Annotated in this window: 54 protein-coding genes and 3 pseudogenes (1 of these 57 cut by a window edge); 44 read left to right on the top strand and 13 right to left on the bottom strand. The window is 40.5% G+C overall.

Annotation, left to right across the window (positions count from 1 at the left end; genetic code table 11):
* Positions 1-196, top strand: a 196-nt coding sequence (locus tag ACP69Y_RS09605; protein WP_425918186.1) for a hypothetical protein, incomplete at its 5' end; no start/stop codon positions are given.
* On the opposite strand, the pseudogene ACP69Y_RS09600 reads toward ACP69Y_RS09605, so the two are convergent.
* The 3 pseudogenes from ACP69Y_RS09600 to ACP69Y_RS09590 form a co-directional block, all read right to left on the bottom strand.
* A pseudogene (locus ACP69Y_RS09600) lies at positions 168-494 on the bottom strand (dihydrolipoyl dehydrogenase); the annotation flags it as partial. The gene ACP69Y_RS09605 and the pseudogene ACP69Y_RS09600 overlap by 29 nt on opposite strands.
* 19 nt (positions 495-513) lie before the next feature.
* Positions 514-1,261 (bottom strand): annotated as a pseudogene (locus tag ACP69Y_RS09595) (IS5 family transposase).
* Positions 1,262-1,390: 129 nt separating this feature from the next.
* Positions 1,391-1,629 (bottom strand): annotated as a pseudogene (locus tag ACP69Y_RS09590) (transposase); the annotation flags it as partial.
* A gap of 189 nt (positions 1,630-1,818) precedes the next feature.
* Between ACP69Y_RS09590 and ACP69Y_RS09585 the strand changes: the two are divergent.
* The 7 genes from ACP69Y_RS09585 to hisC all read left to right on the top strand — a co-directional run bounded on the left by ACP69Y_RS09585 (position 1,819) and on the right by hisC (position 8,924).
* Positions 1,819-3,273, top strand: a complete 1,455-nt coding sequence (locus tag ACP69Y_RS09585; RefSeq protein ID WP_425918185.1) for an RNA polymerase factor sigma-54 — start codon at positions 1,819-1,821, stop codon at positions 3,271-3,273.
* A 172-nt stretch (positions 3,274-3,445) separates the two neighbouring features.
* Positions 3,446-3,778 carry a ribosome hibernation-promoting factor, HPF/YfiA family gene (hpf, locus tag ACP69Y_RS09580; protein WP_425918184.1) on the top strand — a complete coding sequence of 111 codons (333 nt, stop codon included), beginning with the start codon at positions 3,446-3,448 and terminating at the stop codon, positions 3,776-3,778.
* A 138-nt stretch (positions 3,779-3,916) separates the two neighbouring features.
* The gene (gene ibaG, locus ACP69Y_RS09575; RefSeq protein WP_004650949.1) at positions 3,917-4,168 is read left to right on the top strand and encodes a BolA family iron metabolism protein IbaG; all 252 of its coding nucleotides are present in this window, start codon (positions 3,917-3,919) and stop codon (positions 4,166-4,168) included.
* Positions 4,169-4,174: 6 nt separating this feature from the next.
* Positions 4,175-5,431, top strand: coding sequence for a UDP-N-acetylglucosamine 1-carboxyvinyltransferase (gene murA / locus ACP69Y_RS09570; protein WP_425918183.1), 1,257 nt, complete (start codon positions 4,175-4,177; stop codon positions 5,429-5,431).
* On the top strand, positions 5,431-6,132 hold the full coding sequence (gene hisG, locus ACP69Y_RS09565; protein WP_425918182.1) for an ATP phosphoribosyltransferase: 702 nt from the start codon (positions 5,431-5,433) through the stop codon (positions 6,130-6,132). The genes murA and hisG overlap by 1 nt, the downstream gene beginning before the upstream one ends.
* A gap of 184 nt (positions 6,133-6,316) precedes the next feature.
* On the top strand, positions 6,317-7,618 hold the full coding sequence (gene hisD / locus ACP69Y_RS09560; protein ID WP_425918181.1) for a histidinol dehydrogenase: 1,302 nt from the start codon (positions 6,317-6,319) through the stop codon (positions 7,616-7,618).
* Positions 7,619-7,832: 214 nt separating this feature from the next.
* On the top strand, positions 7,833-8,924 hold the full coding sequence (hisC, locus tag ACP69Y_RS09555) for a histidinol-phosphate transaminase (protein WP_425918180.1): 1,092 nt from the start codon (positions 7,833-7,835) through the stop codon (positions 8,922-8,924).
* 21 nt (positions 8,925-8,945) lie between these two features.
* Here hisC and ACP69Y_RS09550 read toward each other — a convergent pair whose 3' ends face one another.
* Positions 8,946-10,283, bottom strand: coding sequence for an anthranilate synthase component I family protein (locus ACP69Y_RS09550; protein WP_425918179.1), 1,338 nt, complete (start codon positions 10,281-10,283; stop codon positions 8,946-8,948).
* 259 nt (positions 10,284-10,542) lie between these two features.
* On the opposite strand from ACP69Y_RS09550, the gene ACP69Y_RS09545 reads away from it, so the two are divergent.
* The 6 genes from ACP69Y_RS09545 to ACP69Y_RS09520 all read left to right on the top strand — a co-directional run bounded on the left by ACP69Y_RS09545 (position 10,543) and on the right by ACP69Y_RS09520 (position 18,735).
* A complete protein-coding gene (locus tag ACP69Y_RS09545) occupies positions 10,543-11,583 on the top strand; it encodes a DUF6160 family protein (RefSeq protein WP_425918178.1) in 1,041 nt (346 codons plus the stop codon).
* A 195-nt stretch (positions 11,584-11,778) separates the two neighbouring features.
* A complete protein-coding gene (locus ACP69Y_RS09540) occupies positions 11,779-12,612 on the top strand; it encodes a C39 family peptidase (protein ID WP_425918177.1) in 834 nt (277 codons plus the stop codon).
* Between the two features lie 46 nt (positions 12,613-12,658).
* Complete coding sequence (locus tag ACP69Y_RS09535) at positions 12,659-13,891, top strand: hypothetical protein (RefSeq protein ID WP_425918176.1); 1,233 nt, start codon at positions 12,659-12,661, stop codon at positions 13,889-13,891.
* A 12-nt stretch (positions 13,892-13,903) separates the two neighbouring features.
* Entirely contained in the window at positions 13,904-15,568 is a 1,665-nt protein-coding gene (locus ACP69Y_RS09530) for an OmpP1/FadL family transporter (RefSeq protein ID WP_425918175.1), read from the top strand.
* A 32-nt stretch (positions 15,569-15,600) separates the two neighbouring features.
* The gene (gene filE, locus ACP69Y_RS09525; protein WP_425918174.1) at positions 15,601-16,752 is read left to right on the top strand and encodes a putative pilus assembly protein FilE; all 1,152 of its coding nucleotides are present in this window, start codon (positions 15,601-15,603) and stop codon (positions 16,750-16,752) included.
* 21 nt (positions 16,753-16,773) lie between these two features.
* Positions 16,774-18,735, top strand: coding sequence for a hypothetical protein (locus tag ACP69Y_RS09520; RefSeq protein WP_425918173.1), 1,962 nt, complete (start codon positions 16,774-16,776; stop codon positions 18,733-18,735).
* Positions 18,736-18,795: 60 nt separating this feature from the next.
* Here ACP69Y_RS09520 and ACP69Y_RS09515 read toward each other — a convergent pair whose 3' ends face one another.
* Complete coding sequence (locus ACP69Y_RS09515) at positions 18,796-19,344, bottom strand: NUDIX hydrolase (RefSeq protein ID WP_425918194.1); 549 nt, start codon at positions 19,342-19,344, stop codon at positions 18,796-18,798.
* Between the two features lie 126 nt (positions 19,345-19,470).
* Between ACP69Y_RS09515 and ACP69Y_RS09510 the strand changes: the two genes are divergently transcribed.
* From ACP69Y_RS09510 to fghA, 7 genes are all read left to right on the top strand, one after another.
* On the top strand, positions 19,471-20,088 hold the full coding sequence (locus ACP69Y_RS09510) for an NUDIX hydrolase (protein WP_425918172.1): 618 nt from the start codon (positions 19,471-19,473) through the stop codon (positions 20,086-20,088).
* 18 nt (positions 20,089-20,106) lie between these two features.
* Positions 20,107-20,637, top strand: a complete 531-nt coding sequence (locus ACP69Y_RS09505; RefSeq protein WP_425918171.1) for a gamma carbonic anhydrase family protein — start codon at positions 20,107-20,109, stop codon at positions 20,635-20,637.
* Positions 20,638-20,767: 130 nt separating this feature from the next.
* A complete protein-coding gene (gene tsaB / locus ACP69Y_RS09500; RefSeq protein ID WP_425918170.1) occupies positions 20,768-21,433 on the top strand; it encodes a tRNA (adenosine(37)-N6)-threonylcarbamoyltransferase complex dimerization subunit type 1 TsaB in 666 nt (221 codons plus the stop codon).
* Between the two features lie 12 nt (positions 21,434-21,445).
* Complete coding sequence (locus ACP69Y_RS09495) at positions 21,446-22,270, top strand: undecaprenyl-diphosphate phosphatase (RefSeq protein WP_425918169.1); 825 nt, start codon at positions 21,446-21,448, stop codon at positions 22,268-22,270.
* Entirely contained in the window at positions 22,264-23,082 is an 819-nt protein-coding gene (locus ACP69Y_RS09490; RefSeq protein WP_425918168.1) for a class I SAM-dependent methyltransferase, read from the top strand. Before ACP69Y_RS09495 ends, ACP69Y_RS09490 begins: the two co-directional genes overlap by 7 nt.
* A gap of 123 nt (positions 23,083-23,205) precedes the next feature.
* Complete coding sequence (locus ACP69Y_RS09485; RefSeq protein ID WP_425918167.1) at positions 23,206-24,618, top strand: C13 family peptidase; 1,413 nt, start codon at positions 23,206-23,208, stop codon at positions 24,616-24,618.
* Positions 24,619-24,629: 11 nt separating this feature from the next.
* Positions 24,630-25,466, top strand: coding sequence for an S-formylglutathione hydrolase (gene fghA / locus ACP69Y_RS09480; RefSeq protein ID WP_425918166.1), 837 nt, complete (start codon positions 24,630-24,632; stop codon positions 25,464-25,466).
* Between the two features lie 40 nt (positions 25,467-25,506).
* On the opposite strand, the gene ACP69Y_RS09475 is transcribed toward fghA, so the two are convergent.
* The gene (locus ACP69Y_RS09475) at positions 25,507-25,782 is read right to left on the bottom strand and encodes a DUF2218 domain-containing protein (RefSeq protein ID WP_425918165.1); all 276 of its coding nucleotides are present in this window, start codon (positions 25,780-25,782) and stop codon (positions 25,507-25,509) included.
* Positions 25,783-25,971: 189 nt separating this feature from the next.
* Here ACP69Y_RS09475 and rpe point away from each other — a divergent pair, with 189 nt between their 5' ends.
* The 7 genes from rpe to ACP69Y_RS09440 all read left to right on the top strand — a co-directional run bounded on the left by rpe (position 25,972) and on the right by ACP69Y_RS09440 (position 32,095).
* On the top strand, positions 25,972-26,658 hold the full coding sequence (gene rpe, locus ACP69Y_RS09470) for a ribulose-phosphate 3-epimerase (RefSeq protein WP_425918164.1): 687 nt from the start codon (positions 25,972-25,974) through the stop codon (positions 26,656-26,658).
* 395 nt (positions 26,659-27,053) lie between these two features.
* Positions 27,054-27,506 carry a hypothetical protein gene (locus tag ACP69Y_RS09465; RefSeq protein ID WP_425918163.1) on the top strand — a complete coding sequence of 151 codons (453 nt, stop codon included), beginning with the start codon at positions 27,054-27,056 and terminating at the stop codon, positions 27,504-27,506.
* A gap of 47 nt (positions 27,507-27,553) precedes the next feature.
* On the top strand, positions 27,554-29,395 hold the full coding sequence (locus tag ACP69Y_RS09460; protein WP_425918162.1) for a copper resistance system multicopper oxidase: 1,842 nt from the start codon (positions 27,554-27,556) through the stop codon (positions 29,393-29,395).
* A complete protein-coding gene (locus ACP69Y_RS09455; protein WP_425918161.1) occupies positions 29,382-30,296 on the top strand; it encodes a copper resistance protein B in 915 nt (304 codons plus the stop codon). Before ACP69Y_RS09460 ends, ACP69Y_RS09455 begins: the two co-directional genes overlap by 14 nt.
* A gap of 255 nt (positions 30,297-30,551) precedes the next feature.
* Positions 30,552-30,869, top strand: a complete 318-nt coding sequence (gene sugE, locus ACP69Y_RS09450) for a quaternary ammonium compound efflux SMR transporter SugE (protein ID WP_424621643.1) — start codon at positions 30,552-30,554, stop codon at positions 30,867-30,869.
* Between the two features lie 36 nt (positions 30,870-30,905).
* Positions 30,906-31,388, top strand: a complete 483-nt coding sequence (locus ACP69Y_RS09445; RefSeq protein ID WP_425918160.1) for a methylated-DNA--[protein]-cysteine S-methyltransferase — start codon at positions 30,906-30,908, stop codon at positions 31,386-31,388.
* 53 nt (positions 31,389-31,441) lie between these two features.
* Positions 31,442-32,095: a nuclease-related domain-containing protein gene (locus ACP69Y_RS09440; protein WP_425918193.1), complete on the top strand. Its 654-nt coding sequence runs from the start codon at positions 31,442-31,444 to the stop codon at positions 32,093-32,095.
* A gap of 71 nt (positions 32,096-32,166) precedes the next feature.
* Here ACP69Y_RS09440 and ACP69Y_RS09435 read toward each other — a convergent pair whose 3' ends face one another.
* The gene (locus tag ACP69Y_RS09435; protein ID WP_425918159.1) at positions 32,167-33,102 is read right to left on the bottom strand and encodes a tRNA dihydrouridine synthase; all 936 of its coding nucleotides are present in this window, start codon (positions 33,100-33,102) and stop codon (positions 32,167-32,169) included.
* A gap of 488 nt (positions 33,103-33,590) precedes the next feature.
* Between ACP69Y_RS09435 and ACP69Y_RS09430 the strand changes: the two genes are divergently transcribed.
* On the top strand, positions 33,591-35,021 hold the full coding sequence (locus tag ACP69Y_RS09430; protein WP_425918158.1) for a PQQ-dependent sugar dehydrogenase: 1,431 nt from the start codon (positions 33,591-33,593) through the stop codon (positions 35,019-35,021).
* Between the two features lie 665 nt (positions 35,022-35,686).
* On the opposite strand, the gene arsC is transcribed toward ACP69Y_RS09430, so the two are convergent.
* The gene (gene arsC / locus ACP69Y_RS09425) at positions 35,687-36,115 is read right to left on the bottom strand and encodes an arsenate reductase (glutaredoxin) (RefSeq protein ID WP_425918157.1); all 429 of its coding nucleotides are present in this window, start codon (positions 36,113-36,115) and stop codon (positions 35,687-35,689) included.
* An 85-nt stretch (positions 36,116-36,200) separates the two neighbouring features.
* Between arsC and ACP69Y_RS09420 the strand changes: the two genes are divergently transcribed.
* The 4 genes from ACP69Y_RS09420 to arsH are packed head-to-tail and all read left to right on the top strand — an operon-like array spanning position 36,201 to position 38,757.
* Positions 36,201-36,524, top strand: coding sequence for a metalloregulator ArsR/SmtB family transcription factor (locus ACP69Y_RS09420; protein ID WP_425918156.1), 324 nt, complete (start codon positions 36,201-36,203; stop codon positions 36,522-36,524).
* 5 nt (positions 36,525-36,529) lie between these two features.
* Positions 36,530-37,003, top strand: a complete 474-nt coding sequence (locus tag ACP69Y_RS09415; RefSeq protein WP_425918154.1) for an arsenate reductase ArsC — start codon at positions 36,530-36,532, stop codon at positions 37,001-37,003.
* A gap of 4 nt (positions 37,004-37,007) precedes the next feature.
* Positions 37,008-38,048: an ACR3 family arsenite efflux transporter gene (arsB, locus tag ACP69Y_RS09410; RefSeq protein WP_425918152.1), complete on the top strand. Its 1,041-nt coding sequence runs from the start codon at positions 37,008-37,010 to the stop codon at positions 38,046-38,048.
* Between the two features lie 4 nt (positions 38,049-38,052).
* A complete protein-coding gene (gene arsH / locus ACP69Y_RS09405) occupies positions 38,053-38,757 on the top strand; it encodes an arsenical resistance protein ArsH (protein ID WP_425918150.1) in 705 nt (234 codons plus the stop codon).
* A gap of 193 nt (positions 38,758-38,950) precedes the next feature.
* On the opposite strand, the gene ACP69Y_RS09400 is transcribed toward arsH, so the two are convergent.
* The gene (locus tag ACP69Y_RS09400; RefSeq protein ID WP_425918148.1) at positions 38,951-39,757 is read right to left on the bottom strand and encodes a cytochrome C assembly family protein; all 807 of its coding nucleotides are present in this window, start codon (positions 39,755-39,757) and stop codon (positions 38,951-38,953) included.
* Between the two features lie 138 nt (positions 39,758-39,895).
* Between ACP69Y_RS09400 and ffh the strand changes: the two genes are divergently transcribed.
* From ffh to ACP69Y_RS09385, 3 genes are all read left to right on the top strand, one after another.
* Positions 39,896-41,302: a signal recognition particle protein gene (gene ffh, locus ACP69Y_RS09395; protein ID WP_425918146.1), complete on the top strand. Its 1,407-nt coding sequence runs from the start codon at positions 39,896-39,898 to the stop codon at positions 41,300-41,302.
* 303 nt (positions 41,303-41,605) lie between these two features.
* The gene (locus tag ACP69Y_RS09390; protein WP_425918144.1) at positions 41,606-41,746 is read left to right on the top strand and encodes an alpha/beta hydrolase; all 141 of its coding nucleotides are present in this window, start codon (positions 41,606-41,608) and stop codon (positions 41,744-41,746) included.
* A gap of 484 nt (positions 41,747-42,230) precedes the next feature.
* Positions 42,231-42,800 (top strand): RBBP9/YdeN family alpha/beta hydrolase, encoded by a 570-nt coding sequence (locus ACP69Y_RS09385; RefSeq protein WP_425918142.1) that lies wholly within the window; start codon positions 42,231-42,233, stop codon positions 42,798-42,800.
* A gap of 130 nt (positions 42,801-42,930) precedes the next feature.
* Here ACP69Y_RS09385 and ACP69Y_RS09380 read toward each other — a convergent pair whose 3' ends face one another.
* Together ACP69Y_RS09380 and ACP69Y_RS09375 are read right to left on the bottom strand one after the other, a co-directional pair.
* Positions 42,931-43,668 carry a type III pantothenate kinase gene (locus ACP69Y_RS09380; RefSeq protein WP_425918140.1) on the bottom strand — a complete coding sequence of 246 codons (738 nt, stop codon included), beginning with the start codon at positions 43,666-43,668 and terminating at the stop codon, positions 42,931-42,933.
* 9 nt (positions 43,669-43,677) lie between these two features.
* The gene (locus ACP69Y_RS09375; RefSeq protein ID WP_425918138.1) at positions 43,678-44,436 is read right to left on the bottom strand and encodes a biotin--[acetyl-CoA-carboxylase] ligase; all 759 of its coding nucleotides are present in this window, start codon (positions 44,434-44,436) and stop codon (positions 43,678-43,680) included.
* 31 nt (positions 44,437-44,467) lie between these two features.
* On the opposite strand from ACP69Y_RS09375, the gene ACP69Y_RS09370 reads away from it, so the two are divergent.
* The 5 genes from ACP69Y_RS09370 (at position 44,468) to ligA (ending at position 52,751) form a co-directional block, all read left to right on the top strand.
* A complete protein-coding gene (locus ACP69Y_RS09370) occupies positions 44,468-45,277 on the top strand; it encodes a sulfite exporter TauE/SafE family protein (protein WP_425918136.1) in 810 nt (269 codons plus the stop codon).
* Between the two features lie 198 nt (positions 45,278-45,475).
* On the top strand, positions 45,476-46,171 hold the full coding sequence (locus ACP69Y_RS09365; RefSeq protein WP_425918134.1) for a GntR family transcriptional regulator: 696 nt from the start codon (positions 45,476-45,478) through the stop codon (positions 46,169-46,171).
* A 10-nt stretch (positions 46,172-46,181) separates the two neighbouring features.
* The gene (gene smc / locus ACP69Y_RS09360) at positions 46,182-49,634 is read left to right on the top strand and encodes a chromosome segregation protein SMC (protein WP_425918192.1); all 3,453 of its coding nucleotides are present in this window, start codon (positions 46,182-46,184) and stop codon (positions 49,632-49,634) included.
* A 1-nt stretch (position 49,635) separates the two neighbouring features.
* Complete coding sequence (locus tag ACP69Y_RS09355; RefSeq protein WP_425918132.1) at positions 49,636-50,628, top strand: cell division protein ZipA C-terminal FtsZ-binding domain-containing protein; 993 nt, start codon at positions 49,636-49,638, stop codon at positions 50,626-50,628.
* An 89-nt stretch (positions 50,629-50,717) separates the two neighbouring features.
* On the top strand, positions 50,718-52,751 hold the full coding sequence (gene ligA, locus ACP69Y_RS09350) for an NAD-dependent DNA ligase LigA (protein WP_425918130.1): 2,034 nt from the start codon (positions 50,718-50,720) through the stop codon (positions 52,749-52,751).
* A 55-nt stretch (positions 52,752-52,806) separates the two neighbouring features.
* On the opposite strand, the gene ACP69Y_RS09345 is transcribed toward ligA, so the two are convergent.
* Positions 52,807-53,871 carry an SDR family oxidoreductase gene (locus ACP69Y_RS09345; RefSeq protein WP_425918128.1) on the bottom strand — a complete coding sequence of 355 codons (1,065 nt, stop codon included), beginning with the start codon at positions 53,869-53,871 and terminating at the stop codon, positions 52,807-52,809.
* 476 nt (positions 53,872-54,347) lie between these two features.
* On the opposite strand from ACP69Y_RS09345, the gene ftn reads away from it, so the two are divergent.
* Entirely contained in the window at positions 54,348-54,812 is a 465-nt protein-coding gene (gene ftn, locus ACP69Y_RS09340) for a heteropolymeric bacterioferritin subunit Ftn (protein ID WP_425918126.1), read from the top strand.
* A 109-nt stretch (positions 54,813-54,921) separates the two neighbouring features.
* Here ftn and ACP69Y_RS09335 read toward each other — a convergent pair whose 3' ends face one another.
* Complete coding sequence (locus ACP69Y_RS09335; RefSeq protein WP_425918124.1) at positions 54,922-55,452, bottom strand: peroxiredoxin; 531 nt, start codon at positions 55,450-55,452, stop codon at positions 54,922-54,924.
* Positions 55,453-55,636: 184 nt separating this feature from the next.
* Between ACP69Y_RS09335 and ACP69Y_RS09330 the strand changes: the two genes are divergently transcribed.
* On the top strand, positions 55,637-56,365 hold the full coding sequence (locus tag ACP69Y_RS09330) for a YqiA/YcfP family alpha/beta fold hydrolase (RefSeq protein WP_425918122.1): 729 nt from the start codon (positions 55,637-55,639) through the stop codon (positions 56,363-56,365).
* 86 nt (positions 56,366-56,451) lie between these two features.
* Positions 56,452-57,158 carry the 5' portion of an adenosylmethionine--8-amino-7-oxononanoate transaminase gene (bioA, locus tag ACP69Y_RS09325; protein ID WP_425918120.1) on the top strand. Its footprint extends 619 nt past the window's final position, so 707 of the gene's 1,326 nt are visible here — the first part of the coding sequence; the start codon lies at positions 56,452-56,454; its stop codon lies off the right edge, out of view.

Genomic DNA, 57,158 nt, shown 5'->3' with positions numbered 1-57,158 from the left:
CTTTGCGCTGATGGTAGTGTGGGGTTACCCATGTGAGAGTAAGTCATCGCCAGCTCATTATTCCAAAAGCCCCTGCTCTGCAGGGGCTTTTTTTATGCCGGTAAAATCTAAAAAGAGCTTGCGCAAAAAAGCTAAACTAAAAAAGACAAGAAAACTGTATCCTTTTATTATTCCAGCTGTCGTCGGGCATGTTTAAAGGCCGTTGTCAAGCCCTCTTCCAGGGTAGGGTGGTAGAACGGTTTCAGCAGGATCTCATCCAGGCTTAGCTCTTCAGAGAGGATCCAGCATAATAGATGTGCCATATGTTCTGCCGACACCACAAAAAGTTCACTACCTAAAAGCCTGCGGGTTGCTTTATCAATATAAACTTCGATAGCCCCGTGGTTTTTACCCAAAACCATGGCCCGGCCCTGGTTTTTATAGGACACAAAGCCGGTGACAAATTCAACCCCGGAGTAAGTCAGCTGTTGGAAACCCTGTCCAACAATAGCCATTACTCATTAGGGCATGTCCTCATTTTGCTTTGCCCCAAATAAACAAGCAAGCCAAGAACAACATGGACTTATAATTTCGAGCTAACTTTTCAAAAACAGTGGCAATACCACGAAAATGTTTTAAGCGAGCAAAGGTATTTTCAACGAGATGCCTGAAACGATAGAGGGAGTAATCAAATTTATATTTGACTTTCTACTGTTAGATTTTCTCGGAATATTAGGAATCATCCTATGATGTCGAGCGACTTCACGAATATGCTCTGAATCATCACCTTTATCTGCAATCAAGTAATCTGCCTCATCCACTAAATTGAATCAAGTGGCTTGCAACTTGATTGTCGTGGACTTCACCTCCAGTGATTTCAAAATCAATCGGATGTCCACTCGCATCGACGGCAAGATGAATCTTTGTAGTCGCTCCACTTGATTTTCCAATTGCTATATCTTCACCACGCCTAGCTCCATTTGCATGCTGATGCGCGCGAATGTAGCTTCCGTCAATGGAAACCCATTCTTTATCCAATATGCCTGGTAGTTTAAAAAAGATTCTCCCACAGCCCTTTGCTGGCCCAACGATTGAAACGGTTGTAGGCTGTTTGCCATGGGCAAAGGTCCTCAGGAATATCACGCCAAGGTGCAGCTGGTCGAAGTTTCCATAAGATGGCTTCCATCATATTTTTACTATGACGTGAACGGTAGCAGCCATAAAATTGCATGGTATTTTGGATTTGTGCCCAAATTTTATCAGTTATGACTCTGCCTGCCATGTTAGAAAACTTAATTTTAGAAGGGGGAGTGTAAGATATTTTAATTGAATAGATGAGAAGAATGAAATATATACATCAAATGAGAATACACCCTAGTGCGTTAAGGCAAAAGTAAATTCAATAAAATCTTGATAATAATTTAAATATTTTTAATAACTTATTGTTTTTAGACCCTAGAGTGGACTTTTTAAACATGAAGTTGGTTTACCTAAGACTTCTGGTAAATCACGCCAAGGACAGCCTGTTTGAATTCAATAAAGCATGGCTTCAATAAATAATCTTAAATTATGTTTGAAATAGATATCGAAATTACTGGGAAGGATTCTCAGCCTTGACCAAGATTGATCAGTCAGCATGGTGCGAGGCAGAGCGAGAAGTAAATTTGGTTTGGCGATTGAATTTTATTTTCTGGCTATTTTTTTGCATGGCAAATGTCAATAAACCCTAATCTGTCGAATTTCAAAAATTGTATGATTTTTAATAATTCTGTGCTATAAAATTATAAATCGGCATAAAAATTGCTTACAATAACTTTTCAAAAAAAGAGTAGGGGTATTATGAAGTTATCGGTTGGATTAAGAGTTGCGAACTCCTTGTCGTTGACACCGCAGTTGCAGCAAGCCATTCGTTTGCTTCAACTATCTAGTTTAGAGCTTGAGCAAGAAATTCAAATTCAACTCGATAGTAATCCTTTATTAGAAAAAATAGAAGAACAGTCAAATATTGAAAGTCTATCTTCTTTGGAAGAACAAGAACGTGACAATAAAGACCTAACCAATCAATTAAATGCCAATACTTTACCGGATGATTTACCAGTTGATACCGATTGGGATGATGTTTATACGCATCAACCAACGAGTTTAGGTTCACCTGAATATGAAGAACGTGAAGATAACCGCCAAGGTCATTTAGGCTTAAAAGAGCATATGCTTGAACAAACTAATTTATTGCATTTTTCACAGGTTGATAAACTAATTGCGCATTGTATTGTTGATTCTTTGGATGAAAAAGGCTTTTTGGATGCAGAAATTACAGAAATAACCACCACCGTTCAGCATTTATTAGAATCTATGGATTACGACGATGAAGTTGAAGATGATGAAGTGGTTGCGGTTTTAAAACATATTCAGCATCTTGATCCTCCCGGTGTGGCATCACGTAATTTGGCTGAATGCTTGTTGGTACAGTTGGAAATTTTACCTGCGCAAACAGCGTATCGTCGTGAAGCAATCACTTTATTGAGTCATTATGAATTATTGATTTCTAATGAGTTGGCAAAGTTAGTTAAACAAACAGGTTTGAATCCTGATCAATTAAAATGTGCGGTTGATCTGTTAAAAACTTTAAAAGCCTATCCCGGTATGGAGTTTGAAGAAAAAGATTCGGATTATCAAATTCCAGATGTGGTCGTAATGAAAAAAAATGACCATTGGCAGGTACAGTTAAATCCAGATATTATGCCGAAATTACGAGTTAATTCTTTTTATGCCAATATGATTAAACGTGCCGATCAAAGCAATGATAATCAATATTTACGTAATCAAATGTTAGATGCAAAAAACTTTATTAAAAGTGTAGATGAGCGCCATAAAACCTTATTAAAAGTTGCAACTTGTATTGTTGAACATCAAAAGATGTTTTTAGAAATTGGTGCAGAAGGAATGAGACCCTTGGTGCTACGTGAGATTGCCGAAGAGGTAGAGTTGCACGAGTCTACAGTATCGCGTGTAACCACCAATAAATTTATGCTCACCCCACGCGGTTTATTCGAGCTGAAATATTTCTTCTCTAGTCACGTGGCGACAACTTCGGGTGGAGAAGCCTCTTCTATTGCCATTCGTGCCAAAATTAAAAAGTTGGTTTCTGAAGAAAATCCACGTAAACCCTTATCAGACAATATTATTGCGAATTTATTGAAAGAAGACGGGATTGATGTTGCCCGTCGAACGGTGGCTAAATATCGAGAGTCGTTACATATTCCATCATCTTCTGAACGAAAAGTCTTGATCTAAATTTTAAAGTGTGGCTATTCTAGAGATTCATTATGACAAGATAATGAATCTCTTTTTACTTAAGGAATAGTTGAAATGATTTAATGTTAAATGTGCAGGATTGTATTTTTGCTTTCATTAGGTCGGCTTGACTATTCTTTTCTAATCCTAAAAGAAGGTGAGGGATAGAACTATGCAAATAACAATTCGTGGTCACCATTTAACCATTACCCCTGCAATTGAAGAGAATATTCGCCTTAGATTTACGCAAATGATAAAACATTTAGATCAAGTAAACAGTATGCAGGTCAAACTTTCGAAAGATCATCAAATAGATAAATTTTCTAAAAAAGGCAGTGATAATCATATTGCTGAAGCAATTATTCGCTTACCCGGGATAGAGATGTTTGCCCAAGCCAGTGCCGATGATATGTATGCAGCGATTAAAAAACTAACAGAAAAACTAAAAAGACAATTACATAAATACCGGAAAATGCAGATCGGGTATCAACCTGTGCTTGCATAGTTTAATTTTTAAACGAAAAGAGGTTTTTTTAAGACCTCTTTTTTTATGTATAAAATGTTATGCGTTAATGATTTATTTTTCATATTTATAGTAAAATGGCAGGTTTTTACACCGTTGGTCCTATAAGAGGTCTTTGTGATGAATAGTGAACAGCTCACTGAAATTTTAAAAGCTGCTTTTCCAGAGGCTGAAGTTGCAGTTAGTGGGCAAGGCGGTAAGTTTGATCTTCGAATCGTCGATGAACAATTCGAGGGCAAGCGTCCAGTCGCACGTCAACAAACGGTTTATGCTCCGTTAAATTCATATATTGCCAGCGGTGAAGTACACGCGGTAACTATTCGTGCAATGACCAAAGAAGAATGGCGTAAAGCAAGCTTATTCGGAGCTTAGAACTAAATGGATAAATTTTTAATTCAGGGCGGTGTTAAGCTCGAAGGTGAAGTGCGTATTTCTGGTGCGAAAAATGCAGCATTGCCTTTGCTTGCAGCGATGATTCTTGCGGATACCCCAATCACTTTAACCAATGTTCCCAACCTTAAAGACGTGAATACACTAGTGCAATTGATTGCCGGTCTGGGTATTCAAATGTCTTATGAAGGCGACACGGTTAAGGCTGATACCTCTACCTTGAACAATCAGTTTGCACCTTATGAACTGGTCAAAACCATGCGTGCTTCAATTTTGGTGCTTGGTCCATTACTTGCGCGCTATGGTAGTGCACAAGTGTCGCTTCCAGGTGGTTGTGCCATTGGTTCACGTCCTGTCGATCAACACTTAAAAGCATTAGAAGCTTTGGGTGCTGAAATTGAAGTGGAAAATGGTTATGTGCATGCTAAAGTGGACGGTCGTCTAAAAGGTGGTGAAGTCGTCTTTGACATGGTGACTGTAGGTGGTACTGAAAATATTCTCATGGCTGCAGTTGTGGCTGATGGGGTGACCACTATCCGTAATGCTGCACGTGAACCAGAAATTACTGACCTTGCGCAAATGCTCATTAAAATGGGTGCAAAAATTGAAGGCCTGGATACGGATACATTGGTTGTAACGGGTGTTGAAAGCTTGCATGGATGTGAATATGCGGTTGTTGCTGACCGTATTGAAACAGGTTCATACTTGGCTGCTGCTGCCATTACCGGCGGTAAAATCAAAACCACACATACCGATCCATCATTACTCGAATCTGTTTTAGACAAGTTTGAAGAAATGGGTGCAGAAGTGACCCGTGGTGATGACTGGATTGAGCTCGACATGATGGGTAAACGTCCGAAAGCGGTGAGCTTCCAGACTTTGCCACATCCAGAATTTCCAACAGATATGCAAGCGCAGATCATGGCGGTAAATGCCATTGGTCATGGTTTTGCCACTATTTCTGAAACGATTTTTGAAAACCGTTTTATGCATGTGCCTGAGCTTTCTCGTATGGGAGCAAATATTCAGGTTGAAGGTAATGATGCTGTGGTGACCGGTGTGGACAAACTTTCTGCAGCACCAGTCATGGCAACCGATTTACGCGCTTCATTCTCTTTGGTTCTTGCGGCTTTAGCTGCAGATGGGGAAACATTGATTGACCGTATTTATCATATTGACCGCGGTTATGAAGATATTGAAGCGAAGTTACAGGGTTTAGGTGCCCAAATTAAGCGAGTAAGTTAATGAGCGATATGAGAAACGATGATCCAAACTTTGACGTAATGGGCAATTTTGATCATGGTTTGACTTTAGCATTAAGCAAAGGACGTATCTTAAAAGAAACTTTACCCTTGCTTGAAACAGCAGGAATTAACTTGCTGGAAGATCCAGACAAATCACGTAAGTTAATTTTTCCAACGACACATAAGCAAGTGCGTATTTTAATTTTACGTGCATCTGATGTACCCACTTATGTTGAAAATGGTGCAGCAGATATTGGTGTCGCAGGTAAAGATGTGTTGATGGAACATGGCGCGCAAAACGTGTATGAACCATTGGACTTGAAAATTGCTGTATGCAAACTCATGACAGCCGGTAAAGTGGGGATGGAACGTCCGAAGGGTCGTTTAAAAATTGCCACTAAATACGTAAACTTAACCCGTCAATACTATGCAAGCCTTGGTGAGCAAGTGGATGTGATTAAACTTTACGGTTCAATGGAACTTGCACCACTTGTGGGTCTAGGTCATTATATCGTCGATGTGGTTGATACTGGTAATACACTTCGTGCCAATGGTCTTGAACCACTTGAAGAAATCTGCAAAGTTTCTTCACGCTTGATTGTGAATAAAGCCAGCTTTAAACGTAAGCAAACTTTATTGAACCCGATTCTTGCACAGCTTGAAAAAGCAGTTGATGATCGTGAAAAAACAAAACAAGCTTAATTTCTTGTTCAAATAAAACCGTCCAATTGGGCGGTTTTTTTTATAGATCATAAAATGTATAGAAACACGAGTTTAATCAATTTCACCGAAAGCTATTTCCAATAAAACTCATAGTGATAGTCAGAGCTAACTACCGACAAATGCAGATAAAACAGGTAAACTAAAGCTTCCCTTTATTTTCATTGTGGATAAATTGATGCGACGTTTATCGACTCAGGATCAAAATTTCAAACAAGTCTTTGCTGATTTGTTGGCTTTTGAAACCGTGAGTGACCCAGAACTTTTAAAAACCGTAGACCAAATCATTGCTGATGTTCGTCAGCATGGTGATGCTCATGTTCTTAAACTCACTCAACAGTTCGATCGACATCCAGCGCATCAGTTTTCAGATCTCGAACTCACTCAAGAACAACTCAAAGTAGCTTTTGATGGTTTGGAATCGGAAGTTCGGGAAGCCTTGAAATTGGCTGAAAATCGAATTCGTGAATTCCATCAAGCACAAAAGCAAGATGGCTGGACTTATGTTGATACCTTGGGCAATACACTGGGACAAAAAATTACGCCGCTTGATCGTGTCGGGATTTATGTGCCGGGTGGTTTAGCCTCTTATCCCTCTTCAGTACTCATGAATGCTGTTCCTGCGCATGTGGCAGGTGTTGCTGAAATTATCATGGTGGTTCCAGCGCCAAATGGCGAGTTAAATCCACTGGTGTTGGCGGCAGCTTATTTGGCGGGTGTGACTCGTGTATTTACCATCGGTGGCGCACAAGCTGTAGCAGCTTTGGCATATGGTACAGAAACGGTTCCGGGCGTAGATAAAATTACAGGTCCAGGTAACCGCTTTGTTGCAGCTGCCAAACGTGCTGTATTTGGTCAAGTCGGTATCGACATGATTGCTGGACCATCTGAAATTTTGGTTTATGCAGAAGGCGAAAATAATGCAAAGTGGTTGGCGATGGATCTATTGTCACAAGCTGAGCATGATACTGTGGCTCAAGCTGTGTTCATTACACCCGATGAACAGCTTTTAAATGATGTTGAACAAGCCATTGAAGATCATCTAGCTGAATTGCCTAAAGCTGAAATTGCACGTACCTCTATTGCCAATCGTGGCGCTTTGGTTTTGGTAAAAGATCGTGCCGAGGCGATTGATTTGATCAATCAAGTTGCTCCTGAACATTTAGAACTTTGCTTGGATGAAGCACAGGAAATGGCGGAAGAAATTCGTCATGCTGGTGCAATTTTCATGGGGCGTTATACCCCAGAAGCCATTGGCGACTACTGCGCAGGTCCAAATCACGTTTTGCCGACCTCGGGTACCGCACGATTCTCATCACCGCTGGGTGTGTATGATTTCCAGAAGCGTTCAAGCCTGATCATGTGCTCACAAGAAGGCGTGAAAACTTTAGCGAAAACCGCTGATGTGTTAGCGCAACAAGAAAACTTGGATGCCCATGCGAGATCAGCAAGATATCGTTATCAATAATATAAAGTGAAGAGCTCTCCATTCAGTAATGAATGTTCCTCTCTCTGAACGAGCTTTAAGGATTGCTTAAAAGCAAAGTACAAGAGAGGTTAGGAGAGGGCAAAGAATTTAATATTCATTTCGGTTTGGGATTAAGTTTGACCTCTCCCAAACCTTCTCCTAAAAGGAGAGGGCTTACGTGAAGTAAGTTGAGTGCATTAAAGAGATAAAAACAATGTCTACCATCACGACACAACAAATGCGTTTTTGGAGTCCAGATGTACGTGAATTAGAACCGTACACACCGGGCGAACAACCGAAAATTCAAAATTTATTGAAACTGAATACCAATGAAAACCCGTATCCACCCTCTCCAAAAGTGGTAGAAGCGGTACAAGCGGTATTAGAAAACTCAGCAGATGTATTGCGTTTATATCCAGACCCTGATGCATCAGAGTTGAAATCGGCTATCGCAAAGCAACAAAATGTACCCGTTGAGTATATTTTTGTTGGAAACGGTTCAGATGAAGTTCTAGCACATATTTTTAAAGCATTTTTTGTGCAAGATTTGCCTGTCCTTTATTCGGATATTACTTACAGCTTTTATCCAGTTTATAGTCAATTCTTTGGGGTAAAAACCAAAGTTTTACCCCTCAATGATGCTTTTGAAATTGTGGTGGATGATTATAAAAAAGCCAATGGCGGGATTATTATCACTAATCCGAATGCACCAACCAGTATTGCATTGGGACTGTCTGCAATTGAAGAAGTGCTGCAAGCGAATCCTGATTCAGTCGTCGTGATTGATGAAGCATATGTTGATTTTGGTGCGGAATCAGCAGTGAGTTTAGTGGAACAATACGAAAATTTAGTCGTGTGCCAAACCACATCTAAATCACGTTCATTGGCGGGTTTACGTGTAGGATTTGCCATTGCTCAATCACATCTTATTGCCGCGTTGGAAGCGGTAAAAAATAGCTTTAACTCATATCCAATCGATCGTTTTGCGATTGCAGCTGCCGTGGCCTCATTTGAAGATCAAGCTTACTTTGAGGCACAATGCCAAAAAGTGATGGATAGCCGTGAAAAGTTGGTTACTGATTTAGAAGCTATTGGTTTTAAGGTTTTACCCTCAAAAGCTAACTTCATTTTTGCATCACTACTAAGTAAAGATGCAGCTGAATTGGCAGCTGAATTACGTGAACGCGGCATTATTGTGCGCTATTTCAATAAGCCACGTATTAATCAGTATCTACGTATTACCATTGGTACAGATGAACAAAATCAACGTCTTGTTGATACTTTAAAAAATGAGATCTTGGCTTAAGCTCTTTTTAAAAGAGCCAAGTTAGGATTCTTTCTGCCATGTATTGAGTAAATCAAGCATGGCAGAAACTTTATCAAAACATTCCTGGTATTCTGCATCACAATCTGAGGCAATGGTGATTCCACCACCTGCCCAAATGGAAACATCTTCCTGATATTTTTGGATGGAACGAATTAAAATATTCCAAGAGCCTGTACCATCAAAATTAAAATAGCCCATTGATCCACAATAAGCCCCGCGGGGCGCCCCTTCAAGTTCATCAATAATCTGCATCGCGCGAATTTTGGGTGCTCCTGTAATGGAACCACCAGGTAATGCAGACATTAATACATCAAAGGGGTTGATATCTTGCATTAATGTGGCTGTGACTTCACTCACCATGTGATGGACTTGGTTAAAAGATTCAATTTGAAAAAGTTGCGGTGTTTTTACTGAACCAGTTTCTGCATACACACTTAAATCATTGCGCAGTAAGTCGACAATCATCACATTTTCAGCCTGATCCTTTTTCGAATGAATCAGGTTTTTTTTGGATTGTTCATCTTGTTTCGGATCAGTATAACGGGGCATTGTACCTTTGATTGGTCGAGTGACAATTTTTCGATTTTCTTCAAAATTAATAAACAATTCAGGTGAACAGCTTAATAGTTCAAAGTCATCAATCTTTAAATAACCCGAATAAGGTGCATCGGTGAGTTTCCAAAACTTTTCAGCTGTGGTTAACAAGCATCCTTGAGCTTTTGCTGTAAATTCTTGAGTCAGATTAATTTGATAGCAATCACCGGCTTTAATATAGTTTTGAACTTTCTTAAAGGCAGTTACATATTCATATTTATTCCAGCGTGCACTGCAAGGTTGAGTGAGGGAGAAAGAGGGGTGTCTTTTGTGTTTTATTGCATTCTGAATCACTTGAAAAATGCTTTCAGCCTCATCTTCATCGCTAAAAAAAGTCCACCCCTGAGAGGTAAGTTTAAGATAACTGCGATAAATACCTAAAAAGAAAGACGGCTGCTTTTTTTCTGTAATATAAACTTGTTGTTGTGCTGCATGATCATAACTGATAAAGCCAATTAATCCACCGTTAAAATCAGAATGATGAGTTTGGATATTATTTTTAAAAAAATGATTAAAATTAATAGATTGTGATTTTTTTTGATATTGATGTAGCGAAACTCGTGTGAAATTTTGAGTGAGTTGACCCTGTTTAAGCATATATTCAGACGCGAAAAAAGCGATCACAGGTTGCTTTACATTTTTCAAGTAAACCAAATGAGTGAGATGCGATAAAGAAGACAGTATTTGAGCTGTATTAAGCCATTGTTCAGTCAACAGTTTTTTAAAAAAAACAGGATTATCCATACGATGTTAAGTTATAAAAGGCTATACAGAGATAACGTATTCTATAACAATATTTATGCATAAAAACTGTAAATACCGTTTATCGGTAACATATGGATTACGACCAACAGCAGTTGAACAAAAAATGACACCCCTATAACTTTAGTAGGGCAAATAAGCTGCTCAAGGAAAGGTTCCATTAGTTGTCCAAAAATAAAAAACAACATGGAATATCGAGTGGTTGACAATCAAAACAATAATACTCTTGGGAGAGTACGAGATGAAAAAATTTACTAAACTTGCTTTAGTTTCTTCATTAGCAATTAGTGCTAATGCGATGGCAATGCAAGCAATGGATGATGCTTCGTTAGGTGCTACAACTGGTCAAGATGGTATTAACATCGGGATTGGTATTTCTAGAATTACCATTGATAAAATGTTTGTTCATGATAATGATGGTTTAAGTACGAAAGATGCCAATGGTGTAAGTACTCCGGTTACTGCTTTAGGGGGTACTGGTAATGCAGGTGCTATTTCAATCAGAGGTGCAACAAATTCAGAGGCAATCACATTAACCAATGGGGCTACAATTGATCGTAAAGATCAGGGTATCTTTATTGGTGCAAACTATCAAGCATTGTTAGCTACTGGTAACCTTGCTGATTTACAAATTGATAGTGATGCTGGGGCAGGCAATGGTAATACTGCATTTATCAATATTGCAGCTCAAGTTTCTGGCTTAGAAATTCACCTTGGTGAGATTGGTGTAACTGCATCTGGTACAAATGATCCTACAGCTAATATCCGTCGTGGCGGTAAGGATGACAACTACAATGCAATCATCAGTGGCTTGTCTGTTAAAACAGGTAAAATGACTGCAAATATTCAGTTGGGTGCAGCTCCTCAAGGTGCAATGATTAAATTAGACAGTAAAATGATTGGTGGTCTTGAAATTAAAAACTTAGGTATTCTAGATAACTCAACCAAGGGTGCTTTAGTTGCACAAATTCCAGGTACTCCTCCAACTAATATTACTACAACAGGCCCGGGTGAAATCTTCATTGAAAGCATCAAGGTTGCTGATGCGAATACAAATGATTTAACCATGAAGGCTAGTGTGAGTGTGTTTGGCGAGTCATCAGCGAATAAAGGCTTCGTACGTATTGTCAGCACAAATGACAAAATTGATAATTATGTTAAAGGCATCCATTTAGGTAGTCGTGCTGGTGGTTCTATTGGTGATGTAGAAGTTCAAGGTCTACAAACATTCTATGGTGCTAGCTATACTAAAGGTTCTGTAATTAGTATTTCTGGTCGTTAATTTTATATAAAAAAAGCGCGTGAAATCACGCGCTTTTTTTTACAAAAATAATGTGAAATTTTTCAAAAAACCTAAAAAAAAGCTGTTTTTTTTATAAAAAAGGGTATCTTCCTTTTTACATGGATGTAGAGCATAAGCTCTAAAAAAATAATGAACAAAGGCGCGTCATGCCGATAACTAGAAAAGTTAAAAGATATGTTAGAGATTGCATTAGGCTCGGCATTGATGTACTACTTTGCCACAGAAGCCTTTGATATTAAGAAAAAACCCGCAGAAGCGGTCTATTACACAGAGACTCTGGATTCTCGGCAGGATTCATTTAACCGGATGCATAGAGAGCCTGTCCTGATTAAACCCGCTTTACAAGATCAATTTCGTGGCATTGTCCGCCAAGCATATGACTACAGTTGTGGATCTGCCGCATTAACAACATTGTTAAATGGTTATGTGGGGACACAACTATCTGAACAACAAACTATGGAAGGTCTTTTAAAGTTTGGGGAAACTGAAAAAATTGTTGAACGTCGAAGTTTTTCTCTGCTAGATATGAAGCGCTTTGTAGGGGCGTTGGGGCTAAATAGTGGTGGATATAAAGGCGAATTTTTAGATTTAGTAAAGCAGGCAGAACCTGCAATCGTACCAATTTCATATGCAGGGTTTAAGCATTTTGTTGTTTTTAAAGCTTATAAAAATGGCCGTGTTTATGTAGCTGATCCTGCATTAGGGAATATCAGTTTTGATGAGCAGCGTTTTAAAGAAATTTGGGAAAATAATACACTTTTTTTAATTAATGTAGCCCCTGAACAGCGAAAAAATTTATTGGCTCTGCATGATTCAGATTTAAGACATGTGGAGGATGCAACTGTTAATCGTTATGCATTTATTAATATGCAATATCCGCAATTTTATATGGAAAAGATTGCCGATAAAGCATCAACGATTCGTTTAGATAAAAACTTAAATGAAGAATCAGAGAGCTTTGGTCAACCGACATATAATTTTTTACGACTTTATTACAAGAGTAAATAGCGTTTAAAAGTAGCAGATTAAAAAAATAAAAATGGTGGGATGGAATATGAATCGTAAATGGATGAACAAAACTTTATTGGCTTTGAGTATTCAAATGACAATAGGGATTGCCTATGCAGAGGAACCAGTACTAGGGGAGTATGAGGTTGTCGATCAACAGGAAACTGAAGTTGAATCTAACTCGTCACAGACTGTAAATGAACAAACGGTAGCAGTGACAAATGCTGAGGTAGAGTCAGCACTCGGCGAATATGAAGCTGTCGAGGAACAGGAAACAGATGCGGCATCATCACCGCTACCTGTAAATACTAATTCTGTAGCGCAATCACAACCAGCAGATGAACGCTCACAAGCCTCTACAGCCTTGCAGCAGCAAGAGGGGGATGCGAGTAAAGAAGCTAATTTACAAGAAGTTTTCACTTCAAATGAAAGACAATATTCATTAATTAAAAAAGGTGATATTTCATCTTACTATGATATCGATTATACCTATTATCGTGATACACAAATTGATGCTGAAATGGCGAGAGGACAGCTTTATCAACTGCGTGTTCAAGAAAATGCGACACACTCAATTACCAATACTTTTACTGCGCAATATGGCATTTTAGATAATTTAACGTTTACGGCTTCGCTACCTTTAGTCGCAAAAACAGATTTATTAAAAGATACCTCTACCGCGGGTTTAGGTGATATTTCTTTTGGAGCGCGTTGGGAACCTTTTCCTCTAAAAGCTGGTCGGTTACCTTTAATCCTGTTTGGTAATATGTCCACTAAAACAGGGGATAGCCCATATGAAATAAATGCTGCAGATGATTTATCAACGGGTAAAGGTTATTACTCTGCGGGCGTTGGTGCAAGTACACGTAAATATATAGATCCAGTAGTGCTTTTCGCCTCTGTTTCCGCAAATTATGGATTTAAAGAAACTGGACTTAATCAACGTCGTGGTTCTCGAGTTATTGATGAGTTTACACCAGGGATTAGCGGTGGTTTTGCTTTTGGTTTTGCTTATTCATTCAACTACGATGTTTCTATGACTATGTCATATCAGCAAAGTTTTAATACGGGATCAGAGTTTACTTATAGTTCAGGTGAAAGCTATTCGCCAGCTGATCAAACCAGTTCTACTTTAGCAATTTCATTAGGTGTTCGTGTCTCACCCGAGACAATTGTGAATGGAACTGTGGGTATAGGCTTAACAGAAGATGCACCTGATGTCTCTTTAGGTTTGTCATTCCCACTTGATATTTTAGGTTTCGGCAAGAAACTACGCTAAGAGGGTGGTCGTATGTATAAGATTCGACTTCGCCCGTTAGCCGCAGCAATTATCATATCGGGCTGTTCAAGTGCAACTTTTGCTCAATTAGGGACCAACTTATCTGTTGATATCAGATCATTAAGTATGGGGAATGCGGTTACTGCAGATCCTCCCGGAATTAGTGCAATTCATTTTAATCCTGCAGCCTTGACTAAAATTGAAGGTTTGCAAACTGACGTACAAGGTATCCTTGCTAATTTCGATATTAAGCGAGAATTTTCGGTTCCTGCAGGCTATAACGTATTTGGTTATTCTGATGATCCAATGGTATGTAATGATGGACCTGAGGTTTCTTCGGATCTATGTACAGACTTCAAAGGGACCGTTAGTGGTGATGTAGAATACGTAAGTCTATATGTACCCGTATTGAAAAAGATGGTTGATCTTGGTGAAGGTTTTCCATTGGCAGCACCTACAGCAGGTATTGCTTACAATCCACCAGGTTCCAAAACAACTTTTGCGACCGCAATGTATGCACCGTTGGTTGCCGGTTTTGGTGCAGAAAATGGAAATCCAGGCAATTATATGGGGCAACAAGTTGCTCTAGAGCGGATTACATATTTATCACCTTCTATTGCATATGAAGTAAATGATCATTTATCGGTTGGTGCTTCTGTAGGTATGTCATATCAAGCCATTGGTTTAAAAACGGATTTACGTTTTCCAAATGAATTGATTGGTATGTTGAGAATGATCGATGAGGTGGTATGTACACCTTTTAAAGAAAACTCAGATATCATTACTGATATTTTATTACTCGGGATGTGTAATACCGAAGAAGGGATGAATCCATTCGGCCGATTTGGTCAAATGCAACTAGCTTTAGAGCAGTCACTTAGTCCGAGCTATAACCTAGGTGTTTTGTGGGAGCCGACTGAAGATTTTAGCTTTGGTATGGTCTATCAAAGTGCCGCAAAAATGCGTTTGAAAGGTAAGTATCATATTGATAATGCCAAAGCACCACGTGAATTAATTAAAGGCTTAATGTCATCCCCTACTGGACAAATTCTTGCAGCAATTTTAGGTTTTCCAAATGCTGTACCTGCAAGTGAGTCTGGGCTTGTTTCAATGGATTTTGAATATCCAGCACATTTTCAAGCAGGGATAAAATATAAGCTTTTACCCGATTTACAAGTCAATTTCGATGTAGGTTGGACAGACTATAAGGCTTGGGACAAGTTTAAATTTGAATTTGACCGACAAATTTCAGCATTAAAAATAGCGAAGTTGCTCTCTGAAAATATTGGAGATGCTTCACTAGCTTTGCCTATGGAATTCACTTCACCGTGGAATTTTGGAATAGGTTTGGAATATTCAGCAACAGATCGTTTGAAGTTGCGTGCAGGATATGAGCCTCGTACCAGTGCGATTCCTGATAATAAGCGTAATACCATGATTCCAATTAATAATGCGCAATTGTTTGGTTTAGGAGTGGGTTATCGTTTTGATGCTGATACTGATTTAGATCTATCAATAGGTTTTTTGCGTAGTAAAGACAAAATTCCTGCAAATACAAGTAGTTTAGCCAATCAAACGGGTGTAAATAATATCTTATTGAATCCATACGCTGGCTTAAATATCAAAACAGATACCAAAATAACGATTTTAGGATTGAACTATAGAACGAGATGGTAAGCAATTTGAAAATAATGAAAGGGAATTCATTGGTGAAATCAATACTTATGCTATGTGTAGCGCAGGTATCTTTTTCATATGCAGGCGAGTTTTATACTATTATTGGTCCCGATGGTCGACCGATGATCGTACAACAACAAATCCAGCCAAAACCTAAGGTTGTTGAAGTTTTAAAGCTGCAGCAACCTGTAACTACAATTCAAAATAATGTGCAAGAAGCTCAATCACAAAAAACGGTAGCTGAAATAAAGTTATCTAAACCTGCACAATTACAAGTAGAAAATGGATCAATTTCTGCTGTAACTAAAAAGAATAATTCAGCTCTCGTAAATGAAGAGCATAGCCACCCTCTAGTTCAAATTGAATCAAAAAATGTAGAACAAATAAAAGATGTTTCAAATTCCCAATCAACGCTTAAAAATGAGGAGATGAAAGTTCACTTGCCAGATACTTTGGTCAAGCAAAAAGAATCTGAAAATACGGATACTTTTATGATGATTGCTGGTGAAAAATATATTAAAAATGAATACTTAGAAAATAAAGAATTCAATTTAGAAGGAAAAAAACGTTTTTATGCTATGCCTGAAGGTGTCATTGATATCAAGCATGGAGCAACACGTTTACAAATGGTTGAGCGTGAAAAAGGAGTAAGCAAATCCCTGCTGCAATCGATTTTTAAAAAGAATCAAAAACAGGATACTGGCCCCATTACATTGTCATCGACTTATTATCGGGTTTCTCAAGCAGATGCCATTGAAAGTTTAGGTCAACAATGTATTAAGGATAAAAAAATTAAAAATGCGAAAACTGTCAGTTTGGATAAGGAAGTCAATGTTTGGCCCCGTGCCCCATTAAAAGAACAGTTTGATTTTGAAATTGTGAAAGTTTCCAATGCAATTCAGAATATTCAGATTAACTCTTATGCATCACGACAACAGAATCCGACCTTTTATTGGCCATTTGTAGTTTTTTTAGATTCGAGTGGTTGTGTGCTTGAGGGTACTGGGGGATTTAAAAATCATGAAGCTGTTCAGTCATTTACTACATATCAAAAGATTGAAGGAATCGTTCATATTCCTCCTCAAAGTCAATATATATTATTGACTCCTTTAGCTAGTGCAATAGATTTGGAAAACAAAGCACTCACCAATCAGGGTCAATTAAAATTAATAGCAATTCGCTAAGGATATAAGAAGAGAACTAGGATGAAAAATAAATATTTACTCCCCTTTGCTTTAACAACATTAATGGCTGGTTTAAGTGGTTGTGGTGGTGAGAGTGCCAATATTATCCCGGAAGCTTATGATTCAAGTACGGAAAATGGTGCATGTACTGTAGGTACGAATGGCTGTGTGCAATTTGCATTAGATTATCCACTGGATGGACTTAACTTTAAGTGTAGCAGTGATACAACCAACAGTTTTATTTCTATTATAGATATAGCCAATAATGTGGCTACTGGTAGCTGTAGAAATGGTGACAAAATCAGTTTCTTTATAAAAGGTGAAAAAGATAAAGAGATTAATCTGGGAACAGTGGATTTAAGTAAAATTGCGCTCGTCAGTACGACAGGGCATATTCCACGTTTGACCATTCTAGATATTGCACAAGGGATTACAGGACAGTCTGCAATAAATCTAGATCAGAGTGATGCGACAGTTAAGGTGGCAATGAGTCTGGTAAAAATTTTGCAAGTATTAGCCTTGGAAGATAATAAAATTGTTGAGCCGACAGATATTCAGGCTTTATATATTACCGATGCAATGCGAACAAAATTAGATCTGATTTTAAAGTCATTAACAACTCAACAAATCATCAATGGTGAATATGTAGCAATCATTAAACCATGGGTAGACGTAAGTATAATTACGGATAATCAGGCATTTGAAGTGGTTAAGAAGTTAATGACCATTGCCAGTGCAGCAGTATATCAACCAGAATTTTCTCTATTTTCTACCAGTGGTGTAGTGGGGAACTTGCTGTCGGGTTCTGATGGTTTGGTTGGTTGTAATAAAGATGTCTGTACTACAACGGATACATCCACCAAGTTTTTATTTGGGCATTTCATGTTAATTACTGATCGTCAGGGTTATACCTTGGGTAGTGGTTTACAATGGCGGGGTACTATTGCCACATCCTCATCTGCACTCAGTTCGGTGAATGCTGAATTGATCCGTAAGGCAAGACCAGTACGGATGACCGCTGCAGCACAGTCTCATTGGATTAATCCAGTCAGCAAAAAAATTGATCAGGATTATCAGTTTGATGTAGAGGATGTGGATTCTCAACCTCTGATGATCAATCAGGGTAAACTCTACAACGATTATATGATTGCCGGAAAAGAGAGTTTTTACAAACTACTGACCAAGAAAACCACACTCACTGCCAGTGATTTACTGGATTTGGGACAATGGCAGCAAAATACCAATTCGGGTGAGGTATATAAAGGTAGTTTAGACCTGTATAAAATTTTCCCGATTACCTATCTGGATAGAAAAGTCTTTAAATCGGTGAATAATGTGGCTTTAGGAGACAAGTATGTCTTTCCGCTGTATGCCGATTTAACATTCAAATTTACAACTACTGCAGTAGCTGATGTGAAATTAGGGATTGTTATAGACCGTAATGGGGATATTCGTACCAATATGAAGCCTGATTTTACTGAAAATGATATGTCTACAGATACAGCTAATGGCTGTAATGGCGAGGATATACTTCCCACTTCATTTAAGGATGCAAATAATGTACAGCAATACCGTTTAGGCACAATTGCACGTACCTTTACGCCAGAGCAATCGATTTCATTACGTATGATTTTAGCAGGTGAAACATTTTCAAAAATTGATGGTGCATTAGTCGGGATGAATTCCACAATTAAAACATCGGCTGATTCATCGACTGAAAGTATTGTTGTGGGTGGTGCATTATTGCGTTTGACCAACTTGCTGGATCCGTCAATACCCACTGGAACGAAACCACCAGCAGTAAGCTTTACTAACTCGGATAATAGTGCTGTGAAGTGGGGCAATAGCTTGGCGAGTTTTCAGGGTATTTATAATATAAATAACTCCAGTTCGGTGACTACCCAAGATACTGCACTGGCAAAATTGAATGGCGGGACTTTAGAACTATCTTTAGCGCCGTGTTATACAGTCAAAATTAAGTAATCCCAAAAAAAGCCCATCAGAGGATGGGCTTTTTTAGGAGCTTATTTTTTATTATATTGATTAACCGGTCTGATCTAAACGGGTACCTAAAGTTTCTAAATGCATGCTGAATGAAGCAGTTTTACGATCTTCAAAATAATGTTTTAAGGTACGTTCTACACTTGGAAAAGCCAGTTCAGACCAGGGAATTTCATGTTCTTCAAATAAACGTGATTCAATGGTTTCTTCTCCCGCACCGAATATCCCGTTTACCAAATTGGCTTTAAACAGAACATAAATTTGTCCAATTCGGGGAATATTGTACATACAGTAAAGTTGTTCTATTTCGACTTCAGCTTCCGCCTCTTCACGGGTTTCACGTGCTGCACCTTGCTCCATGGTTTCAAATAATTCCATATAACCTGCTGGAAGTGTCCATAATCCATAACGAGGTTCAATAGCACGGCGGCAAAGTAAAACTTTATTTTCCCAATGTACCAGTGCTCCGCAAATAACTTTAGGATTGATGTAATGAATATTGCCACAATCTGTACAAACACGGCGTAATTGATGATCGCCGAGTGGGGTTTTTTCCGTTGTTGTATGTCCACAAATTACACAGAAATTCATATTCATCGTCAATGATAAAGGTGTGATCAGCATAACTGAAAAATCCAACTTTGGCATCATTTCTATCTTTTAGAATAAAAATTCAGCTATGATGAAATCAAGAAGAAATGATGGGAGAGTAGAGGCATGGATGACCATTCATTAATACAATCGTTACAGCACAGGTTACGTTTTTCCACACGGGTCAAGCCGGCACAAGCTGCTGTATTAATCGCGATTACGGATGAATCTGATCCAAAGGTTTTGCTAACTCGACGCTCAATCTATTTATCGAATCATGCCGGAGAGGTTTCATTTCCGGGAGGGAAAAGAGATCCACAAGATACCAGTAATATTGTGGTGGCATTACGTGAAGCCTATGAGGAAACGGCATTAAATCCATTTGATGTGCAATTGATTGGCGATTTACCGATGCAAAAAGCACGCAATGGCATGTTGGTTAAACCTGTGGTTGGAGTGATTCCGCCCGAAGTAAACTTGACTGCCCAGCCGAGCGAAATTGATCGTATTTTCTTTGCATCCCTCAGTAGTCTAATGAACGCGCCACCCATTCCCTATGAAGTGCGTTACGCACACCAGTCTTTATATTTTCCCAGTATGCGGGTGGAAAATGAAATCGTTTGGGGCTTAACTGCACGCATGTTGGTGTCACTGTTTCAGTATGGTTTAAATTATAAGAAAGAGTGGCCATTTTTGTTAAATTCTCCAGCTTTTCATACCAATAAAATTAAACGTAATAAATAGATAAAGGAATATCACAACATGATGTACAAATTTAATGGCTATGCACCTCAAGCAACACATCAGCCTTGGGATGGCTGGGTTGCAGACAATGCGACCGTGATTGGTCAAGTTGAAATGGGGGAGCAGGTCAGTGTCTGGTTTGGCGCAGTGATCCGTGGCGATAACAGCAAAATCAAAATTGGTGATTTTAGCAACGTTCAGGAAAATGCAGTGTTACATACCGATGCTGGCATTGAAATGCATATTGGCAGCTACGTCACGATTGGGCATCAGGCGATGTTGCATGGCTGTACCGTTGGCGATAATACGTTAATTGGCATTAACTCGGTCATTTTAAATCATGCGGTGATTGGTAAAAATTGCATCATCGGAGCGAATGCTTTAATTCCTGAAGGCAAGGTCATTCCCGACAATTCTGTAGTGATGGGGTCGCCGGGGAAAATCGTCAAAACTTTGGATGAGGCTGCTGAAGTTAAACTCAAAATGAGTGCCATGCATTACGCAGAACATTTTAAGAATTTTCAGAACTTGGAAAGAGTTGAACTGTAATTTGATGACCTTATTCAGCCAAGCAAGTGCTTGGCTTTTTTGTATTCCCCAGATGGAAAATCTCGCCTAGTGCAGATGAGTGGAGTATCATATGCATCGTTTTTTACATTTAAATTAATTAAGGTCGTGCATGAAATTGCTGGCGTTGGAAACTGCCAATGAGCAGTGTTCCGTCTCTATTGTAGATGAAACCCAAGAATTGTTTTTCCAATTAGATGCGCGAGCAAAAGCACAAACGCAAACGATTCTCCCGATGATTGATCAGGCATTTACACAGCTTGGTCTATCTGCATCTGAATTAACCGCGATTGCCTTTAGTCGCGGTCCTGGTTCTTTTAGTGGTGTACGAATTAATGCAGCTGTGACTCAGGCATTGGCATGGGCAAATGATCTTCCGGTCGTTCCTGTTTCAACTTTGCAAGCTCTGGCACAAGCAGCACACCGAATTGCCGGTTTAACTGCCGTGACTGCAGTACTCGATGCACGGATGAAGGAAGTCTATATTGCGAGTTTTGAACTCGATTCACAGGGCATTATGCAGGCTGTGGATGAAGAACAACTGTTAAATTACGATGATGCCCGCCAAGCGGTTAAATTTGAACTTGTGGGTTCCGGTTCAGCTTTAATTAAGCCTGAACAAATACAATACAAAGACTTAAGTGCGACTGCGCAAGATATTGCTACGATTGCGCGCGCAGATGTTGAACAAAAAAAATGGGTCAGTGCTGAACAGGCATTACCTGTGTATTTACGTGATAATGCTTGGAAAAAAATTCCAGAACAGGGCAAATCATAATTAGGATTTTGTATGGATCTTTTACTGCTGCTGAAAGCGGCGATTATGGGTATTGTTGAAGGTATTACCGAATTTCTACCTATTTCCAGTACCGGACATTTAATTCTCGCTTCAGAGTTAATGAATTTCTGGACCAAAGAAAAAAGTGATGTGTTCGTAATTGCCATTCAAATGGGTGCGATTGCAGCAGTGATTTATGAATACTGGGCTCGTCTATGGGGCGCGGCAACCGGTATGTTTACCGGTGAACCCAAAGGTCGCCGTTTGGGTTTTAGCCTGATCATGGCTTCTATTCCAATCGTACTGATTGGTCTGACTTTTGGACAAGCAGTCAAAGAATTATTATTTAATGATATTGCGGTTGCGATTGGCTTGATCGTGGGTGGTTTCATTATTATATGGATTGAAAAACATCCGCCAGCAGTCAATGCAGAAGAAGTCGAGAACATCAGCTATAAAGAAGCGATCTGGATTGGTTTAATCCAGGTGCTGTCTTTAATTCCGGGAACATCACGTTCTGGTGCAACCATTATTGGTGCGATGTTCTTGGGGATATCACGTAAAGCGGCCACTGAATTTTCTTTCTTCCTCGGCATCCCGGTGATTATTGGAGCAGGTCTTTTAGATTTGTATCAAAGCTATCATGTATTTCAAAGCACAGAAGATTGGGCAGTTCTTGCAACAGGAATTATTGTTTCATTCGTTTCAGCTTTGATTCTAATTCGTGTTTTGGTTGCCTATGTCGCAAAACGTGATTTTATGGTCTTTGCCTGGTACCGTATTGCCTCGGGTCTTTTAATCTTACTCTTTGCATTTACAGGCTGGAAATTATGGTAAGCGAGATCCGCTTATTTGTAGAACAAGAATTTCAACAGAAAGCACAGCAGTATTCTGCTGTGCTTTCTTCTCGTGGAGTGAAGGTAAATCTTGAAGTCATTGCAAAGCTCAATGCCCGATTTTTACGTTTCCATCCAGAGTTGGCTTTATGCGTAGATGAATCTGGACTTTGGCTGTGTGCCAATGGCATGAAGATGCAACCGGACTGGAAAGCGGAAGTTCCACGTTTAAAAAGAGCCTCCTTAAAATCTGAAATGATTGCACGAGCGTGTAATCTGGGTGAAAAGCCAACTTTGATCGATGCGACTGCAGGGCTGGGGCATGACAGTTTACTGATGGCACATTTAGGTGCTGAAGTTACTTTGGTTGAGCGACATCCAATCTTATTTACCTTGCTTGAAGATACCAAAAGTCATGCTGAACATGATCCTTTTTTAAGTTCAGTGGTTGCACGGATTCATCTGGTTTTCTCTGATTCAGCCGATTACCTTATTCAGCAAGCTGAACAGAATAATAGCGTAGATGTGGTTTATCTTGATCCGATGTTTCCACAACGTGATCAAAACCAGCAAGCCATCAAAAAACAGGCCCAAGTCAAAAAGCAGATGCAATTATTGCATCTGCTATTGCCTGAAGATGGTGAAATGGATCTGGGTGATAATTTATTGATTTTGGCACAAAAAATAGCAAAACGGGTGGTGGTAAAGCGGCCGCGTTTAGCGGTATATTTGGCGGGCCAAGAACCCAAGCATCAGTGGCAAGGCGATGCTTGTCGTTTTGATGCCTACTTTCAGCAGCATCTTGTAGAGTAGTTTGGTAATTGCTTCAATATTGAACATTAATTTGTTATATAGTGCCAAAGCAGCATTGATAAAACTTCCATCAAGCATAAACTTACATTGTGAATCAGCGAGCTACAGCTAACCCTAAATCCTATGATCGACTTTAAACCCTCCATCAATTTTTGGCATGATTTTAAAAGCAACCAAACTGCAGGGATGTGGCTCTTTTTGGGATCACGTCGGTCTTTACAAATTGTTCGACCCTCGATTCTCCAACTGATTTTTTGGGGAATTTTAGGCGGCAGTGCCAACAGTTTATTTAGCTGGCTAAGTTCAGGGGAAGTGGGGGAGTTTAATCCGCAAGGCCTGATCAGTTATGCCTTATGGCCTTTTATTGCGCTGATTGTCGGTATTTTCCTGTCACAACGGATTAATAACCCGCGTCTGATGTTGGTGCCTGCCTTATTGTGGCTGGTACTGGATACACATATCGCCTTACTACAAAGCCTGATTCAGTATTTGGGTTATATCGATGTATTGCCTTACATCTTCTATGACTATTTACCGATGATATTCATGGTCCTGTTTGTCTGGCAAAGTCTGGCTGTGGTCTGGGTATTTTCACGTGAATTAAAGTGGCCGTGGTGGGAGCGGGGACTGATTGTCGCGGCAACGCTTTTTACCCTCGTAGTCTGGCAAATGTCAGTCAAAAGCCAACCGATCTGGAAAGTGGAAGAAAGTCCGCCAACGTTTGCTGAAGATGCCTTTTACGCACAAAGTCGAGTGTTGAGTAAATCTCTTGAAGCCGTTCAGTATGGTGAGTTTGCCCAATCGCATTGGTACTTTTTAGGGGTAGCCGGTGCAGGTTATCAGGACGTATTTAAGTCTGAAGTCGAGCGGATAAAAGAACAGTTTGATACGCGCTTCGGGACCTTTGGCCGTTCGATGATGTTGATCAATAATCCTGAGACACGCACTCAAACTCCGATTGCTTCGCGTACCAGTATGGAGATGGCTTTACGCCGTATCGGGCAGCAAATGAACCGTGAAAGCGATGTATTATTTTTATATATGACATCGCATGGTTTGCCAAATCAGTTTGAAATGGAAAATGCACCGATAGATTTAAACGACGTCGATCCGAAATGGCTAAAAGATACGTTGGATAAGTCGGGAATTCGCTGGCGCGTGATTGTGATTTCTGCATGTTATTCAGGCAGTTTTGTTCCTGCTTTACAAGATGATAATACTTTAATTATTACCGCTTCTGCTGCAGATCGTGCATCTTTCGGTTGTTCAAATGAAGCCGATTACACTTATTTTGGACGGGCTTTCTTTGATCAGGCCATGCGCGAGCAGACTTCGGTAAGTGCGGCATTTGAGCAAACCAAAGAAACCGTGGCGCAATGGGAAAAGGCGCAGGGTTTTGAAGCATCCGAACCACAGTGGTCGATTGGTAAGAATATGGAATTTATGTTGCCGCAATTGGAGCAACGCTTATTTCCGGCTAAAATTCAAACAGATATGAAAATAGAAACACCGCAATTAAGTGTTCAAACACAATAAGGAAAATAGACATGGAATTAATCCAACATAACCGATGCTTTAATGGTGAACAGCGCATTTATGCTTTTAATTCCAAGCGGCTAAAGGGCGAAGCTAAGTTTGGCATTTTCTTGCCACCTCAAGCTTTAGGGGGGCAGCCGTGCCCAGCACTTTTTTATTTAGCCGGTCTGACCTGTACTGAGGAAACCTTTAGTATTAAAGCCCATGCGCAACGCTTAGCCACTCAATTGGGTTTGATCTTGATTAGCCCTGATACTTCGCCAAGAGGTGAGCAGGTTGCACAAGGCGATTCTTGGGATATTGGTCAAGGGGCAGGATTTTATATTAATGCAACTCAAACGCCATGGGCCGAACATTATCAAATGGAAAGCTTTATTGCGGATGAGCTTTATGATTTAGTCACTCAAAATTTCCCCGTTCAAGCAGATTCGATCGGTATTTTCGGACATTCCATGGGCGGACATGGAGCATTAACTCTGGCATTTAAATACCCGGAAAAATTTAAATCTGTTTCTGCTTTTGCGCCGATTTGTGCACCGAGCCAATGCCCATGGGGTGAAAAAGCCTTTTCGAATTATTTTGGTGAAGATCGGAAGGAATGGTTAAAACACGATGCCGCTGCCTTGATTCAAGAAAAAGGCGGATTGTTTAAAGAGATTCTGATTGATCAAGGATCGAAAGATCAATTCTATGCGCAATTGAATCCTGCATTATTTAAACAGGCCTGCGCAGAAGCAGGTCAGTCGCTAACCTTGCGTGAACACCAAGGTTATGATCATGGATATTACTTTATTCAAAGTTTTATCGATGACCATCTGCAATTCCATGCCGTGCAACTGGAAGCATAATAATATTGAATAAAAAAGGGAGAACATGATTCTCCCTTTTTTATTGGTGCTGCCAGGTTGCAGTAAATTCTTGTTGAGCCATACGGCTTAAATGATCAAGAACTACTTTTTCTAGTTTGCTTAAGTCTTCTAAGGGACTGTCAATGGAGACTAATAATTGTTCCGCTTGCGGCATTAGCTTTACGGTTGCATCTGGCATAAAAATACTAAAATTGCCGTCAGTTTCAGCAACTTCAAATTTATGTTTCCAGTGATTGAGTAAGCGCTTGGCGATACGGGTAGCTTCTGGAGTAGCGATTTGTGTATTGCTTTTCATTCTCATTTACCTTGTGTTGTGATATCAACATAACAGATTATAAAAATAGCTAAAGTTAAATAATGCAACGCAATGTCGCAGTTTTGGAATGCTGAATAAATAGTATCGAAGCTGGATTGGATTACAGCAGCAAGGTTCAATTTGTTATAATGTGAAAAATCAATTTGAATACACAGCCAGGTTCTCCCCATGTCCAAGCCATATTTAATTGCACCATCAATTTTATCTGCTGACTTTGCTCGTTTAGGCGCGGAAGTTGAAAATGTGCTCGCTGCTGGTGCAGATGTCGTACATTTTGACGTGATGGATAACCATTATGTGCCTAACCTGACATTCGGTGCAGGGATATGTAAGGCATTAAAAAAATATGGGATTCAAGCTCCGATTGATGTGCATTTGATGGTTTCACCGGTAGATCGTATGATTGGTGATTTCCTGGAAGCAGGTGCAGATATTATTACTTTCCACCCGGAAGCAACCGATCATATTGACCGTTCTTTACAGTTGATTAAAGCCGGTGGTGCGAAAGCAGGTTTGGTGTTTAACCCGGCAACCCCGTTACATTATCTGGACTATGTTTTGGATAAAGTCGATCAAGTGTTATTAATGAGCGTCAACCCGGGATTTGGCGGCCAAAAATTTATTCCAATGACTTTAGACAAACTTCGTCAAGCACGCAAAATCATTGATGCTTCAGGTCGTGACATTCGTTTAGAAGTGGATGGCGGGGTGACTCCAGCCAATATTCGTGAAATTGCAGAGGCGGGTGCAGATATGTTTGTTGCCGGTTCAGCTATTTTTGGTAAACCGGATTATCAAGCTGTGATTAATGAAATGCGTGCTGAACTTGCAAAAGTAGGCGCGGTAAATGTCTAATAATCTCTAATTAATTGAACCTAAGTTGTGGATAACTTTATGGATAACCATATGGATATCTGTGTAGATAACTGTATGGATAACTTGATTAGTTTATAAACGATTATGCAACAATAGTTTAATAATTAGACATTAAATGTATAAAAAGGACTCAATTGAGTCCTTTTTTGATTTCTTAAGGTATTAAAAAATATGGTTGTTTATTAATCTGTGCTTACAAATAAGCCTGTTTAAAAAATAACTTTATTGTTTTAAGAGACATAAAAATAGCGAACGATGAATTGTTGAGTATAAATTTAAAGAATTGTGTATAACTTTGTTCTTGGTTATGCTGTTAGATCTAAATCAAAGTAAAATGATTTATATTTATTCTGGATTGATGAAAGGATAATTCTTTGCTGACTTCATTACGCAAACAGGCTTGGTTTGTGCTCCTGATGGTTTTTACCATCGGGTGGAGTAGTGTTGCCTTTGCATCAGCAAAACCTATGCATCAGCAAATGATGAAGCAATCCAGTGTTGCACAGCATCAACAAGCGATGACCGCGATGTCGGGTTGCCATGATTCAGTCAGTGCTCAATCTCATGCTCATCAGCATCCTTCAGAACATGTAGAAGCAGCGCATGAGCAAGATTGTCACCAGACCATGCAGAATCAGACACAGCATTTCAGTTGTAATGATTGTGTGCCGTTACATTGTCAAAGTTTAACCACCTGGTTAGATTCACAAACAACAGAATTGCTGAGTTTTGATTATATTCAAGAACATCCACAACGCAATTTTGATTATTCCGCCCAGCATTTAATGGGCTTCTGGCAACAAATCTTACGTCCTCCCAAAGCTTAATCTTGATTTAAAAAAACATTTTTTATTTTTAAACTATAGGTTAAGTCATGTCTATTAAGTTAAGTCAAAGCCTCTTGGTCGGGGTGTGTCTGGTGTCATCATCGTGGGCGTTTGCTGCGGTCAAAGAATATCATCTGAGTATTGATGAGCAGCTGGTCAATGTGACCGGAAAGCCTTTAAAACGCATTACCGTGAATGGTCAGTTTCCGGCACCGCTTTTGGAGTTTGAAGAAGGCGATGATGCCGTTATTCATGTGCATAACAAGCTAAAAAATAAAGATTCCTCCATTCACTGGCATGGATTATTGCTGCCCGGTTTAATGGATGGTGTACCGGGTTTTAACCAGTTCAAAGGGATTAAACCAAAAAGTGATTTTGTCTATCGTTTTAAGGTTCGTCAAAACGGCACCTATTGGTATCACGCGCATTCCAAAGGTCAAGAGCAGGACGGTTTATATGGTGCTTTGGTGATTTATCCGAAAGATAAAAAGCCAGTCGCAGCGCATGAACAAACTGATCGGGATTATGTGGTGATGTTGTCCGATTTTCATCAGTCCAGCAGTGACCAGATCATGAAAAATCTGAAAAAGTCAGCAGAGTACTATCAAAATCAGCGTGAAACTTTAGCAGATGTATTTAAACAAGTGCAGCGTGATGGTTTAAAAAATACTTGGCAAGATCGTGGTATGTGGAATCAAATGCGCATGCTGAAAACCGATTTGTCCGATGTCACCGGTTATACCTTTCTGATCAATGGAAAAACGCCAGAGCAAAACTGGACGGGCGTGTTTAAGCCGAATGAAAAAGTCCGCTTACGCTTTATTAATGCTTCCGCCATGTCTTTTTATGATGTCAGTATTCCCAACTTGAAAATGACGGTAGTGAGTGCAGATGGGCAGCCAGTTCAACCTGTACCGGTCGATGAGTTTCGTATAGGTACTGCAGAAACTTATGATGTAATAGTTGAGCCGAAAGCCGATCATTACCAAATTGAAGTAGAATCGATTGATCGCAGCGGTTTTGCAATTGGCACATTGCATAATGAAGAAAATGCACAGACACATGCGATTCATATGCCAAAAGTACGCCCACGTGCCTTGCTGACGATGGAAGATATGGGACATGGTTCTTCATCGGGTGATCACGCCAATATGGATCATAAGCAGATGGATCATAGCCAAATGAATCAGGAAAAAATGGATCATTCCATGATGAAACATGAGCCTGCGCCAATGAACCATGCCGAAGGTGCTGATCCTTCACAACACCCAGCCAAGTCTGATTCTAAACCACAGCCGCATATAGATCATTCAGCACACGCAGCAGCGAAACCAACCGTGGATGATCAGGAGCAGCCTGTTTATGGCTGGGCCAATGCGTCAACGCCTACAGGGCATAAAGCGCTGCAATATAGCGATTTGAAATCTTTAACTCCGCAAACCGATACCCGTCCGGCAGAACGTGAACTGGAAGTACGTTTAGGCGGTACGATGGAGCGTTATATCTGGACCATTAATGGCAAGAAATTTACTGAAGTTGAACCGCTACAGGTGAAATATGGTGAACGTATTCGATTGAAGTTTATCAATGACAGCATGATGGCGCATCCGATGCATCTACATGGCATGTTTATGCAGCTTGAAAATGGTCAAAGTAGTCAGGATATGCCAAATAAACATACCTTGGTTGTGCCACCGGGTAAAACCGTGACTGCATTGTTGACTGCGGATGAGTTGGGCGAATGGGCGATTCATTGTCATCTGCTGTATCACATGTCAGCCGGTATGATGAGCAAGTTAATTGTTGCGAATGTGGATGCAAATAATCCATCCAACACGCCATCTAAATCAAATTCAGCTCAGCAAGGAGACTCACATGCGCATCATTAATTTATTTGCCATGAGTACATTCAGTGCTTCCTTGCTGCTGCTGAGTGGGCAGATTTTTGCGAATGAAGGGCATCACACAATGCCAATGTCGGAGGATCAGAGTCAACAGTCAGCTGACATTCCTGTAGATCATTCACAGCATCAAACAGAGTCAGCGCTACCCAAGACTGCGACTGAGGAAAAATCGAGGCAACCGATACAGCACGAGTATTCAAGTTCAGACAAGGCTGATCATGCTGCACATATTAAAGAGCATGGTGGACAGGTTTATCAACACACCACGGTTGAAAGTAAATGGCTGCGCAATGATAATGGCGAAGGTGTTTTAAAGTCGCAACTTGAGACCCGAATTGGCACCGATGAAAACAAGGTTTTTATTAAAGTTCATGCCGATCATGCTGAATCACAGCAAGCTGAATATGATGCCAAAGTGTTATATAGCCGTATGCTGAGTGATTTTTGGGATGTGCAGGCCGGTCTACGCTATTTGAATAACCAGAATCGTGAAGTGGATTCGGAGCAGCTAGGAGCCGTTTTAGGTATTCATGGCTTGGCACCGTATTTTTTTGAAACGGATATCTACTTACATCTGGGACAGGACAATCAAAGGTCTTTGAGTCTGGAAACCGAGCGAGATTTATTGCTGACTCAAAAACTGATTCTGAAACCTTATTTAGATGTGAATATCGTATTGAGCGACGATTCAAACTATGCCAAAAAGTCAGGTTTAAGTCGTGCCCAACTGGGTCTGGAAACCCGATATGAAATCAATAAAAAGGTCATGCCTTTTGTAGATGTCGCATACGGTTATACCAAAGGGAATCAACAGACGGCATGGCAGCAACAATCGAATTCCGAAAATGAATGGTTATATGGTGCAGGCATTCGGTTTAAATTTTAAAGTTTTGAAAATTATTTAAAGTTATTTAAAATCAGGAAATCCGGTGGACCCATGTCTATCGGATTTTTTTATTTGGACATTGTTGAGGTGATCAATGGGTCAAAAAATGTAAATACTGCACCCATTTAAATCAATTATTTATATAATTATCTTAAATGAAGGAGGAACGACCTCCCTTGGTACAATTTGACTGATATCTGCACCAAGAAAATTCGTCAGGACGACCTGATTCTGATCAAATGGAGCATAGTCGTCATGGCTTGGGTGGTTCTAATTTTAGCGGGTCTTTTTGAAATTGTATGGGCTTATGCAATGAAACTTTCAGAAGGTTTCACACGTTTAACGCCCAGTATTATTACCTTGGTGTTCATGATTTTGAGTTTTGGCTTGCTGGCTTATGCCATGCGAACCTTGCCGCTCGGTACAGCCTATACCATTTGGACAGGCATTGGCGCCGTTGGATCGTTCTTGGTCGGAATCTTTATTTTAGGCGAGCCAGCATCAGCAATGCGTATGTTGGCGGCAGTCCTGATTATTTCTGGATTAGTATTGATGAAACTGTCATCATCATAAAATCTGGATCATTTATTTCACTGCAGGAGAAGACAAATGGAACTGGCATTTTTAGAAATGGCTTCTCCTGTGGGAACTTTAAAACTGGTCGCCCATGAAACGGCTTTAGTTGCAGTGCTTTGGGAAAATGAAAACCCTAAACGTGTACGCTTAGCAGAATTAATAGAGCAAATTGATCATCCTATCTTGCTAGAAACCCAAAAACAATTAACTGAATATTTTGCAGGAAAAAGACAGCAATTTGATTTGCCTTTAGATTTTGAAGGAACAGAATTTCAGAAGAAAGTCTGGCAAGCTTTACTCAGCATTCCATTTGGGGAAACCCGAAGTTACCGTGACATTGCAGAACAAATTGGCAACGTGAAAGCGGTTCGCGCAGTGGGGGCAGCCAATGGGAAAAATCCGATTTCGATTATCGCGCCGTGCCATCGTGTGATAGGGATGAACGGAAAACTGGTCGGCTTTGCCGGGGGGCTAGGAAATAAACATATCCTGTTAAAGATTGAGCAGGCTCGATAAACTTAAACAACCATAAAAATTTATAAATTAAACGATTTAAAGAGTAGGGGAATATTTTGGGTCAAATTTTTTCACAGTTCATATCTACGCTCTGGTGGTTGCTTTTATTTTTTATTGTTGCCGCATTATTCAAAATTTTTAAGCCTTTTTTAAAAGGAAAATTTGGCGAGTTCGCTGTTGGTATTCACGCAAAAAAATATTTAACTGAAGAATATATTCTGTTAAATAACTGTACTTTGCCGGATGAGAAAAATGGAACTACGCAAATTGATCATATTTTATTAAGCCCGTATGGCGTGTTTATTATTGAAACCAAAAACTATAAAGGCTGGATTTTTGGTAGTGAACGCCAGAAAATGTGGACGCAAAAAATATTTAAACAAAGCTATAAATTCCAAAATCCGCTGCATCAAAATTATAAACATCAAAAGGTTTTAGAGCAGATTCTGGCAGATATTATCTCAGCTGAATACTTACATTCCGTGATTGTGTTTATGCCGGACTGTGAATTTAAAACAGAAATGCCTCTGAATGTATTTAGAGGCAAGGCTTGGACTACCTATGTCAAAGGTTTTAAAGATGTGGTTATTCCGCCGATGAAACTGAAACGGATTCAATTGCGGATTGAGAAAGAGATATTGGAAAAATCCTGGAAAACAGATCGCTTGCATGTCGCAAACTTGCAACAACAAAAAGGTAATAGCTGAGCATTAATTGATTCAATTCAGCCTATTTTGAAAGTTCAAATAGGCTGAATTAAGCAAGAGTATAAATGATATTAATTTGAAGTATTATGAAGTTTTTCAACAATTTCATTAAGTTGCTTGATGCGTTTCACTTCATTCCAAAGTTCTTTTGCTTCAGGATAGTGTTTAGACATCATGCCAATCCATTGCTTATAGCGTCCCACCATATTGATTTCTTTTTTATAGGGACCGCTTAAAAAGCGTATTTGTAAGGCTAAAAGCTCATTCCAGCTAATCAAAGCCTCATCTGTGTTTTTACGAATACATTGAGTAATGTCGGGTGTGGTCACCGCAGCCCGGCCTATCATTAAATCTTCACAACCGGATTCTACACGACATTGTTTGGCATCTGCATTGGTCCAAATTTCACCATTGGCGATGACATTGATTTTCAATGCTTCACGAATCGGTTGCAGCTGATCCCAAAATGCAGGTGGCGTATAGCCCTCTGCTTTGGTTCGAGCATGTACTGTTAGCCAGGCTGCACCGGCATCTTCAATGGCATGGGCATTCTCTAAAGTGAAGTTTCTGTCCATATAGCCCAAACGCATTTTGGCTGAAACCGGGATATGCTCAGGTACGGCATCTCGAACGGCTTTGACCAGCATGTGTACCACTTCAGGTTCATCTAACAGAACTGAGCCGCCACGATGACGGTTTACCGTTTTTGCAGGGCAGCCAAAATTCATATCAATGGCAGGGGCGCCCAGTTCCACCGCACGAATGGCATTGACGGCCAGCATTTCAGGATTATTTCCTAAAAACTGCACATGAACCGGTGTTCCAGCGGCAGTTTTACCATCGGTTAGTAATTCAGGACAGTAATTATGATAAACATGGTCGGGCAGGACAGAGTCCGTCACACGAATGAACTCGGTTACACACCAGTCAAAGCTGCCGACATGCGTTAATACATCACGCATAATAGGATCGGTTAAGCCTTCCATGGGCGCAAGAACAAGTTTCAAAGTGTCAGACCTGTACAAAGAAAAACAGGGTTATACGTTTTTTTAGGGAGGATGTCTAGCTTAGGTCTTGAATTGCAACAATCTACACTGGTGATTTAAGTATTTATATTCGGTATAACAAATTATGTATTAAATAGGAGTATCAATAAAAGTTAAAATTATCATCATGATAATATATACAGATATTAAAAGCCCGTTGTTGAGTTGCCGTAATCCCCCATAAATAATTTCCATAAATCGTGGTTATATTTTGAAGTCGTTTTAACAGTTTTTTATGTAGTTTTTATTATTTAAGTATCCTCAGGTGTAGTACATACTCATTTATTCATTAAAATCAATTTAAGTATTTGGCAAATAATAATCCTCGATATTCTGCCAGAAGCCTACCTTTTCTCGGGTTATTATTCTTTACTAAAAAACTAAAGCAAGTTTTAGATTTATAGGTGACAGTAAGCTAAGGCTATTGCGACAAAAATAAGGAGAAAAAAATGTCTGCTCGATTTTTACTGCCCATTTTACTCCCCATAGCGGGTTCTACCATTGTATTGGCATTAACAGGATGTGCATTACCCTCTAAATCACCCATCACAGACAGCTATGGCCCGCAACCACATCTGCCTGAACCCAAATCAAGCTTATTGCCGACGGTGAATATTGCCCCTGCCAAAGGTTGGCCTGCGGGTATGATGCCGACTCCTGCTGCAGGTTTAAAAGTACAGGCATTTGCCAAAGAACTTCAACATCCGCGCTGGCTGTATGTATTGCCTAATGGGGATGTGCTGGTGGCTGAAACCGATGCTCCGCCTAAGCCGGACGACAGCAAGGGCATTAAAGGCACAATTATGAAACTGGTGATGAAGCGTGCAGGTTCATCGCATCCGAGTGCCAACCGCATTAGCTTGCTCCGCGATAGCAATGGTGATGGCGTGGCTGACCAAAAAACCGTATTTCTACAAAATCTCAATTCTCCATTTGGCATGACACTGGTCGGCAATATGCTGTACGTGGCCAACACTGATTCCCTCATGCGTTTTCCTTACCAAGCTGGTGCTACTCAAATTACAGCAAGTGGCACTAAAGTACTGGATTTACCGGGTGGACCCCTCAACCACCATTGGACTAAAAATGTGATTGCCAATTCTGCAGGCACCAAACTCTATATTACGGTGGGTTCAAACAGTAACGTCGCTGAAAATGGCTTAGACAAAGAAGCCGGTCGTGCCCTGATTATGGAGTTTGATATTGCCAGTGGCAAAGCACGCCCATTTGCGACCGGACTTCGTAATCCAAATGGGATGGACTGGCAACCACAAAGTGGCGCGCTATGGACGGTGGTCAATGAGCGTGATGAAATTGGTAATGATTTAGTACCTGATTATCTAAGCTCAGTCAAAGCCGGAGCTTTTTATGGCTGGCCGTATAGTTATTATGGTCAACATGTGGACACACGGGTAAAACCACAAAAACCAGAGCTGGTTGCTCGCGCGATTCCGCCTGATTATGCACTTGGTAACCATACAGCGTCATTAGGCCTGACATTTTATAAGGCTGAATTAATGCCACAATACCGTGGCGGTGCGCTGATTGGTCAGCATGGTTCATGGAATCGCAAACCGCATAGTGGTTATAAAGTCATTTTTGTACCATTTAAAAATGGTCAACCTTTTGGTCAACCGCAAGATGTATTGACGGGTTTTTTAAGTGATCAAGGTGATGCGTTAGGACGACCTGTTGGTGTAACAGTTGATTTTTCAGGCGCTATTCTGGTCGCCGATGACGTGGGCAATATGATCTGGCGTGTATCACCAACGAGTACAACCACTGATAATCGTTCAATAAATAAAGCTCTAACCACTGCTTCTGCAAGCCAACAATCTGATAGTTCACAACCTGTTGTAGAAAAAGCAATCAAGCAATAACTGGTTAAAACAGTAAATAATTGACTTTGAGAAGCTCAATCTTTTATCTAACCTTCAAGCAGGATCTTACTGCTTGAAGGTTAGGGTAGGTTGAACGAGAGTGAAACAAAAATAGTGAGTCAAGCTTTTAATCCATATGTTAAAGGTTTATCGAAGTTTTATTTACCTTTAAACAGATAATAAAAAAACCCGACATCCTGTCGGGGTTTTTCGTATTTGATGCTCAGGTATGACTCCTGTCGTACCGCACATTCCTTATGTTGTTTGTTATTCTTTTTATTCTGTGGAACTTCCTGTTCTCTATGTCCCTATCATAGGAAATTGCAGCAAGATCGTATAGCCGCAAAGAGCCGGAATTGTTGTGAGCAAATGCGTACAAAGCTGGCTAAAAAATATCCCTATTTTCTCCTTGAAACTTGAGAATTGTTTCGGGTCTGGAATAATTGATCACTGGCAATGATGTATTGATATGATCACTTATTAATCGATTTTATAGGTAAAAAATATCGAAATGGGTTGAAAAAAATCCGACTTGTTTCCAAGCCGGGATTCTGCTGATATATCGAGTTTTTCTTTTATCTTAACTTTTTGATATTACAATATTATTTAAATTGCATTTCGTATAAGCACAATTATATTAAATAGATAAAGCAAATATAGGAAATTTACTTCATTCTTTTGCCCTCTTGATCAATGATCACTTCACCATCTTCTTTGCTAAACGCCTTAAGTTGAGGCGCAGATAATAGATCCAGTACCAACTCAGAGGGTCTGCATAATTTAATACCCAGCTCTGTCACCACAAATGGGCGATTGATTAAAATTGGATGTTCAAGCATCAGACTCATCAACTGATCATCAGTCCAATGCGTTTGATCTAATTTAAAACGCTCATAAGGTTCAACATTTTTACGAATGGCGTCGCGTACAGAAAGCCCTGATTTTTCAATTAAAGTCATTAGCTCTTCTTTACTTGGTGGCGTTTTTAAATATTCAATGACTTCAGGTTCTTGTCCTGTATTTCGAATAAGTTCAAGTGTATTTCTCGACGTTCCACAGGCAGGGTTGTGATAAATCTTAATCTTTTGTGACATGACTTTTCTCAATGCAAAAACAATATTGCATTTATATATGGATATCCGTATATTCGCAATAGCAAATATATCGAGTAATCATAAAATGAATCAAACAGATTTTTTTAAGTGTCTTTCTGACACTACGCGTTTGGACATTTTGAAGTTAGTCATGGCCAAACAAAATGTTTGTGTATGTGAACTGACGGAACAGTTGCAACTCAGCCAACCTAAAATTTCTCGCCATTTGGCTTTGCTTAGAAACCTTGCGATTTTGCTTGATCAAAGACAGGGGCAATGGGTGTATTACCGTCTGAATCCGAATCTTCCTAAATGGGCAAATGAGGTTTTAGACATTATCTCTAAACAAAATGATGACGTGATGAACAATCCTCAGCTTCATTCTTCAATTTCAATCCATTGCGAGTAATACCGATGAAATTCCTATTCTTATGTACTGGAAACAGTTGCCGTAGCATTCTTTCAGAAGTGTTATTCAATCGCCGTGCGCCTGAAGGCTGGAAAGCTTACAGTGCCGGGAGCAAACCTTCAGGTCAGGTTCATCCACTCACCCTTAAAACTTTGCAAAACTTAGGCTTATCTACCGATGGCTTATCCAGTAAGAGCATTGCTGACTGTGAACAGTATCAGCCTGATGTGGTTATTACTGTTTGTGATTCGGCAGCGCAAGAAGCGTGTCCACTCTACTTGGGCGGAGCGATTAAGGCGCATTGGGGCCTGTCTGATCCCTCTCACCTAGACCTGCCTGAAGCCGAAAAGCTCAACGCTTTTTTAGTGACGGTTGATCACATTAATAAACGTTTAGATGCTTTATTTGCATTGGATACCAAGCAGCTTTCCCGTTCTGAGCTGATTGCAGAAATCAATAAAATTTCAAATATTGAGTAATACTATGTCTGCCTCAAAAATGTCATTTTTAGATAAAAATCTGACCATCTGGATTTTTATCGCCATGTTGCTGGGTATTGCGATCGGGGTGTTCTTTCCGCAAGCATCGGTTGCATTAGACCAGATGAGTGTTGATTCGGTAAATATCCCGATTGCAATCGGTCTGATTATCATGATGTATCCTCCACTTGCCAAAGTGGACTATGCGACCTTGCCGCAGGTATTTAAAGACAAGCGCACGCTCACTTTATCTCTGGTTCAGAACTGGCTGATTGCGCCATGCTTGATGTTTGCGTTGGCGCTGATTTTCCTGCAATCCTATCCTGAATATATGACCGGTGTGATTCTGATTGGTTTGGCACGTTGTATTGCCATGGTACTGGTCTGGAATGGTCTGGCTTGTGGCGATAATCAATATGTTGCCGGATTAGTGGCATTTAACAGTATTTTCCAGATCCTGTTCTTTAGTACTTATGCCTGGCTGTTTTTGACCTTCTTACCGCCTTATTTTGGTGTCGAAGCGCAAGTGATTGATGTGAGCTTCTGGACAATTACCCATGCAGTACTGGTTTATTTAGGGATCCCGTTTTTACTGGGCTTTCTCACCCGATTGATCTTGGTCAAACAGAAAGGTCTAGAATGGTATCAAACGCGGTTTATTCCAAAAATTAGTCCGCTGAGTCTGCTTGCGTTGTTATTTACCATTGTTGCCATGTTTAGCCTTAAAGGTGGCGAAGTGGTCAGTTTGCCACTCGATGTGCTGAGAATTGCAATACCTTTAACTATTTACTTCGTGCTGATGTTCTTTATCAGCTTCTTTATGAGCAAATGGATGGGCAATGATTATCCAAAAACTGCGGCCATTTCTTTTACCGCAGCAGGTAATAATTTTGAATTGGCACTGGCAGTTGCCATTGCCACTTTTGGTCTGGCTTCACCGGTTGCTTTTACCACCATCATTGGCCCTCTGGTTGAAGTCCCGGTCTTGATTGCGCTGGTCAGCGTTTCACTGTGGCTGAGAAAAAAAGTTTATAAAGAGGCATAACCTGATGAATCTTCCGAATGTAGATTTGAATCTTGTTGAACCACCCACTTTGGACAAAGTTCAGGCCAAAGAGCTAGAACATCCACCACGTATCTTGCTGCTCTATGGTTCAAACCGTGACCGGTCCTATAGCCGGCTTGCTGTTCAGGAAGCAGGCCGAATACTGGAATATTTTGGTGCCGAGGTCAAAATCTTTCATCCTAAAGGACTGCCATTACCTGAGGATGCAGACACGACTCATCCTAAAGTTACGGAGCTGCATGAACTTTTAGCCTGGTCAGAAGGTATGGTCTGGTGTTCGCCTGAACGTCATGGCTCGATGAGTTCGATTTTGAAAGCGCAAATTGACTGGATTCCTCTGGCAGCAGGTGCAATTCGCGCCACTCAGGGCAAGACGCTGGCTGTGATGCAGGTATGTGGGGGTTCGCAATCGTTTAATGCGGTGAATCAATTGCGTGTTTTAGGGCGCTGGATGCGGATGATCACGATTCCAAATCAATCATCTGTACCGAAAGCTTTTCTGGAATTTGAAGAAGATGGTCGTATGAAACCGTCTCCTTATTACAATCGTATTGTGGATGTGATGGAGGAGCTGTATAAATTTACTCTTCTGACAAGAGGACAATCAGCCTATTTGACTGACCGTTATTCTGAACGGGTCGAAAGTGCTGAGCAATTGTCAAAGCGTGTGAATCAAAAGGATATTTAGTTTCCCTAAAATGAAGATCATACAAATTACCTGAAATTATTTTATTATTTATTTAAACTCATTAACTTAATTGTTATTAAAAGCCTGATCTATAAAGATCAGGCTTTTTTATTGATTTATCCAATTTCACGATAAATATTTAGTTATTGTTCTGCATTTTTAATAAAAAAGAAGTCAAAAAGGGGAAACGTATTTATTTCCCTAAAATCATTTCTAATACAAACTTGGAACCAATAAAACCAATCGCCAGTAACATAAAACCACTTAAGGTAAAGCGAATCGCTTTTTGACCCCGCCAGCCAAATTGGTAATGACCAATCAGCAGCGACCCATAGACAAACCACGAAATAATACTAAAGGCCGTCTTATGGGCTAAATGCTGGGCAAAGAAATCTTCAATGGTGAAGAAGCCAAAACCTAAAGCTAAGGTCAGCAAGATAAAACCGGTAATGATTAAATCAAACAGCAAAGATTCCATGGCCTGGAATGAAGGCAGTAAATTGACCCAAATTCTTTTTTGCTTGTTTTTTAATTCACGATTTTGGAACCATAGAATCACCGCTTGTATGGTTGCCATCAGTAGAACCGCATAGGCCGATAAAGACAAAATAATATGAATGTCCAAACCTAAGGAGTGCTGTTCAATTACCTGATTTTGCTTGCTTAAGGCAAAACCTAAAATCAAGCCGGTCGCAGCAACAGGAATGCCCAATAAATTGAGTGCCAAAATGGGGCGGTAAGTACTAAAGATTAAACTCAGTAATAACATCAGACCAGATGTAAATGACAGTAAGAGAAATACATCATAATTTACACCCAGAGGTGTCAGCATGTCGTTATACAGAACACCCGCGTGTAGCAGTAAACCTAAACCGAGTACAAGCCCTACAAACCAATGGTTCGGATCACGCTTTGACATTAAGTGAATAAACAAATACCAGAAAGATGTGGTATAAGCGATTAATGCTAAGATCGTGTAAACCAAGGGGAGACTGATCATGTCAAACCTTTTTCAGGATGTTGAATATTCATTTATATAAATTCTACGTGAACTACAGTATCCTATAGCATCTTATGCATAAATTTTCTATTTTAAGAAAGATTTTTTTGCAACTGGCAATTTTAAGCGGATTTTGCAATGTTTGATACCTTAACAGAACGACTCACGCAGAGTTTAAGAAATGTTACTGGCTCAGGGCAGCTAACCGAAGACAATATTAAAGATACGTTACGTGAAGTACGTATGGCACTTCTTGAAGCCGATGTTGCGTTACCTGTAACTCGTGAATTCATCGCGAAAGTTAAGGAAGAAGCATTGGGTCAGGAAGTGATGACTCAGTTATCACCAGGCCAGGCATTCGTAAAAATCGTCCATGACGAACTCACAAAAATGATGGGCGAGGCCAATGAGAGCCTCGACCTGGCAGCAAAACCACCTGTGGTGATCCTGCTTGCAGGTTTGCAAGGTGCGGGTAAAACCACCACTGCTGCAAAACTTGCCCGTTTCTTACAAGAACGCCAAAAGAAAAAAGTAGCCATGGTTTCTGCAGACGTTTATCGTCCAGCGGCAATCAAACAGCTACAAACAGTTGCAGGCGAAGTAGGCGCAATTTTCTTTGAATCGAGCGCTGATGAAAACCCAATTGCCATTGCCAATCGAGCAATTGAGCAAGCAAAAATTCAGTTTGCCGATGTGCTGATTGTCGATACTGCAGGTCGTTTGCATGTCGATGATGACATGATGGACGAAATTAAAGCGCTTCACGCAGCCATTAAGCCAACTGAAACCTTGTTCGTGGTCGATGCCATGACCGGTCAGGATGCGGCAAATACTGCAAAAGCCTTTAATGATGCATTGCCTTTAACCGGTGTGATTCTGACCAAAACCGATGGTGATGCACGCGGTGGTGCGGCGCTGTCTGTACGTGCCATTACCGGTAAGCCAATCAAATTCTTGGGCATGGGCGAAAAGCTGGATGCCTTGGAGCCATTCCATCCTGAGCGTGTGGCACAGCGTATTTTGGGTATGGGTGACGTACTTTCTTTGGTCGAAGAACTTGAACGTAAAGTCGACCGCGATAAAGCCGAAAAAATGGCGAAAAAATTGCAAAAAGGCGGCAGCTTCAACTTTGAAGATATGCTGATGCAATTTGAACAAATGAACAAAATGGGCGGCATGATGGGCTTCTTGGACAAGTTGCCTGGCATGAGCAATGCAGGTATTCAAGATGCAATTGCGCAAGCAAACCCTGAAAAGCAAGTGAAAAAAATGGAAGCGATTATCCAGTCGATGACCATTAAAGAGCGCCGTAACCCAGACCTGATGAACCCGAGCCGTAAAAAACGTATCGCAGCAGGTTGTGGTATGGAAGTGGTTGAAGTCAATAAACTGATTAAACAACATGCGCAAATGGCGAAAATGATGAAAAAATTTGCCAATCCGTCAGGTATGGCAAAAATGATGAAATCACTTGGCAGTATGCAAAATAAATTCGGCGGTGGTGGCGGTATGGGACCATTGTTCGGTGGCAATGACAAGAAGTAAGATTTACTTCTCATCGTTAAAAGGCGCTATATGCGCCTTTTTTATAGCTAAAATTATGCACTACAGAAAATACACTATGCGAATAACTCTGCATATTTAATCCTAAACGAATAACAAAAAGCGCTACTTAAACGATGGGCGTGAGGCTAAATTAACTGAGTCAAAATAATAAGAAGAAAAGACATGTCGCCATTACAGAAGAAAGTTTATAGGGTGCATATTGATCATGAATCACCGAATGATCATTGATTTTCATGGCTCAGCCAACAGGTTCAATATTCAGGTCATTTTGCAAGACGTCTTATGTTGCCCGCTGCAAACACGCCTAATTTTCAAATTTGGCAGCAAGCGTTACAAATGCAAATTCCCAAATTAGAACAAGATACCATTATTGTCGCGCACAGTTTAGGCTGTCTCGCGAGCTTGCATTTTTTTAACTCCTAGGCTTAGCCCAACCCCAAATTAAAGGATTGATTTTGGTTGCTGGTTTTAAAGATAAATTAATGGTATTGCTTGAATTAGATGACTTTATCCGGTAGGAAAAATTAAACATGGCCATTTTGCAAAAAAAATAGATTGCGACACGTTTTTACTGTTTTCCTGTAATGACCCTTATATATCACCGCCTAAAGTCGTCCTGCTCGGGCACTTTATTAATCCCCAGATGCAAGAGCTGAGGTCTGCGGGACATTTTATGCGAAGAGAGGGTTTTTATGAATTTAAAAAAGTTTGCAGTGTAACGAAACCTTTTTCTACATCATTGATAGAATTAGGGTTTATTTTAAATCTTAAAGGGTTATTCATTGAGTTGCAGGGAGAGGAATATTCTTTGAATTGGCATTTTTATAAAAAGACCAACAATTAAATCACTCAATTCAGACTAAGCTTGTTGCACACCAAAACAGCTCAAGCAGATGGAATAAGAATAATGGCTCAAGTGAATGTGATACATGGTTATACCGCCAGCCCAGAAGAAAACTGGTATCCCTGGATTCAGCAGACCGCAGATCAGCAGCATTACAGTTTGAAAGTATTGCGTTTGGATTCTTCACCGCGTCCAGAGCTGTCGATGTGGGAATCACAAATAAATGAGCAGATAGAAAGTCTGGATGAAAATAGTATTGTGATTGCGCATAGTCTGGGAACTGTCGCGGCATTACATTATTTATCCAAAAACTTAACCCATCAGCGTATTAAACAGTTGGTTTTAGTTGCCGGTTTTAATGGTCGTTTGGGGCGCTTGGAAGAAGTCTATCCTTTTATTGATGCAGCCCAGATTGATTTTGAATTGCTTAAACGCCAGATTGAACATCGTGTGGTGATTTATTCAGAAGGAGATGATCATGTTCTGCCAAAATTCAGTATCGAACAGGCTCAAAGTCTAGATGCCGAGCTGATTTCTGCCCAATGCCAGGGACACTTTATTGATTCTGAAGGTTGTACGGAACTGCCTGAAGTTTGGCAGGCCATACAACCTTATCTCATTCGTCAAGATTAGGGGCTGTGGCTAAAATTATCTCAGATTTCGTTATGCAACTTGAAAATAGTCTCGCTATTGTCGTCGTTTCATGCCTCATCTGCTCAATTTTAGCCTACAGTGCAAGCCATTTATGAAATGTCAACAGACCCTACGCTTCAGCCAAGGAATAAATATAATTCTGCAGACCTTTGAGTAACAGGTCCGGCTCAATTATGGGTTGATACTGTACAAGATATTTGGCAAATAATGGTGCATCACCGCCAGTCAGAATCAGTTGGCTTGGGTATTTATCCAGTACCTTTTCAATGGTACTCACCAAGCTTAACAAAATACCGTGGTGCACCGCATCAATAGTATTTCGTCCTGGGCTAAGCTCATCGAATGTAGCATCGGGAATTTTAATGCCTTTGGTATTTTGAATTAAAGAATCCCGCTGTAAATACAGGTTCGGCAGAATATAACCCCCCAAGTGTTGCATGCCATCAGTTAGATCAATGGTTAAAGCAGTTCCGCAACTAATGACACAGTATTGTTGCTTTGGATCATGGACCACGGCCAGCATTTGTAACCAACGGTCTATACCGAACTTGCTGGTATCCTCATAAGCGCAGCGTAACCCTGCATATTCAGCATGCACTTTGGCAAAGGTTACCGGTACATCTAAAAATTTTAAAATTTTCTGGATACGTTCATTATTTTTCTTGTCCTGAACTGAAGATACGCCAACCTGATGCAGACCTAAACTTTTAAAATGCTGAATTAAACCCAATAGCAGTTCCTCAGGGGATTGCAAATGCAATTCTGCAGCCTGTTCAATAATCTGATGATTCTCGGTAATCCAATATTTTAGCCGGGTATTCCCAATATCTAGCCATAAATTCTTCATTGCATTTCTCTAAACAGAGGTTTCTAGGCGACGTAAACGCCCTTGATAAAATTGTTTTAAGCCTTCACTGGTTTCAATATTGACCGCGCCATCATCCTGAATGCCTAAGAAAATACCTGAACATAGCCCTGAATGATGCTCAAATTCTACGGCCTGATTTTTAAAAGCAGCATAGTGATTAAAACGCGCAGCCAGGTTATAACAATGATGGTCAAACCATTCACTGGCTTGCTGGATGGCCATATATAATTCTGCGATCAATTGAGTACGTGGAATTGCGATTAATCCTAACTCGCGCAGTGAGGTGGCATGCTGGTCAATCTGTTCTTTCGGAATAGGTGCAAGATTGATACCTACCCCGACAATCACCTGATACGGAGAAATGGGTTCAACCAGAATACCGCCCCATTTACCTTGTTTGCTAAATAGATCATTCGGCCATTTCACTTGCAGTTCCAAGTTCTTAAGACTTGGCATTTGCAAAATATTTAATGCAATTTCAAGGGCAAGCCGGCCATCAATGGCTGTTCGTGTATTTAGCAATGTGCTTAAATAGATGTTCCCTTCAGGGGAGACCCATTGTCGTTGGCGTTGTCCACGACCTTGAGTTTGTCTCAAACTACAGACTAAAACGCTATGAACGCCTTTGAGTGCAATTTCACGTACATCATCATTGGTTGAAGTCGTGACTGGTTTCAGTATTAAAACTTCAGGGAGCTGATGAGCTTCGTCGAGGATTTTTTGCAGTTGTCGAGTCTCTAAATCCATTTAAATCTAAGAAATAGTTGGAATGTGAAGAATGGAGTTAATCATATATTTATTGATTGGTGCAATGGCTGGTTTTGCCGCTGGACTATTTGGTGTTGGTGGCGGCCTGATTATTGTGCCAATTTTGTATATTGTGTTCACGCAGCTGCATTATGATGCTTCGGTGATTATGCATTTGGCTGTTGGCACGTCGCTGGCAACCATTATTGTGACCTCGATCAGTTCCGTCACAGCGCATCATAAACGTGGGGCGGTGTTGTGGAATGTATTTCGCAATTTAGCACCCGGTCTGGCTTTAGGGTCATTTTTAGGGGCCGGTATTGCTGACTATATGTCAGGTCAGGGCTTGCAGTTGCTGATTGGATTCTTTGCAGTTTGGGTCGCATACGGTATGTTTAACGGTGCAAGTCGGCCTGTTGATCCTTCGCATCATTTGCCTTCTAAAGCATTGCAACTGCTTGCAGGTGGAGGCATCGGGATTGCATCGGCTATTTTTGGTATCGGTGGTGGCAGTCTTACGGTACCGTATTTAATCCGTCATGGTGTCGTCATTCAAAAAGCGGTAGCAACTTCAGCCGCAGGGGGATTGCCTATTGCGATTGCCGGAGCATTAGGTTTTATGTGGTTTGGCTCGAATACCACGGTTGAAGTACCGCATAGTATTGGTTATGTACATATTTATGCCTTTATTGGCATTAGTGTAATGAGCTTTATTACTGCAAAATTCGGGGCACAAGTGGCACATAAGTTATCACCCGCCATGCTGAAAAGATGTTTTGCCTGCTTATTAAGTATTGTTGGTTTATATTTTATATATCAAGGATTTTCGACCTATTTTTAATTTTAAATAAGAGAAAAATAGAATGAAAAGGTGTGTTACAGTTCAAATGTTCACACCTTTTTATATTGGCTTTAAAGACTAAAAAATTGTCTGACAATGTCATTTTTTTAATTGATAAAACGAAGTAAAAATAACAGGGTCAATCTAAACGTGTGAAATTTTTTCGATTGCATCTTATAAAAACAAGATAGGACGAGTATGCAAGAACAGGAAAAGGACAGTTTGTCCGAACAAATTGCAAAGCATATTAGTGAGCAAATTATTCGTGGCGAATTGGTTGAAGGTGAACGCATTCAAGAGTTGCGAATCTCGGCTGAACTCGATGTCAGTCGTGGCTCCGTGCGTGAAGCATTGTTGCTGTTGCAACGCACCCAACTGATTGAAATTTACCCACGCCGTGGTGCAATTGTGTCAGAAATGTCTGCACAACAAGTTCGTGCTTTATTTGATATGAGCGCTTTGCTATTGGGGCAAATTATTCATCGTGTGGCGGAAACTTGGCGCACCCATGAAGCCGAAAGAATTCAGGCATTATTGGATCAATTGCATCAAGAGACGCGTCAGGGGAATACTGAAAAATTCTACGATTTAATCTTTCAAGGAATGGCGCGCCAGCATGAAATGGTGGGCAATCCTTATTTGATGAAGTTCTATAAAGAGTTGTTGCCATCAATGCGTCGCAGCTATTTTTTAACCTTAAATATCTCTCGTCGCGAGCTAGAGGAATCATTTGAACTGTTTAAGTTAGTGACTGATGCAGTTTTGATCCGAAAATCACAACAAGCTACTTTATTTATGGATGATTTTTGTCGACACTTGCGCAACCTTGTGTTGGAATCTCTGACACGGATGAAACAAATCGAACTTGCATGGGCAAGACGTTCACGACGTTGATCAGGACATTATGCGTTTAAGCAGCTTAAAACTTTCCGGCTTTAAATCTTTTGCCGATAGTACCACTTTACATTTCAAGGCGAATCGTACCGCTGTGGTTGGGCCAAACGGTTGTGGTAAATCCAATGTCATTGATGCCATTCGCTGGGTCATGGGAGAATCCAGTGCACGCCAGCTTAGGGGTGGTAGCATGCAGGACGTCATTTTTACCGGTACTGCCAAACGTAAACCAGTTGGGGTAGCAAGTGTAGAACTGCGTTTTGACAATACTTATGGCAAGCTCGGGGGGACATACAATGCCTATAATGAATTGGCGGTACGTCGTCAGGTCAACCGCGACGGCAAGTCTGAATATTTTTTAAATGGCACCAAGTGCCGTCGTCGTGATATTACCGATATTTTCTTAGGGACAGGACTCGGTCCACGTTCTTATGCGGTGATCGAACAGGGCATGATTAATCGTTTAATTGATGCCAAACCTGAAGAAATGCGGGTATTTATTGAAGAAGCTGCCGGCGTTTCACGTTATCAGGCGCGTCGTCGCGAAACATTATTGCATCTAGATCACACCACGCAGAATTTATCGCGCCTTGAAGATATTGCATCGGAACTCAAGTCACAGCTGAAAACCCTGAAACGTCAATCGGAATCCGCAGTTCAATATAAAGAACTCGAAACCCAGATTCGTACCATTAAAGTTGAAGTGTTGTCTTTTCAATGCGAACAAAGCAGCCGATTACAGCAAGAATATACTCTTCAAATGAATGAATTGGGCGAAACATTTAAATTGGTTCGTTCAGAATTGAGCACTTTGGAACATGATTTAACGGCGACCAGTGAACTATTTCAACGACTGATTCAGCAGTCTACGCCCCTGCAAAATGAGTGGCAACAGGCCGAGAAAAAACGCTCTGAATTAAAAATGACCTTGGAACAGAAACAGTCTTTGTTGCAGCAAAATACCTCAACTTTAACTCAGCTAGAACAACAAAAATTACAGACTAAAGAACGACTGCAATTAATTGAATTGCAAATCGAAACTTTGCAATCGCAACATCAACAACAGACTGAGCAATTACAACAGCAAGAAAGTCAAAGCCAAGACCAAGGCCAAAATCTGGGTGATTTAAAAGCGCAGCAGCAACAGGTGCAGCAACAGTTTGAAGGAGTTAAGGTACAGGTAGAAAAACAGCAACAGCAAAAAATGCAGATGCTGGCGCAAAGTGAGCAATTAGCTAAAAATATTGCCCGAGTCGAACAGCAAAAGCAGACTCTGCAACAGCAAACAGCACAGCTTCGACACCAAGATCAGCAAGATGATATTGCACAACTTGAAAGTGAAAAAGTTCAACTTAGCCAGCAAATTGAGCAATTAGAACAAGCCATTCAAACGCAGAAAAAATCATTAGAGTCAGTGCAAGCGGAGTATGCGCAGCAGAAAAATGATGTTTCGAATTTGAAATCTGCCATTCAGGTGTTGCAATCGGAACAGAAAAACCTGAATCAATTGCTGATTAAGAACAGTCCGAAAGTTCAGAATGATGCTGTGCAGTTGATGCAGGTCTTAAAATTAAAAGATCTGGCCAAAGCGCATGCCAATTTAATTGAAAAATTTTTGGCGAAATGGCTCTCTGCACACATCATTGATACCGAGGCTGGTTTTGGTGAGAGTATTGCCCGTCAGTTGAAAAGCAATAGTTCGCAAGATCAGATTCAGATCGCTGGTTTGTCTTGCTTGGCTGACTGGATTGAATCGCCACAGCATTCCATTTGGCAGCAAGTGGCAGTTGCAGACAATCTAACTCAAGCCTTGTCTTTACAATCACAATTAAGCATGGGGCAGACTATCTTAAGTTTGGATGGCTATCATGTCGGTGCGGATTGGGTAATTGGCCTGTTTTATGATGAAGCAAGCCAAGCCGGACAAGGGGCACTCAGCCATCGTATCCGTTTAGATGAAATTGAAACTGTACTGGCACAGCAGTTACCTCAGCTTGAAACTGCGGAACAGCAATTGCCAGCTGTGTTACAACAGATTCAAAGCCTGCAAAATAATATTCAAGACCAGCAAGGCCAGTTAAAGCAACAGCAAAAGACGTTGCAGCAAGTTGATCTCAATATTGCGAAAATACAAAGTACGGTTCAAGCCTTTTCAGTCCAAAAGCAACAATTGCAAAATCAATTACAGCAACTTGATGCGCAGCTTGAAGAAGATGCGATGCAAAAAGATGATCTGGAAATTGATTTGCATGCCTTGAACCTGAAACTTGAGCAGGCTTTACCGAATTATAAAACCCTGCAATTTCAAGTTGAGGGGCTGACCGAACAGCTGGAAAATACCCAGCACACGTGGCAGCAAACTCAACAAGAGCTGGAGCTACTACGTCGTCAAGTTACGCAAACCCAGCAGCAGATAGAATTGCTTGAAAAAGATGCTTCATTCTCAAAAGCGCAATATCAGCAAATTATTGCGCAAATGGAACAGGCGAAAAAATTTGTCGATCCGGTACAGCTGGAACTGCCGGCATTAGAGTCGCAATTTAATCAACAATCTCAGGTCACCGAGAAGTTGCAGAAAACCTGGAACGAATGGCAAGTTGAACTGAATAACATTCAGGAAAAACAGCAAAGCCTGACTGAGCAGCGCCATCAGCAGCAACAGCAGGATGAAAAACTACGTGGTCAACTGGAACAAAAACGTCTGGCTTGGCAAGTGGCTAAATCAGATTTTCAGCATTATTCAGAACAACTCCATGCTTTGAATAATCAAGTGATTAGCGGTTTAAATATTGATATCGTTTCACATCAACAACAGCTGGAAAAAGCCCAGCAACGCTTTGAAAAATTGGGTGCGGTCAATTTAGCCGCTTCCGAAGAATATGAGGAAGTGTCCAAGCGCTTTGAAGAGCTGAGTCATCAAATTGAGGACCTGAAAAAAACGGTTGATCAATTACAAGGTGCCATGAAAAGTATTGATCAGGAAACCCGAAAGCTGTTTATGACCACCTTCGATCAGGTCAATCTTGAGCTGCAAAACTTGTTCCCGAAAGTATTTAATGGCGGAGAAGCGAGTTTAAGCCTTGAAGATGACTGGCAATCGGGTGTAAAACTAATGGCTCGACCACCAGGTAAACGCAATAGCTCTTTAGCACTCTTATCTGGTGGTGAAAAAGCATTAACAGCATTGGCATTGGTGTTTGCCATCTTCCGTTTAAATCCGGCACCGTTCTGTGTTCTGGATGAGGTCGATGCTCCTTTGGATGATGCAAACGTGGGTCGGTTTTGTAATTTGGTAAAAGAACTTTCTGAACAAGTCCAATTCATTTACATTACCCATAATAAAGTTGCAATGACGATGGCAACCGATTTGTTAGGTGTTACCATGCCAGAACCCGGTACATCAAAATTAGTCACTGTCGATTTGGAACAGGCAAAAGAATACGGTTTAGTCGCGGAGTCATAATATGGAAATCACCACCGTCGTTGGTATAGTTATCGCCGTTATCATTATGTTATTCGGTTTAAGAATACTGTTTAAAAAACCCGCTGATGCAGCACCATCACTAGATTCAGAACTTCATGTCGACACAGATAGCCAGAAACCGGTGATTCCTCGCCATGTCCGTGATCAATTACAAAATGCCAATGAAGCCTCAAGTCTAGAGCGGGTTGAACCGACTTTGGCAGAATCGGCTGTTGAGCTTGCTCAAGGTTCACATAAGACAGAAGCAAATAAGACAGAAAGAAAAACTGAGAAGGCCGAAGTTAAGACACCAGTCGCTGCTGCGACAGAAACAACGGAACAGGTCGAATTAACAGCCGATTCAGTCGTCAAAGCAGATGAAGTAGTATTAGATTTTGCAGAAGACAAGACAGTTCAAGATGAAAAGACTGCAGTCAAAGATACAACAGAACTCAGCCTGAACGGAACAATTGAAAAAGCTGAAATTTTAGAGTTTGAGGATGAAAGCAGTATTCTGGATGAACATTTACATGAGCAGCAACGCGTTGATGAAGAAAGTGCTTTATCGACAGCAGTTGATTTTATTGCGTTAAATGTTTACCCAGAACGCCGTATTCTGTCAGGTGAAAAAACCTTAAAAGTATTACTGAAGTATGGTTTGCGTTTTGGTGAAATGGCGTGTTTTCATCGCTACAGTCAAGATGATAGCAAATTACTCTTTTCGGTTTTACAAATTACCGATGAAGGTGCAGCTGGCTTTGACCTTGAAACCTTATCGACTGAACAGGTGAAAGGTTTGGCATTTTTCTTGGCCTTGCCACATAGTGATGTGCAAAATGCCTTTGATACGATGGATAGTCTTTCACGTCTGATTGCACGTGAAATTGATGGCACCGTCTATGATCAGAACAATCAGGAATTTACGCCACAGTTACGTGAGCAATGGCGCCATCAGGCAATTGACTATCGTTCGAAACAAAATGCAGAAGTTTAGTTTGAAACTGGACGACGCGATTTCTATAATGGCGAGTAGATAAAATTTTTTAAGGGCGGACATAAACCGCCCTTTTTTATGGTGTAGAAATGACTCAAGATTCAACTATCAAAGCGCAAATGCGTCAATTGATTCAAATTTTAGCCAAGCATAATCATGCCTATTATGTGATGGATCAACCAAGCATTGAAGATAGTGAATATGATCAACTCTTTCATCAGCTTAAAACCTTAGAAGAGCAATATCCTGAATATATACAAGCCGATACCCCGACCAATAAAGTGGGCGGCAAAGCACTCACTAAATTTGCAAGCGTGACCCATGCAGTGCCAATGCTGTCATTGGGAAATGTGTTTAATCAAGAAGACGTGTTTGCTTTTGCGCGCCGTGTAGAGGAACGTTTACCGAATCAAAAAATTCAATATGATGTTGAATTGAAGTTTGATGGTTTGGCCATTTCCCTCTGGTATGAACATGGTGTTTTGGTTCGTGGAGTAACTCGTGGTGATGGCGAAACGGGTGAAGATATTACCCATAATGTTAAAACCATTCGTAACTTGCCTAAATTACTTTCATCTGCTCAGGGTTCAGTTCCCGCGCTACTAGAGGTTCGTGGTGAAGTCCTGATGCCAAAAGCCGGCTTCGAGAAACTCAATGCGGAAAATGAAGTCAAAGGTGAAAAGACCTTTGCCAATCCGCGTAATGCTGCGGCAGGCAGTTTACGTCAGCTTGACCCAAATATTGCCGCATCACGTCCTTTGGCCTTTTATGCCTATGGAATTGCGCAGTGTGAACCACATCATGGTCAAACCACCATGTCCGCCAGTCTGGAATGGCTCACTCAATTTGGCTTTGCTGTAGGTGAATGCCATTTTATTTGTGACAGCATTCAAGAGGTGCAGCAACGCTATGAAGAAATCAATGCGAAACGCGCAAATTTGAGTGTTGAAATTGATGGCATGGTCATTAAAATCGATAGCTTAAAACAGCAAAAACAATTGGGTTTCTTAAGTCGTGAACCACGTTGGGCAACTGCCTACAAATTCCCCGCAGTTGCTGCTTTAACCACGGTGGAAAATATTGACTGGCAAGTGGGACGTACCGGTACTTTAACGCCTGTCGCACGTTTAAATCCGGTTGCAGTCGGTGGGGTAACGGTATCCAATGTTACTCTGCATAATATTGGAGAAATTCATCGTCTAGATGTGCGTATTGGCGATACGGTCAGCGTGTACCGTAGTGGTGATGTGATTCCCAAGGTAGAAAAAGTCTGGCCAGAATTTCGTCCGGATGATGCAGTAAAAATTCATCTTCCTGAACAATGCCCAATGTGTGAATCACCTGTGGTCATGCCTGAGGGCGAAGCACTGGCACGCTGTTCAGGCGGTCTATACTGTGCGGCACAGCGTATTGAAGCGATTCGTCATTTTGTCTCGCGCAAAGCGCTGGATATTGAAGGCTTGGGTGATCGTTGGGTAGAATCTTTATTACACCTCGATTTATTGAAAAATGTCGCTGATATTTATTGCTTGCATGAACATCGTGAACAGTTACTCACCATTGAAAAAATGGGGGAGAAGTCTGTTCAGAACCTGTTTGATGCAATTGAAAATAGTAAAAAAACTACGCTGGCTGCCTTTATTTATGCCCTCGGAATTCGTGGTGTCGGTGAAACTACGGCACGTATGCTGGCCAATACTTTTCAAACTTTTGATGCCCTCAAAGCCGCTGATCTTGAAGCGTTAAAGAAAACACCAGATGTCGGTGACATTACCGCTGAATGGATTATCGATTTTTTCCAGGCTGAACATAATCTGGAAGTGGTGAACCGTTTGCTTGAAGCCGGAATTCACTGGGATGCACCTATTGCACCCACACGTCAACCACTCAATGGTGAGAGCTGGGTGGTCACTGGTACGCTAAGCAGTATGGGGCGTGATGACGCGACACATTTACTGCAAGCCTTAGGTGCGCGTGTCAGCGGTAGCGTGTCGAGTAAAACCAAATGCGTGGTTGCAGGTGAGAAAGCGGGTTCTAAACTTGAAAAAGCTGAAAAGCTGGGTGTACGAGTGATGAATGAAACTGACTTTTTAAGCTTAATGGCTGAATACGGACAAATGTAAAGTTCAGCTAAAAAGCCACCGCAAAGGTGGCTTTTTTATTGGTTAGATTCAATATCTAAAGGTATTTCTTCACTACTCCATCATCGAGTAACTGCTGGAAATGCTCAATCAAACTGGTTTCAATGTTGCGGTATTGCATGCCGAGTTGCTGCTGGCTTTTATGGGCATTAAAGTAGATCGGGTAGCCCATATTCAGTTCAACAAATGACTTGGAAAAACCAGCCAAAGGACCAAACAGTTTAAAAGCCGCCTTCGGGAGCTGGTTACGAGGGAAAGGGAACTTCGGGCCAAATTTATGACGTAAAATTTTCCCCATTTCCAATAAGCTTAAAGTGCCGCCACTAATAATATAGCGCCCTTCAGCATCAGGAGTAAAAGCAGCTTGAGTATGTGCATCCGCTACATCACGGACATCGACAATCCCATTCCACATAGGCGGTACACCGAGCAAAGTCATGCCGTTGGCAAACTGTTGTAGAACTTCTACACTGCCTGACTGCGTATTTGCGGTTAATGATGGACCGAGAACCAGCGCCGGGTTAATGCACACCAATTCCCAACGTTGTTGTGCTTTTTGCATCTCCCAAGCTTTACGTTCTGCCATGACTTTAGAATAAGAATAGGGCTGATGTGTTTTAGAACTGGTCGTATTCCAATGCGACTCATCAAACTCATTCTTTGCGGTGTGTTGAATATCAATGGCATCGCCATAAGCTGCAGCAATACTTGAGGTCACGATCACACGCTTCACTGACTCGGTTTTATTGACACTATTCAGCACATTTTCAGTGCCTAAAACAGCAGGTTCAATAATGTCTTTTACCGCATCTTTAAAGTTGTTCACTACAAAAGGCGATGCCATATGTAGCACAATTTCACAGCCTTGCATGGCTTCATCAAATGAATTGGCTTCAAGTAGATTGGCTTTAAAAAGTTTAAGTGTGCCGGTGGTTTCAGCGGCAATTTTATCCAAATGTGCAAAGCTTGGCTTTTTATTTAGATCACGAACAGTGGCATGTACGTTATGACCTTGTTCCAGTAAATTTTTAATCACCCAACTGGCGATGTAGCCTGTAGCACCTGTCACAAGAATGGGTGCGGTGTGTTGTGGAGTCGTCATGAGTTAAACCATTGTTGTTTTTAAATTTGTGTCTATCTTAGTGTTAAATCACAGGTTTGTCTTTGACTGATTGATGCTTACTTAAGCTAAACTTTGTACGTAGCCATGCTCTCTTTGCTATTGATCAATGCTCGACATGTATTTAATTCGTTTAAACGAGAAGGATATGCTGCTGAACGACAGTCTCGTAAGACAGGTATCGCGAAGTTCATGTCTTTTATTGGCTGATGAAATAAGAACCATTTGTAATCGTTACAAATCTTAAAAATATACTTTTACAGTTTAAATAAGTCGTGGGGAAATTGCTTCAATGGCGCAAAGGCTTATTTTTTATATGGAAAGTTTTGTTAAACATACTGCAAATGCGTATGTTTCTCATTTTAATTTTATAAAAATCATAAACTTACATAATTTTTATTTTGCATTAATGGTCGGTTTTGTCCATAATATTAGAAAAAGGGTATGGAGTAATTGAAATGCGTGGCAATCCAGAAGTCGTAGACTATCTAAATATGTTGATCGGTGGTGAACTGGCGGCTCGTGATCAATATCTTATTCATTCTCGTATGTATGAAGATTGGGGTTTAACTAAGATTTTTGAACGTATCGATCATGAAATGCAAGAAGAAGCATCGCATGCCGATGCACTTATTCGCCGTGTATTGTTTTTAGAAGGTACACCGAATATGAACCGTGATGACATCGAAACAGGAGAAGATGTGGTCACGTGTTTAAAAGCAGATTTAAAACTTGAATATCATGTGCGTGAAAAATTGGCGCAAGGCGTCAAACTTTGCGAAGAAAAAGGCGATTACGTGACCCGTGAGATGCTTCGTCAGCAAATGTCTGATACTGAAGAAGATCATACCTACTGGCTGGAGAAACAAATTCGTTTGATCGAGCTGATTGGTTTGCAAAACTATATTCAATCGCAAATGTAAGATTGCATGTTTAGATAGAGAAAGCCTGACAATCGTCGGGCTTTTTTATATCTTCATTTTTTATCATTTGAGCCGAGTCGTACTGTCTAGATTTTGAATAATCGAAGATCTATTTAGAAAACTTTTGAATGTCTGCCAAGACTTGAGCAGCATGCGATTGTGTATCTACACTGTTGTAGTGATAAACAATGGTTCCTTTGGGATCAATCAAAAAGCTTTCTCGCTTGGCTATTTTGGTAATGCCTAAGTTGCGAACAATCCCGAATTGATCTGCCAGTTGATGATTATTGTCTGCCAAAATGGGAAAAGGTAAGCCCAATTTCTCTGAAAATTTTTGATGAGACTTCACATCATCTAGACTGACGCCAATTACTACCGCATTACTTTTTAAAAATTGCGGATACAGCGCCTTGAATTGATTGGCTTCTTGGGTACAACCGGGTGAATTATCTTTAGGATAAAAATATAGAACCATCCATTTGCCTTTGTATTGGCTTAATGAATGCCATTTACTGTTTTGATCCTGCAATTTAAAAGCGGGAGCTGATTTTCCGACCCATTGTTTTTGAGATGTTTCAGACTTTGAGAAAATGGAACTTTCAGCAGATGCGAGCTGAGAAAAACTTAAGCTTCCACTCATGCAGAGCAACGTGATTGTGCATACTTTAGAAACGTTCATAACATTCTTTTTGTTGTGATATCTCTAAATACTAACAAAATTATATTGATATGAGATACATCATTTTTGATGGATTTTGTGCAGTTTAAAAACAATGAAGTTTTATATACTGTAGTCAGTCAGAGCACGGATTTAAGGATTAACATTGCAGCAACGTATTTTACTCATCACAGGCTGGGGCGGTGGCACCAAATTGCTTAATCCTTTGGAACAGGCATTAGAACAACAAGGCCATCAAGTTGAGTTGATCAATATCTTTAATGCCTTGGATGAGCAGATAGTGCAACAACAGGTTGAACTGGCTAAACAGTTTGATGTGATAGTAGGTTGGTCTTTAGGTGGACAATTGGCCGCTTTGCTAGTTAATCAAATTGAACAACAAGATGCACAACAAAAAGTCCTTATCACCCTCGCTTCTAATCCTTGTTTTGTTGCCCATGACTCCTGGCAAACTGCAATGGATCAACTCACGTTTCAGCAGTTTCAACAGTCCTTTGAACTGGATGCCATTGCAACATTAAAGAAATTTGGCTATATGGTCTGTCAGGGGGTGAAAAGTACCAAGGCAGATTTCATCACTTTGCAAAGTTTAATTCAACCACAGCAAATTCAGCTATTAAAGCAAGGTTTAAATTTACTGCAGCAATTAAATGTTGCAGATATATTAAAAAAATATCCGGGCAACCAATATCATTTGCTTGCACAGCAGGATGCTTTGGTTAGCTGCCAAGTTATGGAAAATATTCAAAATTTAAATGCAAAATTTTTAGAAGCGGATCTGATGGCTGGTTCACATGGTTTTCCTATATTTAATGTAGAAGAAACAAATGACAAAATCTGCCAGTATTTAAAGAAAATAAAACAAACATCTTAAGAAATGGCTTATATCGCAATTCCTTTTTATTCGGTGTCAGTTTAAGATCTGAAAATTAGAATTTTTATGCATTGTTAGAGGTAAGGATGACCGAGTTAACTGATCTAGAGTTTGATCTTGAACATATCTGGCATCCTTATACCTCCATGACGCAACCATTGCCGACGTTTAAAGTGAAACAGGCTTATGGTGCAATCATTGAACTGGAAGATGGACGACAACTGATTGACGGGATGTCGTCTTGGTGGTGTGCCATTCATGGTTATAACCATCCTGAGCTGAACCAGGCAGTAACGGATCAATTGCAAAAGATGTCGCATATCATGTTTGGTGGATTGACTCATGATCCCGCAATTGAATTGGGGAAATTACTCTTAAAAATCACCCCGCCAAGTCTGGATAAAATTTTTTATGCCGATTCAGGGTCAGTTGCTGTTGAAGTGGCGCTGAAAATGGCGGTGCAGTACTGGTCTGCAAAAGAGGGGTCTGCAAAAGATGGCTCTGCACAAGGTCAGACTCAAAAGACCAATTTCGTGACCCCGCGTTCTGGCTATCACGGCGATACCTGGAATGCGATGTCGGTGTGTGATCCCGTCACTGGCATGCATCAGATTTTTGGTTCAAGTTTACCCAATCGTTTCTTTGTTCCGGCTCCACAAGTCGGTTTTTATGATGAATGGAATCAGGACGATATTGCTGAACTGGAAAAAACTTTAGCTGAACATCATCAAACCATTGCCGGTCTGATTTTAGAACCGATTGTGCAGGGTGCAGGGGGAATGCGGTTTTATCA

The sequence above is a fragment of the Acinetobacter sp. TSRC1-2 genome (assembly GCF_049895885.1).
Classification (GTDB): domain Bacteria; phylum Pseudomonadota; class Gammaproteobacteria; order Pseudomonadales; family Moraxellaceae; genus Acinetobacter.
The sequence above is the reverse complement of the archived record's forward strand: the minus strand, read 5'-3'. Positions and strand labels throughout refer to the sequence as shown.

Coding starts and splice junctions, on each gene's coding strand:
- ACP69Y_RS09585 (WP_425918185.1), top strand. CDS start 1,819: ATGAAGTTATCGGTTGGATTAAGAGTTGCGAACTCCTTGTCGTTGACA.
- hpf (WP_425918184.1), top strand. CDS start 3,446: ATGCAAATAACAATTCGTGGTCACCATTTAACCATTACCCCTGCAATT.
- ibaG (WP_004650949.1), top strand. CDS start 3,917: ATGAATAGTGAACAGCTCACTGAAATTTTAAAAGCTGCTTTTCCAGAG.
- murA (WP_425918183.1), top strand. CDS start 4,175: ATGGATAAATTTTTAATTCAGGGCGGTGTTAAGCTCGAAGGTGAAGTG.
- hisG (WP_425918182.1), top strand. CDS start 5,431: ATGAGCGATATGAGAAACGATGATCCAAACTTTGACGTAATGGGCAAT.
- hisC (WP_425918180.1), top strand. CDS start 7,833: ATGTCTACCATCACGACACAACAAATGCGTTTTTGGAGTCCAGATGTA.
- ACP69Y_RS09550 (WP_425918179.1), bottom strand. CDS start 10,283: ATGGATAATCCTGTTTTTTTTAAAAAACTGTTGACTGAACAATGGCTT.
- ACP69Y_RS09545 (WP_425918178.1), top strand. CDS start 10,543: ATGAAAAAATTTACTAAACTTGCTTTAGTTTCTTCATTAGCAATTAGT.
- ACP69Y_RS09540 (WP_425918177.1), top strand. CDS start 11,779: ATGTTAGAGATTGCATTAGGCTCGGCATTGATGTACTACTTTGCCACA.
- ACP69Y_RS09535 (WP_425918176.1), top strand. CDS start 12,659: ATGAATCGTAAATGGATGAACAAAACTTTATTGGCTTTGAGTATTCAA.
- ACP69Y_RS09530 (WP_425918175.1), top strand. CDS start 13,904: ATGTATAAGATTCGACTTCGCCCGTTAGCCGCAGCAATTATCATATCG.
- ACP69Y_RS09520 (WP_425918173.1), top strand. CDS start 16,774: ATGAAAAATAAATATTTACTCCCCTTTGCTTTAACAACATTAATGGCT.
- ACP69Y_RS09515 (WP_425918194.1), bottom strand. CDS start 19,344: ATGAATTTCTGTGTAATTTGTGGACATACAACAACGGAAAAAACCCCA.
- ACP69Y_RS09510 (WP_425918172.1), top strand. CDS start 19,471: ATGGATGACCATTCATTAATACAATCGTTACAGCACAGGTTACGTTTT.
- ACP69Y_RS09505 (WP_425918171.1), top strand. CDS start 20,107: ATGATGTACAAATTTAATGGCTATGCACCTCAAGCAACACATCAGCCT.
- tsaB (WP_425918170.1), top strand. CDS start 20,768: ATGAAATTGCTGGCGTTGGAAACTGCCAATGAGCAGTGTTCCGTCTCT.
- ACP69Y_RS09495 (WP_425918169.1), top strand. CDS start 21,446: ATGGATCTTTTACTGCTGCTGAAAGCGGCGATTATGGGTATTGTTGAA.
- ACP69Y_RS09490 (WP_425918168.1), top strand. CDS start 22,264: ATGGTAAGCGAGATCCGCTTATTTGTAGAACAAGAATTTCAACAGAAA.
- ACP69Y_RS09485 (WP_425918167.1), top strand. CDS start 23,206: ATGATCGACTTTAAACCCTCCATCAATTTTTGGCATGATTTTAAAAGC.
- fghA (WP_425918166.1), top strand. CDS start 24,630: ATGGAATTAATCCAACATAACCGATGCTTTAATGGTGAACAGCGCATT.
- ACP69Y_RS09475 (WP_425918165.1), bottom strand. CDS start 25,782: ATGAAAAGCAATACACAAATCGCTACTCCAGAAGCTACCCGTATCGCC.
- rpe (WP_425918164.1), top strand. CDS start 25,972: ATGTCCAAGCCATATTTAATTGCACCATCAATTTTATCTGCTGACTTT.
- ACP69Y_RS09460 (WP_425918162.1), top strand. CDS start 27,554: ATGTCTATTAAGTTAAGTCAAAGCCTCTTGGTCGGGGTGTGTCTGGTG.
- ACP69Y_RS09455 (WP_425918161.1), top strand. CDS start 29,382: ATGCGCATCATTAATTTATTTGCCATGAGTACATTCAGTGCTTCCTTG.
- sugE (WP_424621643.1), top strand. CDS start 30,552: ATGGCTTGGGTGGTTCTAATTTTAGCGGGTCTTTTTGAAATTGTATGG.
- ACP69Y_RS09445 (WP_425918160.1), top strand. CDS start 30,906: ATGGAACTGGCATTTTTAGAAATGGCTTCTCCTGTGGGAACTTTAAAA.
- ACP69Y_RS09430 (WP_425918158.1), top strand. CDS start 33,591: ATGTCTGCTCGATTTTTACTGCCCATTTTACTCCCCATAGCGGGTTCT.
- arsC (WP_425918157.1), bottom strand. CDS start 36,115: ATGTCACAAAAGATTAAGATTTATCACAACCCTGCCTGTGGAACGTCG.
- ACP69Y_RS09420 (WP_425918156.1), top strand. CDS start 36,201: ATGAATCAAACAGATTTTTTTAAGTGTCTTTCTGACACTACGCGTTTG.
- ACP69Y_RS09415 (WP_425918154.1), top strand. CDS start 36,530: ATGAAATTCCTATTCTTATGTACTGGAAACAGTTGCCGTAGCATTCTT.
- arsB (WP_425918152.1), top strand. CDS start 37,008: ATGTCTGCCTCAAAAATGTCATTTTTAGATAAAAATCTGACCATCTGG.
- arsH (WP_425918150.1), top strand. CDS start 38,053: ATGAATCTTCCGAATGTAGATTTGAATCTTGTTGAACCACCCACTTTG.
- ACP69Y_RS09400 (WP_425918148.1), bottom strand. CDS start 39,757: ATGATCAGTCTCCCCTTGGTTTACACGATCTTAGCATTAATCGCTTAT.
- ffh (WP_425918146.1), top strand. CDS start 39,896: ATGTTTGATACCTTAACAGAACGACTCACGCAGAGTTTAAGAAATGTT.
- ACP69Y_RS09390 (WP_425918144.1), top strand. CDS start 41,606: ATGTTGCCCGCTGCAAACACGCCTAATTTTCAAATTTGGCAGCAAGCG.
- ACP69Y_RS09385 (WP_425918142.1), top strand. CDS start 42,231: ATGGCTCAAGTGAATGTGATACATGGTTATACCGCCAGCCCAGAAGAA.
- ACP69Y_RS09380 (WP_425918140.1), bottom strand. CDS start 43,668: ATGAAGAATTTATGGCTAGATATTGGGAATACCCGGCTAAAATATTGG.
- ACP69Y_RS09375 (WP_425918138.1), bottom strand. CDS start 44,436: ATGGATTTAGAGACTCGACAACTGCAAAAAATCCTCGACGAAGCTCAT.
- ACP69Y_RS09370 (WP_425918136.1), top strand. CDS start 44,468: ATGGAGTTAATCATATATTTATTGATTGGTGCAATGGCTGGTTTTGCC.
- ACP69Y_RS09365 (WP_425918134.1), top strand. CDS start 45,476: ATGCAAGAACAGGAAAAGGACAGTTTGTCCGAACAAATTGCAAAGCAT.
- smc (WP_425918192.1), top strand. CDS start 46,182: ATGCGTTTAAGCAGCTTAAAACTTTCCGGCTTTAAATCTTTTGCCGAT.
- ACP69Y_RS09355 (WP_425918132.1), top strand. CDS start 49,636: ATGGAAATCACCACCGTCGTTGGTATAGTTATCGCCGTTATCATTATG.
- ligA (WP_425918130.1), top strand. CDS start 50,718: ATGACTCAAGATTCAACTATCAAAGCGCAAATGCGTCAATTGATTCAA.
- ACP69Y_RS09345 (WP_425918128.1), bottom strand. CDS start 53,871: ATGACGACTCCACAACACACCGCACCCATTCTTGTGACAGGTGCTACA.
- ftn (WP_425918126.1), top strand. CDS start 54,348: ATGCGTGGCAATCCAGAAGTCGTAGACTATCTAAATATGTTGATCGGT.
- ACP69Y_RS09335 (WP_425918124.1), bottom strand. CDS start 55,452: ATGAGTGGAAGCTTAAGTTTTTCTCAGCTCGCATCTGCTGAAAGTTCC.